General features: G+C 63.4%; 52 protein-coding genes and 2 pseudogenes (1 of these 54 only partly in view). 36 read left to right on the top strand and 18 right to left on the bottom strand.

The features are described from left to right. The 4 genes from AC1Q7F_RS27235 to AC1Q7F_RS27220 all read right to left on the bottom strand — a co-directional run. Window positions 1-139, bottom strand: partial view of a RidA family protein gene (locus AC1Q7F_RS27235; protein WP_492511700.1) — the 5' portion only. Its footprint begins 266 nt before the window's first position; only the first 139 of its 405 coding nucleotides appear in the window; the start codon lies at window positions 137-139; the stop codon falls past the left edge of the window. Then, on the bottom strand, window positions 139-1320 hold the full coding sequence (locus AC1Q7F_RS27230; RefSeq protein ID WP_492511699.1) for a DSD1 family PLP-dependent enzyme: 1182 nt from the start codon (window positions 1318-1320) through the stop codon (window positions 139-141). Before AC1Q7F_RS27230 ends, AC1Q7F_RS27235 begins: the two co-directional genes overlap by 1 nt. 101 nt (window positions 1321-1421) lie before the next feature. Beyond that, window positions 1422-2990, bottom strand: coding sequence for an ABC transporter substrate-binding protein (locus AC1Q7F_RS27225; RefSeq protein ID WP_492511737.1), 1569 nt, complete (start codon window positions 2988-2990; stop codon window positions 1422-1424). Then, the gene (locus AC1Q7F_RS27220) at window positions 2987-4354 is read right to left on the bottom strand and encodes an aldehyde dehydrogenase family protein (protein ID WP_492511698.1); all 1368 of its coding nucleotides are present in this window, start codon (window positions 4352-4354) and stop codon (window positions 2987-2989) included. Before AC1Q7F_RS27220 ends, AC1Q7F_RS27225 begins: the two co-directional genes overlap by 4 nt. Before the next feature lie 203 nt (window positions 4355-4557). Between AC1Q7F_RS27220 and AC1Q7F_RS27215 the strand changes: the two genes are divergently transcribed. Then, window positions 4558-5493, top strand: coding sequence for a LysR family transcriptional regulator (locus AC1Q7F_RS27215; protein WP_492511697.1), 936 nt, complete (start codon window positions 4558-4560; stop codon window positions 5491-5493). A gap of 98 nt (window positions 5494-5591) precedes the next feature. Here the strand turns inward: AC1Q7F_RS27215 and AC1Q7F_RS27210 are convergent. Continuing rightward, window positions 5592-5849 (bottom strand): annotated as a pseudogene (locus AC1Q7F_RS27210) (integrase core domain-containing protein); the annotation flags it as partial. Between the two features lie 286 nt (window positions 5850-6135). Further along, window positions 6136-6771 carry a TetR/AcrR family transcriptional regulator gene (locus AC1Q7F_RS27205; protein WP_492511696.1) on the bottom strand — a complete coding sequence of 212 codons (636 nt, stop codon included), beginning with the start codon at window positions 6769-6771 and terminating at the stop codon, window positions 6136-6138. Window positions 6772-6914: 143 nt separating this feature from the next. Here AC1Q7F_RS27205 and AC1Q7F_RS27200 point away from each other — a divergent pair, with 143 nt between their 5' ends. The 7 genes from AC1Q7F_RS27200 (at window position 6915) to AC1Q7F_RS27170 (ending at window position 13749) form a co-directional block, all read left to right on the top strand. Then, on the top strand, window positions 6915-8882 hold the full coding sequence (locus AC1Q7F_RS27200; RefSeq protein ID WP_492511695.1) for a flavin-containing monooxygenase: 1968 nt from the start codon (window positions 6915-6917) through the stop codon (window positions 8880-8882). A 36-nt stretch (window positions 8883-8918) separates the two neighbouring features. Continuing rightward, window positions 8919-9338 carry a VOC family protein gene (locus AC1Q7F_RS27195; RefSeq protein ID WP_492511694.1) on the top strand — a complete coding sequence of 140 codons (420 nt, stop codon included), beginning with the start codon at window positions 8919-8921 and terminating at the stop codon, window positions 9336-9338. A gap of 130 nt (window positions 9339-9468) precedes the next feature. Beyond that, the gene (locus AC1Q7F_RS27190; protein ID WP_492511693.1) at window positions 9469-10530 is read left to right on the top strand and encodes a hypothetical protein; all 1062 of its coding nucleotides are present in this window, start codon (window positions 9469-9471) and stop codon (window positions 10528-10530) included. Between the two features lie 33 nt (window positions 10531-10563). Further along, the gene (locus AC1Q7F_RS27185; RefSeq protein WP_492511692.1) at window positions 10564-11544 is read left to right on the top strand and encodes a thiamine pyrophosphate-dependent dehydrogenase E1 component subunit alpha; all 981 of its coding nucleotides are present in this window, start codon (window positions 10564-10566) and stop codon (window positions 11542-11544) included. Between the two features lie 15 nt (window positions 11545-11559). Beyond that, a complete protein-coding gene (locus AC1Q7F_RS27180; RefSeq protein ID WP_492511691.1) occupies window positions 11560-12534 on the top strand; it encodes an alpha-ketoacid dehydrogenase subunit beta in 975 nt (324 codons plus the stop codon). 50 nt (window positions 12535-12584) lie between these two features. After that, entirely contained in the window at window positions 12585-12824 is a 240-nt protein-coding gene (locus tag AC1Q7F_RS27175; RefSeq protein ID WP_488947298.1) for a biotin/lipoyl-containing protein, read from the top strand. A gap of 13 nt (window positions 12825-12837) precedes the next feature. Then, window positions 12838-13749: an SDR family NAD(P)-dependent oxidoreductase gene (locus tag AC1Q7F_RS27170; protein WP_492511690.1), complete on the top strand. Its 912-nt coding sequence runs from the start codon at window positions 12838-12840 to the stop codon at window positions 13747-13749. Between the two features lie 27 nt (window positions 13750-13776). Here the strand turns inward: AC1Q7F_RS27170 and AC1Q7F_RS27165 are convergent, their stop codons facing one another. The 3 genes from AC1Q7F_RS27165 to AC1Q7F_RS27155 form a co-directional block, all read right to left on the bottom strand. Beyond that, window positions 13777-14547, bottom strand: a complete 771-nt coding sequence (locus AC1Q7F_RS27165) for an IclR family transcriptional regulator (RefSeq protein ID WP_492511736.1) — start codon at window positions 14545-14547, stop codon at window positions 13777-13779. 5 nt (window positions 14548-14552) lie between these two features. Then, complete coding sequence (gene rhaT, locus AC1Q7F_RS27160) at window positions 14553-15620, bottom strand: L-rhamnose/proton symporter RhaT (protein ID WP_492511689.1); 1068 nt, start codon at window positions 15618-15620, stop codon at window positions 14553-14555. Between the two features lie 84 nt (window positions 15621-15704). Beyond that, the gene (locus tag AC1Q7F_RS27155) at window positions 15705-16022 is read right to left on the bottom strand and encodes a hypothetical protein (protein ID WP_492511688.1); all 318 of its coding nucleotides are present in this window, start codon (window positions 16020-16022) and stop codon (window positions 15705-15707) included. Window positions 16023-16356: 334 nt separating this feature from the next. Here AC1Q7F_RS27155 and AC1Q7F_RS27150 point away from each other — a divergent pair, with 334 nt between their 5' ends. From AC1Q7F_RS27150 to AC1Q7F_RS27130, 5 genes are all read left to right on the top strand, one after another. Further along, on the top strand, window positions 16357-18666 hold the full coding sequence (locus AC1Q7F_RS27150) for a TonB-dependent receptor (RefSeq protein WP_492511687.1): 2310 nt from the start codon (window positions 16357-16359) through the stop codon (window positions 18664-18666). A 93-nt stretch (window positions 18667-18759) separates the two neighbouring features. Beyond that, window positions 18760-20955: a glycoside hydrolase family 3 C-terminal domain-containing protein gene (locus AC1Q7F_RS27145; protein ID WP_492511686.1), complete on the top strand. Its 2196-nt coding sequence runs from the start codon at window positions 18760-18762 to the stop codon at window positions 20953-20955. 20 nt (window positions 20956-20975) lie between these two features. Next, entirely contained in the window at window positions 20976-23855 is a 2880-nt protein-coding gene (locus tag AC1Q7F_RS27140) for a glycosyl hydrolase (protein ID WP_492511685.1), read from the top strand. Beyond that, entirely contained in the window at window positions 23852-26236 is a 2385-nt protein-coding gene (locus tag AC1Q7F_RS27135) for an alpha-L-rhamnosidase-related protein (protein WP_492511684.1), read from the top strand. The genes AC1Q7F_RS27140 and AC1Q7F_RS27135 overlap by 4 nt, the downstream gene beginning before the upstream one ends. A gap of 10 nt (window positions 26237-26246) precedes the next feature. Further along, window positions 26247-27662: an NAD-dependent epimerase/dehydratase family protein gene (locus AC1Q7F_RS27130; protein ID WP_492511683.1), complete on the top strand. Its 1416-nt coding sequence runs from the start codon at window positions 26247-26249 to the stop codon at window positions 27660-27662. A gap of 48 nt (window positions 27663-27710) precedes the next feature. Here AC1Q7F_RS27130 and AC1Q7F_RS27125 read toward each other — a convergent pair whose 3' ends face one another. Genes AC1Q7F_RS27125 through AC1Q7F_RS27115 form a run of 3 tightly spaced genes read right to left on the bottom strand, consistent with a single transcriptional unit; the run spans window position 27711 to window position 30169 of the window. Continuing rightward, window positions 27711-28643 (bottom strand): alpha/beta hydrolase, encoded by a 933-nt coding sequence (locus tag AC1Q7F_RS27125; protein ID WP_492511682.1) that lies wholly within the window; start codon window positions 28641-28643, stop codon window positions 27711-27713. Window positions 28644-28677: 34 nt separating this feature from the next. Next, window positions 28678-29352, bottom strand: a complete 675-nt coding sequence (locus tag AC1Q7F_RS27120; RefSeq protein ID WP_492511681.1) for a hypothetical protein — start codon at window positions 29350-29352, stop codon at window positions 28678-28680. 16 nt (window positions 29353-29368) lie between these two features. Then, a complete protein-coding gene (locus tag AC1Q7F_RS27115; protein WP_492511680.1) occupies window positions 29369-30169 on the bottom strand; it encodes an SDR family NAD(P)-dependent oxidoreductase in 801 nt (266 codons plus the stop codon). Window positions 30170-30340: 171 nt separating this feature from the next. On the opposite strand from AC1Q7F_RS27115, the gene AC1Q7F_RS27110 reads away from it, so the two are divergent. The 3 genes from AC1Q7F_RS27110 to AC1Q7F_RS27100 all read left to right on the top strand — a co-directional run bounded on the left by AC1Q7F_RS27110 (window position 30341) and on the right by AC1Q7F_RS27100 (window position 33210). Next, window positions 30341-31420, top strand: a complete 1080-nt coding sequence (locus AC1Q7F_RS27110; protein WP_492511679.1) for a hypothetical protein — start codon at window positions 30341-30343, stop codon at window positions 31418-31420. 90 nt (window positions 31421-31510) lie between these two features. After that, entirely contained in the window at window positions 31511-31906 is a 396-nt protein-coding gene (locus AC1Q7F_RS27105) for a VOC family protein (protein ID WP_492511678.1), read from the top strand. An 80-nt stretch (window positions 31907-31986) separates the two neighbouring features. After that, the gene (locus AC1Q7F_RS27100; protein WP_492511677.1) at window positions 31987-33210 is read left to right on the top strand and encodes an NADH:flavin oxidoreductase; all 1224 of its coding nucleotides are present in this window, start codon (window positions 31987-31989) and stop codon (window positions 33208-33210) included. A gap of 33 nt (window positions 33211-33243) precedes the next feature. On the opposite strand, the gene AC1Q7F_RS27095 is transcribed toward AC1Q7F_RS27100, so the two are convergent. The 6 genes from AC1Q7F_RS27095 to AC1Q7F_RS27070 all read right to left on the bottom strand — a co-directional run bounded on the left by AC1Q7F_RS27095 (window position 33244) and on the right by AC1Q7F_RS27070 (window position 37777). Further along, complete coding sequence (locus AC1Q7F_RS27095; RefSeq protein WP_492511676.1) at window positions 33244-33744, bottom strand: Lrp/AsnC family transcriptional regulator; 501 nt, start codon at window positions 33742-33744, stop codon at window positions 33244-33246. Further along, window positions 33741-34223: an Lrp/AsnC family transcriptional regulator gene (locus AC1Q7F_RS27090; RefSeq protein WP_492511675.1), complete on the bottom strand. Its 483-nt coding sequence runs from the start codon at window positions 34221-34223 to the stop codon at window positions 33741-33743. Before AC1Q7F_RS27090 ends, AC1Q7F_RS27095 begins: the two co-directional genes overlap by 4 nt. A 218-nt stretch (window positions 34224-34441) precedes the next feature. Then, a complete protein-coding gene (locus AC1Q7F_RS27085; protein WP_492511674.1) occupies window positions 34442-35242 on the bottom strand; it encodes a sugar phosphate isomerase/epimerase family protein in 801 nt (266 codons plus the stop codon). Next, window positions 35242-35736: a flavin reductase family protein gene (locus AC1Q7F_RS27080; RefSeq protein ID WP_492511673.1), complete on the bottom strand. Its 495-nt coding sequence runs from the start codon at window positions 35734-35736 to the stop codon at window positions 35242-35244. Before AC1Q7F_RS27080 ends, AC1Q7F_RS27085 begins: the two co-directional genes overlap by 1 nt. Next, window positions 35729-36544: an alpha/beta fold hydrolase gene (locus AC1Q7F_RS27075; protein ID WP_492511672.1), complete on the bottom strand. Its 816-nt coding sequence runs from the start codon at window positions 36542-36544 to the stop codon at window positions 35729-35731. Before AC1Q7F_RS27075 ends, AC1Q7F_RS27080 begins: the two co-directional genes overlap by 8 nt. Window positions 36545-36556: 12 nt before the next feature. Continuing rightward, complete coding sequence (locus tag AC1Q7F_RS27070) at window positions 36557-37777, bottom strand: acyl-CoA dehydrogenase family protein (RefSeq protein ID WP_492511671.1); 1221 nt, start codon at window positions 37775-37777, stop codon at window positions 36557-36559. A 330-nt stretch (window positions 37778-38107) separates the two neighbouring features. Here AC1Q7F_RS27070 and AC1Q7F_RS27065 point away from each other — a divergent pair, with 330 nt between their 5' ends. The 20 genes and pseudogenes from AC1Q7F_RS27065 to AC1Q7F_RS26970 all read left to right on the top strand — a co-directional run. Continuing rightward, window positions 38108-39028, top strand: a complete 921-nt coding sequence (locus tag AC1Q7F_RS27065) for a VOC family protein (RefSeq protein ID WP_492511670.1) — start codon at window positions 38108-38110, stop codon at window positions 39026-39028. Window positions 39029-39032: 4 nt separating this feature from the next. Further along, a complete protein-coding gene (locus AC1Q7F_RS27060) occupies window positions 39033-39914 on the top strand; it encodes a CoA transferase subunit A (RefSeq protein ID WP_492511669.1) in 882 nt (293 codons plus the stop codon). A 12-nt stretch (window positions 39915-39926) separates the two neighbouring features. Further along, the gene (locus tag AC1Q7F_RS27055) at window positions 39927-40724 is read left to right on the top strand and encodes a CoA-transferase subunit beta (protein WP_492511668.1); all 798 of its coding nucleotides are present in this window, start codon (window positions 39927-39929) and stop codon (window positions 40722-40724) included. 10 nt (window positions 40725-40734) lie between these two features. Beyond that, window positions 40735-41631, top strand: a complete 897-nt coding sequence (locus AC1Q7F_RS27050; RefSeq protein ID WP_492511667.1) for an enoyl-CoA hydratase — start codon at window positions 40735-40737, stop codon at window positions 41629-41631. Further along, complete coding sequence (locus AC1Q7F_RS27045; protein WP_492511666.1) at window positions 41631-42701, top strand: NAD(P)H-dependent flavin oxidoreductase; 1071 nt, start codon at window positions 41631-41633, stop codon at window positions 42699-42701. The genes AC1Q7F_RS27050 and AC1Q7F_RS27045 overlap by 1 nt, the downstream gene beginning before the upstream one ends. Before the next feature lie 24 nt (window positions 42702-42725). Then, window positions 42726-43475: an enoyl-CoA hydratase family protein gene (locus AC1Q7F_RS27040; RefSeq protein WP_492511665.1), complete on the top strand. Its 750-nt coding sequence runs from the start codon at window positions 42726-42728 to the stop codon at window positions 43473-43475. Then, on the top strand, window positions 43475-44629 hold the full coding sequence (locus tag AC1Q7F_RS27035) for an acyl-CoA dehydrogenase (RefSeq protein ID WP_492511664.1): 1155 nt from the start codon (window positions 43475-43477) through the stop codon (window positions 44627-44629). The genes AC1Q7F_RS27040 and AC1Q7F_RS27035 overlap by 1 nt, the downstream gene beginning before the upstream one ends. A gap of 12 nt (window positions 44630-44641) precedes the next feature. Continuing rightward, window positions 44642-45673: an acyl-CoA dehydrogenase family protein gene (locus tag AC1Q7F_RS27030; protein ID WP_492511663.1), complete on the top strand. Its 1032-nt coding sequence runs from the start codon at window positions 44642-44644 to the stop codon at window positions 45671-45673. Next, entirely contained in the window at window positions 45666-46817 is a 1152-nt protein-coding gene (locus AC1Q7F_RS27025; protein WP_492511662.1) for an acetyl-CoA C-acetyltransferase, read from the top strand. Before AC1Q7F_RS27030 ends, AC1Q7F_RS27025 begins: the two co-directional genes overlap by 8 nt. Window positions 46818-46838: 21 nt before the next feature. Beyond that, window positions 46839-47483: a phenylacetic acid degradation protein PaaY gene (locus AC1Q7F_RS27020; RefSeq protein ID WP_492511661.1), complete on the top strand. Its 645-nt coding sequence runs from the start codon at window positions 46839-46841 to the stop codon at window positions 47481-47483. 2 nt (window positions 47484-47485) lie between these two features. After that, on the top strand, window positions 47486-48391 hold the full coding sequence (locus AC1Q7F_RS27015; RefSeq protein ID WP_492511660.1) for an SDR family oxidoreductase: 906 nt from the start codon (window positions 47486-47488) through the stop codon (window positions 48389-48391). A 3-nt stretch (window positions 48392-48394) separates the two neighbouring features. Further along, the gene (locus AC1Q7F_RS27010; protein WP_492511659.1) at window positions 48395-49477 is read left to right on the top strand and encodes an acyl-CoA dehydrogenase family protein; all 1083 of its coding nucleotides are present in this window, start codon (window positions 48395-48397) and stop codon (window positions 49475-49477) included. Continuing rightward, a complete protein-coding gene (locus AC1Q7F_RS27005) occupies window positions 49474-50262 on the top strand; it encodes an SDR family oxidoreductase (RefSeq protein WP_492511658.1) in 789 nt (262 codons plus the stop codon). The genes AC1Q7F_RS27010 and AC1Q7F_RS27005 overlap by 4 nt, the downstream gene beginning before the upstream one ends. Window positions 50263-50265: 3 nt before the next feature. Next, on the top strand, window positions 50266-50727 hold the full coding sequence (locus AC1Q7F_RS27000; RefSeq protein ID WP_492511657.1) for a MaoC family dehydratase: 462 nt from the start codon (window positions 50266-50268) through the stop codon (window positions 50725-50727). Window positions 50728-50730: 3 nt separating this feature from the next. Further along, the gene (locus tag AC1Q7F_RS26995) at window positions 50731-51105 is read left to right on the top strand and encodes a nuclear transport factor 2 family protein (RefSeq protein ID WP_492511656.1); all 375 of its coding nucleotides are present in this window, start codon (window positions 50731-50733) and stop codon (window positions 51103-51105) included. A 132-nt stretch (window positions 51106-51237) separates the two neighbouring features. After that, a complete protein-coding gene (locus tag AC1Q7F_RS26990) occupies window positions 51238-52440 on the top strand; it encodes an acetyl-CoA C-acyltransferase (protein ID WP_492511655.1) in 1203 nt (400 codons plus the stop codon). Then, a complete protein-coding gene (locus tag AC1Q7F_RS26985) occupies window positions 52437-53612 on the top strand; it encodes an acyl-CoA dehydrogenase family protein (protein WP_492511654.1) in 1176 nt (391 codons plus the stop codon). The genes AC1Q7F_RS26990 and AC1Q7F_RS26985 overlap by 4 nt, the downstream gene beginning before the upstream one ends. Continuing rightward, on the top strand, window positions 53609-55189 hold the full coding sequence (locus AC1Q7F_RS26980) for a FadD3 family acyl-CoA ligase (protein WP_492511653.1): 1581 nt from the start codon (window positions 53609-53611) through the stop codon (window positions 55187-55189). The genes AC1Q7F_RS26985 and AC1Q7F_RS26980 overlap by 4 nt, the downstream gene beginning before the upstream one ends. A gap of 96 nt (window positions 55190-55285) precedes the next feature. Continuing rightward, window positions 55286-56614 carry a family 43 glycosylhydrolase gene (locus tag AC1Q7F_RS26975; protein ID WP_492511652.1) on the top strand — a complete coding sequence of 443 codons (1329 nt, stop codon included), beginning with the start codon at window positions 55286-55288 and terminating at the stop codon, window positions 56612-56614. A gap of 7 nt (window positions 56615-56621) precedes the next feature. After that, window positions 56622-57003, top strand: a pseudogene (locus AC1Q7F_RS26970) (hypothetical protein); the annotation flags it as partial.

Genomic DNA, 57003 nt, shown 5'->3' with positions numbered 1-57003 from the left:
TATCGGCCAGGGACTGACGATCGGCCCGGATCGGCAATTGTCCGGAGATATAGAGCGTATTCCCGGCACGCACAGCCTGCACATAATGCCCCGCGGGCGCTGGCGCCTTATCCGTCAGGATGGTCTCAATACCAGCCATCACCAGCCTCCGAAGCGCGGCCAGGTGGCCTCGACAATATCGGATGCGCCCCGCACGACCTGATATCCGGCATGCTGGGCTCCCGTGGCACAGGCATGGTTGGGCAGGATACGCACACGGTCACCGATCTTCAGGTCAGGCAACGTCGCCCCGGAGCCGGGCCGTACGGTCACGATCCCATGCTCCTGGTTGGCATCGGCCAGAATGATGTCGGCATAGGGGGTGCCGCTGCTGTCGCAGACCAGCCCGTACCCCTGACTGACCGGCTGCTTGGCGGTGCCGCGATCCTGCGACATCGCCATCCAGCCGGCATCGACAAGCACCCAGCCCTTCTCCCGCTGATGCCCGATCACCGTGGCCAGGACCGACAGGGCGATATCGTCCACCTTACAGACACCGATGCCGGCCATCACCAGATCGAAGAAGACAAACACACCGGCACGCACTTCCGTGACACCGGCAAGGTCGGTGGCGAAATGCGCCGTGGGGGTGGAACCCAGGCTCACCACGGGGCACGGCAGGCCGGCATCGCGCAGGATTCCGGCCGCCTGGACAACGGCGCAACGTTCCTGGGAGGCCGCATCGACCAGTGCCTGGTCGGTGCGCGCACCATAGCTGGCCCCCGCATGGGTCAGCACGCCACGCAGTTCCGCCCCCTGGACCAGGGTCTGCCCGATGGCCAACAGACGCGCGGCATCGCCGGGAAGGACGCCCGACCGATGGCCGTCGCAATCGATCTCAATCAGGGCCGGGATGGCGTGGCCCGCCGCCCGCGACGCGGCCGCCACGGCTTCGGCTTGTTCCACCGTATCCAGGACCACAGCAATATCAACGCCGTCCCGGCGAAGCTGCAGCACCTTGGCCAGCTTGCCCGGGGCGATGCCGACGGCATAGATCATGTCCTTGACGCCTGCTGCCGCGAAATGGGCGGCCTCCTTCAGCGTGGAGACCGTTGCCGGACCTTCCGGGCTAGTCATCACCCGACGCGCCACATCAACCGACTTTGCCGTCTTGAGATGCGGGCGCAGCGAAACACCCAAGGATGAAAGCCGCTGCCGCAGGTGCGCGACGTTGCGCTCAAGGCGGTCGGCATCCAGGATCAGACAGGGTGTTTCAAGGTCCGCCAGGCGGACCGGCGCCGAAGCCATATCGGGGTTCGGCGGGATGTCCGTGTACGTCACAGATAAGTCCTCGCAGATAAGGTGATGACATTTTTGCTCCCGCGAAGAGAGCGGGACAATTAACGGATTCTGCATGATTGGATAAGGCTGGGCTTAATGCCTCAGGCATCCCACCACACATGCTCGGCGAAGGTGTAGCCCATGAACCCGCCCAACGGGACGGGATACAGCCCTTTCAAACGCTGGTCATAACCATCCAGCAGGCTGATGAAGACGGGGATGGCGCTGCCGCAATGGTCCCGCACAAGACCTTGCATCTCGCCGTAGAGCTGCTTTCGCCGCGCGTGGTCTGATTCCCCCCGCGCTTCCAGCAGCAGGCTGTCGAACCGGGGATTTCGCCAACCCGACTCATTCCAGACCGCGTCGGATTTGTAGAACAGGCTGAAGATCATATCCGCCGTCGGGCGCGGATTGCTGTTACCGAAGCCCATCGGATGCTTCATCCAGTGGGTCGACCAATAGCCGTCGGCCGGCACGCGGTTTACCGCCAGTTGCAGGCCCACGCGAGCCCCGTACTCCTGAAGAACCGACGCCATGTCCACCGACCCTTCCGCAGCAGGCGACGCGTAGACTGGCAGGCGCACGCCAACCAGACCGGCCCGCTGCAGGTGCCATTTGGCACGATCGATATCCAGGCCCGTCTGCGGCAGGTCATCGCGATAATAGGGATGAAATGGCGGGATCGGGTGGTCATTGGCGATGGTCGCGTAATCCCGGAACATCGCCCTGTTGATCAGGGGCCGGTCCAACAGATATTTGATCGCTGCCACGAAATCGGGGTTCGATGTCGGGTGGTGATCCTGCCGCATGATGAGATTGGTGTAGAGCCCGGACTTGGTCTCAATGATCCCATATCCCGGTTCTTCCCGAACGCGCCGCGCGGATCGGGGGTTCATGGCATTGATGAGATGCACATCACCCGACAGCAGCGCGTTGACCCGGCTGACCTCATCCGGGATACCGATCAGCTCGATCTCGTCAAGATAGGGTTTGCCCGGCTTCCAGAAATTGTCATTGCGGCGGACGATGGTTCGGATGCCGGGCTGAAACTCGACCAGCCGGAAGGGGCCGGTGCCGTTGGCAGTGGAAAAATCCGTCTGCCCTTCAGGCACGATCAGGAAATGCGACTGGGCCAGGATCGTCGGCAAATCCGCGTTGGGGCCTGTCAACTCGATCCACAGTTCCAGCGGACCCGTGGCCTTGACCTCTTTAAACTGTCTAGCGATCTGCAACATCTTGGAGCCAACAGCTGGATCCTTGTGCCGCATCAGGGCGAAGACGACATCGGCGGCATCCAGACTTTTGCCATCGTGAAACTGTACGCCCTGGCGCAGCTTCACATGCCATACAAGCTGATTATCGCTAACGATCGTTTCCGCCAGTGCCGGATAGGGGTTCAGGTCGCGGTCCAGTTCGGTCAGGCCACTATACAGCATGAAATGCCGGACATAGTCGGTGCCCAGCGCCCCTTTGGCGGGATCAAGCGTGTCGGCTGTCGATGATGAAGTCCCTGCCACCCGGATCCGGCCGCCCGCACGCGGCTGGGATGAACCGGCGGCGGGCGGGGGTGTGATCCTGGAGGGCCGTTCCAGCAGTTTGGTTCCGGCCACTGCCAACCCGGCACCGGCTGTGCCCAGCAGAACCCGGCGGTTAATCCTGCCGCCGCTCATTGCGGGAAATAGCCCAGAACGGCCTTGGTCTCCAGATACTCCTCCATGCCGAATTCCCCATATTCGCGGCCATTTCCGGACTGTTTGTAGCCACCGAAGGCGGCGTGCGCGTCCCAAGCCGGATGGTTGATGTGGACCTGTCCGGCCCTGATCCGCGACGCGACCCGCCGGGCGCGATCAAGATCGGCGGACTGGATGTGCGAACCCAGGCCATAAACCGTATCGTTGGCGATGCTGACCGCCTCCTCCTCGTCGGCATAGGGGATCAGGCAGAGGACCGGCCCGAATATCTCCTCCTGGGCGATGCGCATGGTTGACCGAACCTGGGAAAAGATTGTCGGCCGAACGAAGTATCCCTGTTCTAGCCCCTCAGGCCGCCCGAGCCCGCCGCAGATGAGCTTCGCCCCTTCCGCCAGGCCGATGGCAATCATGGCCTGCACCTTGTCGAACTGCGCTGCGGTGGAGACGGGCCCCAGGACCGTGGCCTCGTCCATCGGATCGCCGACCGTCATGGCGGCGGCGGCCCTCGCGGCCAACGCCTCAACCTGTGCCAACCGGCCGGCCGGAACCAGCATACGGGTGGGGGCGCTGCAGGACTGACCGACATTGCGAAAGGCCGCCGCCACGCCCAACGGCACGACACGGTCAAAATCCGCATCGTCCAGCAGGATGTTGGGCGATTTCCCGCCCAGTTCCTGCGTGACCCGTTTCACCGTCGGGGCTGCGGCATGGGCCACCAGAATGCCGGCGCGGGTCGACCCCGTGATCGACACCATGTCCACATCCGGGTGCGCGGCAAGCGGGGCGCCCACCTGTGGACCAGTGCCATGGACAAGGTTGAAAACGCCCGGCGGGGTCCCGGCATCATGCATGATCCGGGCGAACAGATTGGCGCTGAACGGCGACAACTCGCTGGGCTTCAGCACGATCGTGCATCCCGCCGCGATGGCCGGCGCCACCTTGGCGGTAATTTGATACAGCGGCCAGTTCCACGGCGTAATCAGCCCACAGACGCCGATCGCCTCCTTGATGATCGCCGTCGTGCCCTGCCGGCGGATGAAGGCATAGGTCCCCAGCACCTCGATGGCGGCCCTGACATGCGCAATGCCGAAAGGAACCTGGGAGGCGCGTGCAAAGCTGATGGCCGCGCCCATTTCCCGGCTGATGGCCCGCGCCATATCCTCGGCCCGTTCCTCCAACAGCCGGAGGATCCTGCCCAGCAGCGCCACACGGTCGGCAACCGGCGTGATGGAGAATGCTGGAAAGGCCGCACGCGCCGCTGCCACGGCAAGATCGACATCATCGGTGCTGCCGGACACCACCTGCCCGACCTCCCGCTGTGTCGCCGGGTCGACGACCGGCATCAGATCCCCGGATATGGCCGGGACCGCCCAGCGGCCCCCAATATAATGCCGATCGCAGACCATAAACGCCATAATCCACCTTTTGATGCCAACGACGGAGAACGGAACCGTGGGTCCCGGGGGCATTGCGTCAAGGAAAGGATCATGTAAAAACATGAACTCGACAATTAACTAATGCTTTATGTTTGGTTAAGGCTAGCCTTATGATCTCCACGGAGGATCTGACCTTCTTCGCCATGATCGCCGCTTCCCCGTCTTTAGCGGAGGCTGCGCGGCGCCTGAATGTCACCGCGCCCGCGGTAACCCAGCGGCTGCGCGCGTTGGAACTGCGCGTCGGAGTCAATCTGGTCGACCGCACCTCACGCGGACTGAATCTCACCGACGAGGGCGAACTCCTGGCATCGGAGGGGCGCACGATCATTGAAGCGATGGATGACCTTTCCGAACGCCTCGCCCGACGGACGACGCAAGTCCGGGGGCATCTACGGATCGCCGCTCCTCACGGTTTCGGGCGGCGATATATCGCCCCCATTGTCCAGGAATTCGCACAGTGCCATCCGGCCGCTGCCGTCACCCTTGAACTGTCGGACAGCCCGATACGTCAGATGTCGGAAAGCTGGGACATCGTCGTCCATATCGGCGCCTTGCCGGAAAGTGACCGGCTGGTGACGACTCTGGCCCCCAATCGCCGCCTTCTTTGCGCGGCACCGGACTATCTGGCCAGCCATCCACCCATTGAAAGGCCGGAGGATCTTGCCCTGCATCGCTGTCTGGCCCTGCGGGAAAATAATGAAGATGTAACGCTGTGGCGTTTTACGCACCCGACGCGGGGCGGTGCGACGGTAAGGATCAACCCAACCATGTCGACCAACGATGGCGAGGTTATTCGCGACTGGGCGCTTTCAGGGGCAGGCATCATCGTGAGAAGCGAATGGGACGTGGCCAGGGACCTTGCTACTGAAAAGTTGCATCGGCTTCTACCGCAATGGTCCCTGCCGTCAGCCGATGTGGTAGCGCTGGTGCACGCGCGCCGGGGCCGCAGCAGCCGCGCCAACGTATTTCTTCAATCGCTTCGGGAAGCACTGGCCTCGCCACCTTGGCTGCACTCCACAGCACAAAACGGAAATGGTTCAGGATGAGCATGCAGTGCAGGATTTCCACGCCCGTCCGTCATCGAAACAAATGGGACATCGGGTTGGTGTTGTGAACGGAGGTTCTGGCCCGTTGCGGAATGATGTTAAGCGGTCTGGCGTTGGTGGCACAAGCGCCTGTGCTGGATGGTTCGCTTCTTGATTTTGGCATGCGGTTCCAACATAGCGGTTCCCCGGCCGAAATAGACATCGGCTGGCGTCAGGTTTCCGATGCTTTCATGGTAACGGCGGTGGTTGTAGTGATCGACGAAGGCCTGGATATTGGCCTCCAGGTTGCCGGGCAGGAAGTAGTTTTCCAGCAGGATGCGGTTCTTCAAGGTCTGATGCCGACGTTCGATTTTGCCATAGATGTCAATCGGCATTGAAATTTCGACGCCTATACAGGGTCAACCTTCAATGCCGATTGACACTCCGCCAAACTCGGAGCGGTTCAGTTGCAGGTAGCGCAGCACGAGGATGGCCGAGTATGATTCTCTCTTCGTCCATGCAGGGCACAGCTGTCGACAAAATGGTCAGCACCTTGCAGGGAAAAAGACCCTGTATCCTTGAATAGGAGAGCCTGTGACCGGATGTGTGTCGATCATTTATTTTAATTTATTCCAAATATTCTATAGTAACGCAAAGTGATAACTAATAATTTCTTGGTAAATTATTAAATCCATTCAGAAAGACTCCCGTTACCTGGTCAGCATGGGCTTTCATGGCTTCTTCAGACGGTATGGGATCGCCGAATATCATGACCCGTTGCCATTTCCCCAGGGCCATGACCACGAAATGGGCGGCCAGTTCGCTGGCATCGTCGCCATTGACCCCATTGTCGCGCAATATCCTGGCCACCGGCCCCACCTGATAGCGGTAGAACTGAACACGCGCCATTTCCTGAAGTTCCCGGAATGCCAATCCCTCGCGATAGATCAGCCGGGCCATCTGCATGTTCAGGTCCCTGAACAGCTGGATCTGCATTTTCAACACAAACCCGCTCAGGCGGCCCTGTATATCCCCGGAATTATCGATTACCTGAGGCTCTATTTCCTCCGATATCCGGTCCAGGCAAGCACCGAACAAAGCAATCTTGTCAGGATAGTGATTGTAGACAGTCCGCGTGGAAACCTTGGCCCGTTCCGCGATGACACGTACGGAGGCGCCATGGAAACCCGTATTCACGAACTCCTGTAACGCCGTGTCCAATAGCATCTGAAGTTTTTGTTCCGCTTCCTCAGCGCTGGGCCGTCCCGCCCGGCGGGTCTTCTTTGTCTGGCCGTCCATGCTGCTCTGTCCCCGCCCCACCCGCATCTGATGCACCCTCGATGCCATCTGTCGGCCTGAATTTCCACATTGACTAATTACAACGATAGCTGTAATTAAATCCCATCAACAATGAAAATCGAATAACTTCACGGGAGGCATGAATGCCGGATACCCTGACCACGTCCGACACGCTGGACCGGGCGATTGATGCGCTGGATCCTGTCGTCGCCTTGCTGTCCCTGATCCAGATCACCGGCGACCGCACGCTGCTGGCCAAGTACGGCCCCGCCCTGGAAGGCACGCAGCACCAGTTGAAGGAGGCTTTCGTCGCCTTCAATCAAGCCCCGCCGCCCAGCGCCGCGTCGCTGGAGGTGGCCGGCCAAGTGCGCGACCTGTTGCGCACCGCCGTCAAATCCGGCCGGCCTTCCATCCTGCCACATCTCGACCGCCCGCTGTTCCGGCAGATGGCGCGGCTGGCGCTGGGGCTGGACCTGCCGGAAATGTCGATCGAACCGGCCTTCCAGCATGGCGGCTTCACCGCCGACACCCGCGTGCGCCAGCCGCAACGCACCCCGCCCGCCGGTTTCAAGGTGCTGGTCGTCGGTGCCGGCATGATGGGCATCAATGCCGCCGTGAAGCTGCAGCAGGCCGGTTTCGATTATCAGGTGATCGAGCGGCTGCACGATGTTGGCGGCAATTGGCTGGAGAACACCTATCCGGGCGCTGCCGTGGATACGCCCAGCCGGGTCTATTCCTTCTCGTTCGAGCCCAACGCCTCCTGGACGAAATATTACCCCAATGGCCCGGAATTCCTCTCATATCTCGGCCGTGTAACGGACAAGTACGGGCTGCGGGAACGGATCGATTTCAACACCAAGGTAGAGGGTGCCCTCTGGGACGAAGCTACCAAGCTGTGGCGGGTCGAGGCGGTCCGCGACGGACAGAAGGTCACCTATAGCGGCAATATCCTGATCATGGCCGTGGGGCCAAACAATGCCCCCAACTTCCCCAAGGTCGACAATCTCGACCGGTTCAAGGGCAAGGTGATCCATTCGGCGCAGTGGGATTATTCGGCCGACCTGACGGGCAAGAAGGTGGTGCTGATCGGCACCGGCTGTTCCGGCGTCCAGGTCGCCACGGCCCTGGCCGATACGGTCGGGGACATGACCATCGTCCAGCGCCAGCCTGAACATGTCATCCCCAACCCCGCCGCCCATGACCCGGTCGATGATCTGGAACGCTGGGCGATGGAGAATATTCCCTTCGTGGTGCAGTGGAAGCGCCTGCAGAGCCTGTCCAGCTCGCTTCAGGACATGCATGGCATGGTCATGAAGGACGAGGAATATGCCAAGCAGACCGGCGGCTTCGGTCCCATCAATGACGGCATCCGCATGATGTGCGATGGCTATCTGAAAAGCCATTTCCCCGATGACCCGGAAATGGTCAAGCTGCTGACCCCGCCCTATCCGGTCTTCGCCAAGCGGCCGATCCTGGATTGCGGCTTCTTCGACACGCTGAAGAAGCCTAATGTCCACATCGTCCGGGGCGAATTGACGGCCGCCGACGAGAATGGCGTGATCCTGGCAGACGGCACCCACCTGCCCTGCGACGCGCTGCTGCTGTCCACCGGCTACAAGCTGCATTTCGGGCGGCAATTCGCCATCACCGGCCGAAATGGCCGGACCTTGAAGGAAACGTTCGAGCCCTACCCCTTCTCCTATGAAGGGCTTTTGGTGCCGGGCTTCCCGAACTTCGTGCTGATGGGCGGCCCCTACAGCTTTCTGGTCGCCAACCATGCCGTGGTCAGCGAGCAGCAGGTCCATTACATCCTGGAAATGCTGCAATGGATGGTCGATGCACAGTTGGACAGCATCGATGTCAGCGAGCAGGCGACCCAAGCCTTCGTCGAGGAAATGGACAGCGAACTGTCCAAGACGGCCTGGGTCAATTGCGGCAATGCCCATGGCTATTACCGTGACCAGGGCAAGAAGGTCATTCTGGCCGTCCCCCGCCACAATTCCCACATCTGGCACGTGCTGCGCAGCCCTCGGACGCAGGATTTCAACACCACCGTCCGGCCCGATGCCGAACCGGCGCACATGCCCGAGATGAAGCTGCTGACCATCTGAAGACGGCACGGCGCATAAAATTCCAGGGAGGAACCCATGACGAACACCATTCCGCACGCGGCCACCAGCGACGCCCATTTCAGCTTCTGCAAGATCATCGTGCATGATCTGGACGGGCTGGGCCGCTTCTATCAGACGGTTTTCGGGCTGGTGGAGATGTACCGGGTGGACGCCGACATCGCCGGCCGCCCAATCAGCGAGATCACCTATCTGCCCACATATCCCAATGGCGGGTCGCTGACCCTGCTGAAGTTCAACGATGCGACCGGGCCGGCGCGCGGGGAATCCATTGCGGGCTTCACCACGACGGATATCCAGGCCCTGGTCGATCGCGTGGTCGCGGCCGGCGGCAGGATCGCCGATCCGATCCGATCCATGCCCGAACACAAGCTGCGCGTCGCCTTCATCGAGGACCCGGAAGGGCACCTGACCGAAGTGGTGCAGATGGACGCCTGACCGGCGTCCATCTGCCCATACGACCACCAAGAGATCGACACGACCCTGCCCGCCCCGACCGCCGGGGCGGGAACGGGATGCTGTTGCCCGAACCCTGGCCACCGCTACCAGCCCCCGTGGAGCCCCCGCCATGACCCGTGAACTTGCCGAGCAGTTCCGCCCCGTCGCCCCGCCGCAGATCATCGAAGACGCCTATACGGCCGACCAGCATCGCCGCCTGTTGCAGATCGTGCACGACAACGGCCCCTGGCCGCTGATCCTGGCGGAGAATTTCAAGACGCCGGAGGAAGTGATCGCCGCCACGTCCGGCACCATCCCGGAAGGGGTGGAACTGACCTGGGACATGATCATGAACCCGGTGTTCCGGGGTTATCTGGCCCGCGCCGGAGTCTGCTTCCATCCTGAACTTGAGGATTGCTACTACAATTCCCGCTTCCTTGAACTGGTCCGGAATTATTGGGACTGCCGCTATGCGGAGCCGGAGACGTTCCTGTTCAATATCCAGGGACCGACCCCTATCGGCGGGCCGCCGCATCTGGACGGCACCGTGTTCCGTGGCATGACCATGGAAAACACGCCGCTGTGGCTGCTGCTGACCATGAACAAGTCGTGCCTGTTCAAGCATTGGCAGGCCAAGAAGGGCCAGATCATCGCCTGGTACTACAAGGGTCGGATCGGCGGCGGCTTCAATTGCTGGCCCGACGGTCCCAGCGGGGCGCCGGTTTCGATCAACGGCCCGTTGTGGGGCCGCGCGGTGGTGGTGGAGAACGAACGCATGTTCCATCATGGCCAGGCCTGCGGCCCGGTCGCCCAACGCAAGCCGAAGGGACTGGACATCACGTCAACCTTCGGAGCCGATCCCGATGATCCGACCGGCTGGCAGATCGAAACCTTCGGCAAGGTGAACCAGAAGGTGCCAGAAGCGGACATGCGCTTCCTGGTCCATTGGGGCGCCAAGCTCTACAAGGATTTCGACGAATTGAAGGTCGCCTACGACCATACCGACGACATCACCGCCGATAAGGCGCTGAACATCCTGGTGGATGACATGCGCAGGCGCGGCGTCGCCTTCGAGATGCCGACCGATCCGATGAACGACCGCAAATTCATAGGCTTGGTCAGTCAGGTCTACGACATTGGCGGGCCGACCAATATCCCACCCGACGCCATCGACGAGCCGGCAGCCGCCTGACCATGCCCGAATGACGCAAGCCAGGAGGAAACGATGAGAAACGATATCGGCAGCGAGGCCTATCTGCGCATGCTGCGCATCCGTGGCTTCGAAGAGGCGGTGACCGGTCTGATCACTGAGGGCAGCGTACCCGGCGCCTGCCATTCCAGTGCAGGTCAGGAGGCAGCGATCGTCGGCGCCTGCATGGCGCTGCGCCTGGATGATTATATGTCTGGCACCCACCGTTCACACGGCCACCCCATTGGCAAGGGTGCCGACCTGAAGCCGCTGATGGCCGAAATCCTGGGCAAGGCCACGGGCATCTGCAAGGGGCGCGGCGGGTCGATGCACCTGACCGACAAATCCGTGGGCAGCATCGGGGAATCCGCCATCGTCGGTGGCGGCATCCCCCTGGCGACTGGTGCAGCGCTTAGCGCCCAGGTGCGCGGTACCGACCAGGTGGCGCTGACCTTCTTCGGCGACGGCGCCGTGAACGAAGGCGTGTTCCATGAATCCCTGAACATGGCCTCCATCTGGAAGCTGCCGGTGATCTTCTTCTGCGAAAATAACGGCTACGCCGCCGTGACATCCGCGACGAAGACCCATGGTCAGCCCGATGTGGCCCGCCGCGCCGACGGCTATGGCCTGCCCGGCATCATCGTTGATGGCCAGGATTTCGATGCGGTTTATGCCGCCACAGTCGAAGCCGTGGCACGGGCGCGGAGGGGTGACGGTCCGACCTTGATCGAAGCGAAGACCTATCGCTTCGACGAGCATTGCGTCGGCCTGTTCATCAACGGCAACTACCGCCCGGCCGAGGAAATCGCGCATTTCAGGAATGAGCGCGATCCGTTGCGCCTGCTGCGGGCCCGGCTGGTGGAGAACGGTGTTCCAACCGACGCGCTGACTGAGATCGAGGCCCGTGCCGCCGCCGCCGTGGAAGAGGCCGTGTCCTTCGCCAAGGACAGCCCCTATCCCGAACCGGAAGAGGCGTTCGACCTTGTCCACGCCAATGCCATTCCCATCCGCCGGTAACGGGGACGACAGATCATGAGTGACGTGAAGACCAAGCGGATGACCTATCTCGACGCGCTGGGCCTGGCGCAGCGCGAGGAATTGGAGGGGAGTTCCGACACCATCATCATCGGCGAGGATATCTCGCTCTACGCAGCCGGCGGTGCCTATGGCAATACCGACGCCAAACGCATCCGCAGCGCGCCGATTTCCGAATGCGGCTTCGTCGGCATGGCGGTGGGCGCGGCCATCACCGGCCTGCGCCCCATCGTTGACCTGACCATCGCCAATTTCGTCTATCTGGCCGCCGATCCGATCATCAACCAGGCAGCACGCCTGCGCTATATGACGGGTGGGCAGTTCAAGGTGCCGCTGACCGTGCGTGCCTCCATGTGGCACAGTCAGGCCAACGCCGCCCAGCATTCCGACCGGCCCTATCCGATGTTCATGAACATTCCGGGTCTGAAGATCGTCGTGCCGGCCACGCCCAGCGATGCCAAAGGCCTGCTGAAGGCCGCCATCCGCGACGACGATCCTGTGCTGGTGTTCGAGGATAATGACCTGTGGGGCATGCGGGAGGAGGTGCCGCTGGACACCGATTTCGTGGTGCCCATCGGCAAGGCCGCCGTGCGCCGCAACGGCACGGATGTCAGCATCATCTCCGTCGCCGGCTGCCTGCGCCATTGCCTGAAGGCGGCCGACGAGTTGGCGGCCGACGGGATCAGCGCCGAAATCATCGACCTGCGCACCCTGCTGCCGCTGGATAACGAGGCGATCCTGAATACCGTCGGCCGGACCGGGCGGGTGGTGATCGTCGATTACGCGCACCGCACCTGCGGTGCCGCCGCCGAGATTGCGGCCATCATCGCGGAGGACGGGTTCGATCTGCTGAAAAAGCCGATCCGCCGGGTGGTGACGCCCGATATCCCCATCCCGTTCAGCCCCCCGATGGAAAAGCCGCTCTACCCGAGCAAGGACAGCATCATCGCAGCGGTTCGGCAATTGATGTGAGACCGCCGACCGGTGGCGCTTGAGGCAAACAACCGACAGGAAAGAAGACCATGCGCGTCAAGGTCGTGATGCCCAAATGGGGCACGGGCATGAATGAGGGCACCATCCTGAAATGGCTGAAGGCCGTGGGAGACCGGGTTGAGGCCGGGGAGCCGCTGGTGGAGATCGAAACCGCGAAATCCACGCAGGAACTAGAGGCGCCGGCCACCGGCATCCTGACCCAGATCCTGCTGGCGGAGGGGACGGAAGCCGAAGTCCGCACCCCTATCGCGGTCATCGAAACCACTTGAGGGAAATCCGGACATGAGCGTTGAGAAGAACGGCACCGGCCCCGACATCACCGGCAGGATTGCCCTGGTGACGGGCGCCAGCCGGGGCATCGGCCGGGCCATCGCCCAGCGGCTGGCCTCTGCCGGTGCCATTGTCTATGTCACCGCCCGTTCCCTGGACCGGGAAGTCGGCGATAACAGGCGTGCGGCACGCAAGATCATCCCCGGCACCCTGGCGGAGACGGTGGACCTGATCGAAAGGGCCGGCGGCCGGGCCGTCGCCATCGCGGCGGACCTGGAGAACATTCAGGAATGCGACGGGCTGGTTGATCGGGTGGTTGCAGTGGCGGGCGGGCTGGACATTCTGGTCAACAATGCCGGCTTCTGCGATTTCATCAATGTCGAGCAGATGTCGAACAGCGTGTTCGACAGGACCATGAACCATTATGTACGGGTGCCGTTCGCCCTGTCGCGCGCCGCCGTTCCGGCTATGCGCCAACGGGGTGCCGGCTGGATCACCAACATCACCTCGGCCCAGGCGCTGCCGGTGACACGGCCGTTTCCCGACTATCTGGCCGTCAGCGGCGATGCCGTCTATTCAGCGGCCAAGGCGGCGGTCAACCGCCTGACCCAGGGGCTGGCGGCGGAATTGCTGACGGCCAACATTGCCGTCAATGCGGTGGGACCGTCCACCGCCATTCGCACGCCGGGGGCCGCCGACTATATCCCCGGCGATTACCCGACGGAGAATGTGGCCTATCTGGCGGAAACCGTGCTGGCGATGAGCCACCTTCCGGCCCAGACTCGGACGGGCCTGATCGCGCACAGCATGCATTTCCCCTGGCATCACGACATCCCGGTTCACAGCCTGGATGGCCGCACCCTGCTGCCCCGCACGGCCCCGCCCTCCTGGTCCAGCCCGGCGATCAACCCGTCGGGAGAGTGATGGATCTGACGAAAACCTACCCGCGCGTTACCATCCAAGTTTGTGGCTGATGGCACGCGCGGTATCCTTCACCGGTTCCACCAGTTCCCACATGCGCTCGTCATTCATATACTGGGCGGCGCTGGACAGGCTTATGGCGGCGACGATCCGCCCATTGGCCCCGCGGATCGGAGCCGCGACGCAGCGGACCCGGTCCTCATTCTCTTCCAGATCGAAGGCATACCCGGCCTCAGCATAGACATGCATTCGTTGTTCCCAGGCAGCCCAGTCTCCTGCAACACCGTATCTCGCCTCGAAGAATGCGCGCCAGCGAATCGGTCGCTCTTCCAGGATCAGCGCCTTGCCCAGACCGGTTGAGGCGATGGGATGACGTTCGCCAACGCGGGACCGGACTTCAACGCGCCGGCCGCCAGATATCTTGTCCAGATACAGAGCGCTGGTTCCATCCAGAACACCCAGATGCACCGTGTCTCCGGTGGTGACGGCCAGATCTTCGATGAAGGGCCGGGCGATACGCGGAATATCCATCTGCTGCTGGGCCAGGTATCCCAATTCGAGAAGTTTAGGGCCTAACTGGTATCCCTCACGCGGAGTCAGCAACAGATAGCCCCGGTCGACCAGTGCCGCAGCCAGACGGTGCGTCGTACTGCGGGTCAGGTCCAACTGCTCCGCCATCCTGACCAGACTGATCGCCCCTTCCGATACGGTTTCCAGGATATCAAGACCCCGTTGCAGCGTCTGGCTACCGCTAGGCGCGGACTTGGGGTCCACATTATCGGGGGGCGCCCTGTCGGTCATATATTTCAATGCCCGCTCCCGGCACCGGCCAGTGCGTTACCGGCACCGATAATAACCGTCGACAAAAGCAGTACGCCGATGCCCGCCCAGACGGTAGACCTTGTGCGGGCGCTGGCACCTGCCCATTCCTTCAGACCAAACCCCCACAGGGTTGAGAACAGGATGATGGAGGCCATGTGCAATGTCCAAGAGGAGAAGCCATAGGCCCCCATCTGGCTTTCACCCATCGTGTAAAAGAAGAACTGCAGGTACCAGAGCGTCCCGCCCAGTGCCGCCAGCAGGTAGTTGCGGCCCAGCGCAGGCCTGCTTCCGTCCTTGCGTCTGCCGATCAGTTCACCGGCACTGCCATTGCGCACGATCAACAGCCCGCACCACAGTGCGTTGGTGGTCAGACCACCGGCAAGACCCACGCAAAGAACCGGCAGACCCTGCCATAGCGGATCTGTCCCTGCAGCCAGCGTCAGATCACGGATTGGCTGCCCCGCTGCCAACCCGAAGGCAAAGCAACTGGACATCACGCCAGAGAAGGCGGCCACTGCCAAACCTTTGCGCAGATTGAACTCGGCCACGCCGGCGTCACCAGACCCGGCCAGTTCCCCTTCCTTGGCGCGGCCAGCCTTGGCCACCAGCATGATTCCACCGACAGTGACCAGAATGCCGAACAGCGTCGTGGCACCACCCCTGGTTCGGGCCAGATCGATCAGCGTACCGGCGAAGATCGGCGGGCCCAGCGTTCCGATGACTGTCGTCAGGCCCAATGCTACCGCCATGCCCAACGACAGTCCCAGATAACGCATGGTAAGGCCAAAAGTCAGACCGCCCAGACCCCACAGCGCCCCCCACAGCCAGCACCAGAACAACGTGATGGCCGGCGTCGCAGATAGAACGCTGGTCAGGGCGTTGGTCTGTATGCCCGCGAACAACCAGGGCGCCACGGCCCAGGAAAACAGACCACCGACAATCCAGAAAATCTCCCACGACCAGCGCTCGATCCGCTTGTAGGGCACATAAAAGCTTGCAGATGCCAGGCCGCCAAGCCAATGCAGCAGCAACCCGATAACCGGTGCCGGCATGAATCCCCCCGAAATGTTTGAAAGTCTCGGCCCCGCAGGGCCATGCGGGAAGGGATATCATTCCCCTCCCGCAGGCATTGCCCGTTACTTCGCCGACGGCAGCTTGGCGAATTCGGCGTCCAGGTCGGCCAGAACCTTGTCGGTAATTGCATCCGGAGAATAGGACTGGATGTCCTTCAGCGTCATCGCACGAGCCAGATCAACCTGGTCGCTGTTGGTCATGCCGGGAATGTGCTTGTCCAGCAGGGCGCGGCTGGCGGGGTCGTCCAGCAAAGTGCCGATTTCGGTAGCGGACGTGCTGTACCGGCCGGCAGCCGCCGCTACGGCGGGATCGGCCAGGGCCGGCGTTGCCAGGTTGAGGGCGGCCATGGACAGCCAGACGGAAAGCATGATCTTGGACATTGATTTTCTCTCCCCGGCCCGGTGGGGCCGCTGCAATTTGCTTCGTGTCCCGTCCCCGCGGATGACAGGCAGCCACCCATTGGCATGCCTTTTACAGGTCATTCGCAGGACGGCGTTTCCCTTTCGCCATATAGGGCAACCGTTCACACGGCGAAAGATGCAAGTTAGCGAGTAATCACATATGTTCACGGGACTGGACGATGACACCGCCATCGCCCGACCTCGGAATCAAATGTAAGTGCTCACTTAGTTTTAGTTTGACGCATCGAATTCCAATATGCAAGATGCCTTCTCACAAAACAGAACGTCAGCTAACGCTGAAAAGGGGAGGATCATGAAGTCCGCTTACAGAACAGCCATGCTTGCCGCCACCGCCATGGCCTCGGGTTTGGCCTCGATGGCTGCCGCCCAGACGCCGGCCACGCCCGCCGCACAAACCGAAATTCTGGCCGAAATCATCGTGACGGCGCAGAAGCGCGGCGAACGCCTGCAGGACGTGCCGAAATCCATCGACGTGGTCAGCGGCGCCACGGCGGAAAAGCTGGCCCTGACCAATTTCCGCGACATCCAGCAGCTGTCCCCCGGCCTCAGCCTGGAATCGAAGGAACCGTCGAACAATGCCATCACCCTGCGCGGGGTTGGCTTCGACCCGAATTCCGGCACCTCCTCCACCGTCGATGTCTATCTGAACGAGGTGCCGATCAACGCCCAGACGGCGTTCAAGGGCCTCTACGATGTCGGTCAGATCGAGGTTCTGCGCGGGCCGCAGGGTACGCTGCGCGGCCGCACGTCGCCGTCGGGCGCCATCACCGTCACGACGCGCCGTCCTGATCTCACCGCTGCCAGCGGCTTCATTCAGCAGACCGTGACCGATCAGGACGGCTACAATACCCAGGCCGCCATCGGTGCCCCGATCATCGAGGACAAGTTGGCCTTCCGCCTGGCCGGGCTGTTCGACAAGAATGACGGGCTGGGCGCAGAAAACCTGCGCAACGGTTCGGAGGACAAGGACAAGACGCGCAGCCTGCGCGCCAGCCTGGCCCTCGACCCGACGGACAACTTGTCCATCGGCCTGACGCACCAGTACCTGATCAACCAGACCGTGGCCAACCCGATTGCTTTCACAGCAGCGGGCCAGACGACAAATCCGATGCTGACGACGGACGACCGCAAATCCGTGACCAACGGACCGACGGAATACAGCTTCCGCAGCAACATCACCACCCTGACCGGCGATCTCTATCTGGACGAGATGCAGGTGAGCTATGTCGGCGGCTACCAGAAGATCTATAATGGCCGTGTGTCCGACTTGGCGCGTGGCGGCTCCATTCCTAACTACACGCAGATGCAGGATTTCCAGAACAACACGCGGCTAGTGACGCAGGAATTGCGCCTGTCCTCCAGCGACGACCCCTTCTGGAACTATATTTTCGGCGCCTACTACGACAACGCCAAGGTGCCGACAACGGTACACCAGAAGCAGGTGATCTTCGGGCTGGGCCCGGTGCCGGCGCCGCCGCCGGCCTTCGGCGTCATCGACATCAACATCGATATTCCGGGCAAGGTGGAAAATTATGCCGCCTTCACCGACCAGCGTTTCCAGATCACGCCGGATGATCTGTTCGAGGTCGGCCTGCGCTATCAGGAACAGAAGTTCAACCGTCGCTTCATCCAGACGCTGAGCGGCCCGGCGCTGGGCCCCTTCCCCATCGTGCAGGACGGCATCGCCCCCGCCAATCAGCGGGGCAAGTACAAGCAGGTGACCGGTTCTTCAAGCTGGAAGCATAATTTCAGCAAGGAGCTGATGGGCTATCTCAGCTACGGCCGTTCCTACCGCCCCGGCGGCGTGACCTCCACCACGGCGCAACTGGATGAGGATCTGCTGCTGTTCAAGCCGGAGAAGTCCGACAGCTACGAGGCGGGCCTGAAGGGCACGGTCTTCGACCAGCGCTTCACCTATACGATCGCCGTCTATCAGCAGAATTTCAACAATTACCAAGCCTATACGGGCAGCTACCTGTCGGTATCGACCCAGCGCAACGGTATCGTGGACAACAACCACGCCCCCACCTTCAACGCCGATGCCCGGGTGCGCGGCATTGAGGGTACATTGAGCGGGGAGTTGTTCGACGGGTTCCAGACCAGCCTGTCCGTCACCTACAATGACGCTCAGTTCAAGAACGCACTGGCGCCTTGCAATGACTATAATGGCGACGGCGTGCCAGACACGGTGGGCGCCCCCAGCGTGCCCGTCGGCCAGCAGATCGCCAGATGCCGCCTGTCGGGCCGGTTGAGCTCCCAGGCAAAGTGGGGGGTGAGTGCCAACCTTGAATATACCGCCGGCTTGTCCAGCAGCCATGAAGGCTTCATCCGCAGCCTGCTGAACTATGTGCCGAAGCGGACCGATCCGTTCCAGAACATCCGCTACAACGACCTGCTGAACAACAGCTTCTTCGTCGGGTTCCGCGATGTGGACCGGACCTATGAAGTGTCGCTGTTCGTGAAGAACATCGCCGACGTCTCCACCCTGACCACGCGTGGCGGTGCCCAGGTCGATTACAGCTTCTATAATAGCGGCTATGAGATCGGACAGCCGCAGCGTGCGCGGGAAATCGGCCTGATGGTCCGTTACGCATTCGACTGACCGATGGCGCATCCGGCCCTCCATCGTTCCGAGAAGGCGATGGAGGGTCCAATATCAAAACAATCAGGCAGTTTGAATAATCGGAGGAAAACCATGCGGGCAGCCCTGTGCGCCTTCACGTCGCTTCTGGCCATTGCAACCGGTGCAGCGAACGCCGCCGAATATCCGCCGGACGCCGATGCGAAGGCCCAGGCCGTGCTGGAACGGCTGACCCTGGAAGAGAAGATCAGCCTGCTGCACGGCCCCATGCCGCTGCTGATGCCCAAGGCAAAACGCCCGGAAGGGATCGCTATGGGGGCCGGCTACATCGCCGGCATTCCGCGTTTCGGTATTCCCTACCAGACGGCCAGTGACGCCAGCTTAGGCGTGGCGAACCTCAACAATGGCCGCCCAGGCGATGTCGCCACCGCCCTTCCCTCCGGCCTGACCCTTGCCTCGACCTGGGACCCCGCCCTTGTCCGGCGCGGCGGCGTCATGATCGGTTCAGAAGCCCGCGCCAAGGGCTTCAACGTCATGTTGGTCGGAGGCGTCAATCTGGTGCGCGACCCGCGTGCGGGTCGCAATTTTGAATATCTGGGCGAGGATCCGCTGTTGGCCGGCCGGCTGGTCGGTCACGCCATCGCCGGCGTGCAGTCCAACAACATCATCGCCACCATCAAGCATTTTGCGCTGAACAACCAGGAGACCGGCCGCAACGTGCTGTCGGTGACGATGGATGAGGCGCCGATGCGTGAAAGCGAGCTGCTGGCGTTTCAGATCGGCATGGAGATCGGCGACCCAGGCTCTGTCATGTGCGCCTATAACCGCGTCAACGCCATCTTCGCCTGCGAGAACCCCTTCCTGCTGAACGACGTGCTGCGGCGCGACTGGGGCTTCAAGGGTTATGTCATGTCCGACTGGGGTGCGGTGCATTCTACCGAGGCTCTGGTCCACGGGCTGGACCAGCAGTCGGGTGAACAGTTGGACGGCAAGAAATATTTCTCCGACCTGTTGGAAAAGTCGCTGGCCGCCGGCACCATCCCCGTATCAGCCGTGGACACCGCCGCCCGCCGCATTCTGCGCACCCTGTTTGCCCATGGCGTCATCGACAATCCCGTTACCCTGGGCAGCGCCATCGATTACACCGCCAATGCCAAAATCGCCCAGAAAGCGGCAGAGGCGGGAATCGTCCTGCTGCGTAACGAGAATAAACTTCTGCCCCTGTCCGGGGATGTGAAGCGTGTCGTGGTTATCGGCGGCAATGCCGACATCGGCGTGCTGGCCGGCGGCGGTTCCAGTCAGGTAATTTCGGTTGGCGGGCTGGCCAAGGAGGTCTCCGTCAAGGGCTCCTTCGCCAAGCGAACCTATCATTCCTCCTCGCCCCTGGCCGCCCTGAAAGCGGGCCTGCCGGGAGCCGAGGTAACCTACCTGGACGGCAGCGACCCGCAGGCGGCAGCCAAAGCCGCCGCCCAGGCCGACATCACCATCGTCTTTGCCGAAAAATGGGCCACGGAATCCGTGGATCAGCAGGACCTGACCTTGGGCGATGGGCAGGATGCGCTGATCACCGCTGTCGCGGAGGTCAATCGTCACACCATCGTTGTGCTGGAAACCGGCAATGCCGTCACCATGCCCTGGCAGGATAAAGTCGGGGCCGTGCTGGTCGCATGGTATCCCGGTCAGCGCGGCGGGGAAGCCATCGCCAATGTGCTGACCGGTGCCGTCAACCCGTCGGGCCGCCTGCCCGTCACCTTCCCGGCCTCGGTCGACCAGTTGCCCCTGCCGGTGCTGCCCGGATCCGACGCCCCGCCAGCCGACAAGGAGACCCGGTCGGTCTATGGGCTGCAGGCCAATCTGAAGCCGTTCGAGTATGAAAATCCGGAAGGGTCGGATGGCGGTTACCGCTGGTTCGCGCGGAAGGGCCATCAGCCGCTCTACGCCTTCGGCTACGGCTTGTCCTACACGAGTTTCGGTTACAGCGGGCTGGTGCTGGAAGGCGGGAACAGCTTGCGCGTGCGCTTCACCGTCACCAACAGCGGCGACCGCGACGGGGCCGACGTACCCCAGGTCTATGTCTCCCGTCCCGGTAAGGCCAAGCGCCTGATCGGCTGGGACAAGCCTTTCCTCAAACCCGGTGAAAGCCGGGAAGTGGTGGTGGAGGCTGATCCCCGGATCGTCGGTGACTTCGACGCCAACGCACAGCGCTGGGTCGTCCCCGCCGGATCATACACGGTGGAAGTGGGCCGCTCGGCCATCGATACGGTGCTGACCGGTACCGTCGATCTGGCGAAGACCACGCGCAAGCCCTGATCCGAACCGGAGGTTCCCTGATGAAGCCATTGCGCGCCCTGCTGCTGTCCGCCTGCGCCGCCGCCATCGCTCTGACCCCGATCGCGGCACAGGCGCAAAATCTTGAGCAGATGTTTCAGTCCCCGCCGAAAGAGGCGCGGCCCCTGCTGCGCTGGTGGTGGCCGGGCAATGCGGTGACAGCAGAGAAGCTGCGCGAGCAGATCGCCCAGATGGACAAGGCCGGTTTCGGCGGGGCGGAAATCCAGTCCTTCAATCCCGGCGTACCCAATCTCAGCACCTGGGAGAAGGACAATATCAACACCTATGCCCTTCCCGCCTTCTTTGCCAATGTCCGCGCCGCAGCGGAAGCAGCACAGGCCCATGGCATGGTGCTGGATTACACGCTGGGATCGGCCTGGCCCTCCGGTGGCGGCTTCGCCATCCCGCCGGAAAAAGCCTATCTGGAACTGGCCATGGCCCGCACGGAGGTGACCAGCGGCAGCAAGGAAAAGATCACGCCCGCTATCCCGACACGGACCAAGCGGCTGGGCGCCCTGTCCAGCTTCGATCCACGGTCGAAGGACCCCCGCGCCGCCGACTGGCCGGCACGGATGGATGCGCGGGCGCGCATCGTCGCCGTGCTGGCCGTGAAGGGCACCGCCCCCGAACTGGACAAGCCCGCCGCCACGGCAGGTCTGGTACTGACCCCCTGGGGGGACGTGAAGCAGCCGGGAGTGCTGGACCCTGCCAGCATCCTGGTCCTGACCGACAAGCTGCGGGATGACGGCACACTCGACTGGAAACCGCTGCCCGGCACCTGGCAGGTTTTTGTCTTCAAGCAGTTCGCCGCCAATGTCGGCGTGCTGGCCGGGAGCGGCGAGGGACCGCAGCTAATCCTGGACCATATGGATAAAACCGCCTTTGCCGCCCACGCCGCCCGCGTCGGCGACCCGTTGCGCCCGAATTTGGGCAACGCGATGGGGGCGATGCGCGCCGGCTTCGTGGACAGTCTGGAACTGATGCAGGATCTGCCCTGGACCGGCGACTTCCTGGCCCAGTTTCAGAAGCGCCGGGGCTATGACCTGACACCTTACCTGCCGATGGTCATCCAGCCGGGCTGGATGCAGGCCTGGGGCGAACACTGGTCGCCACCCTATTTCAATGATGCCAAAGGCGACATCGCGGATCGGGTGCGCGCCGATTATCGCCGCACCATTTCCGACCTGATGTTTGAAGGGTTCATCGAACCGTTCGTGGCCTGGAACCATGCTAATGGCCTGAAGGCCAAGTTCCAGGCCCATGGCGGGGCGTTGGATATCGTGCGTGGCTATGGCATCGTCGATATTCCGGAAACGGAGGATCTGGTCCATGACGGCGACCCAATCTTCATGCGGTTCGCCCGCTCCGGTGCGCATCTCTACGGCCGTCCCACCATCTCGGCGGAAAGCTTGGTCTGGAAGGATCGTCCCTATGACGTGACGCCAGACGAAATGCGTCGCCGCGTCGACCTGATCCTGGCCGGCGGTGTAAACAGCCTGGTGCTGCACGGTTTCAACTATGAACGGGCGGACGCGGTCTGGCCCGGCTGGCACGCGTTCCAGCCCAGCGCCTTCGCCGCCGGCTTCAGCACAATGCTGAACGAGGCCAATCCGATCTGGGCCGGCATACCGACCCTGGCGGGCTATATCACCCGCCTGCAGGCCGTACTGCGCCAGGGCACCGCCATCGTGCCCGTGGCCTATTTCTACGGCCAGACCGGCTATTATGTCGGGATAGAGGATGCCGGGGCCGGCGCCCAAGCGGCCGAGAAGACGTTCCTGGCCGCCGGCTATGATTTCGACCGCATCAACCCGGACGCCATCGCCGATGCCAAGGTCGAAGGAAGGGTATTGCTGTCCAAGGGCGGGGCACGTTATCCGGCGCTGGTGCTGCCGCCGCTGGACGGTATCCGGGCGGAAACAGCCGAAAGCATTGCCGCCTTCACCAAGGACGGCCTGCCTGTGATCTTCACCGACAAGGCACCCGACCGGGACGAAGGGCTGGCGGATGCCGACCGGCGCGATGCCCGTGTCCGCACCGCCATCGCCGCCGCCATCGCCGCCGGTGCGCGTGTCGTGCCGGCGTCCGACGTGGCCGTTGCCCTGTCATCCCTGTCGGTGCCGGCCAATCTGCGCTTCACCGGCACCGACGCGTCCGGGCTTGTCTATGTACAGCGGCGGGTGGGTGATCAACTGGTTACTTTCCTCCATAATCGGACCGGGGCACCCCGCGATGCCAGCCTGATCCTGCCCGCGATGGGCGGTGTCAGCCGCTGGAACGCGCTGCAGGGCAGCACCACCCCCGTCAACGCCCAAGCCGTGGCGGACGGCACCGCTGTCGCCCTGGCGCTGGCCGCTGGTGAAAGCGCGCTGCTGGTCCTGGACCCGACGCAGCAGCCCCAGACGGTGCCCGTTCCGCAAAAGGTCGCGGCGACAACGCTTAGCCCCGATGGCTGGCGCTTGACCGTGGACGGCCATGGCCCCAAGGGGGCGGTTCTGCAAGCCAGTTTCAAGGATATCACGCTGTCCGACTGGTCACAGGTGGAGACGCTGAAACAATTCGCCGGCACCGGCACCTATGACCACAAATTCAAGGTGGAGCGGGACTGGCTGCGCAAGGGCAATCGTGTCTGGCTCGACCTTGGGTTGGTTCATGACGTGGCGGTGGTCACCGTCAATGGCCGGGCTTTCCAACCGCTGATCACAGCACCCTTCCGCCTGGACGTCACCGAAGCCCTGCGCGCCGGCAACAACACAATCTCCATCGCGATCATGAACACGCCCCAGAACGCCATGATCGATCCGCAGGCCCCTGGCTTCCGCAAGCTGAAACCCGTTCCCGCCGGCCTGATCGGCCCCGTGGCGTTGGAGATCGTGCGATGAACGTCCGTAATTTGCTGATGGCCAGTGCCATGCTGGTGACCGGCTGGGCCGGAACCGCCCTTGGCGGTGAGGCGCAGGGCTGGATCACCCATCCGTCGGTGAAAGCAGACAGCGCCCCGATCGTGCTGACGTTCCAACGTCAGTTCGACCTGGACGCTGTTCCCACATCCTTCCCCGTGCAGATCACCGCCGATAACCGCTTCATCCTGTTCGTCAATGGCCGGCGCGTGGCCTCCGGTCCATCGATGGGCGGCGTGGCCCATTGGCGGATCAGCAGCCTGGATCTGGCCCCCTATCTGCAACCGGGCCGCAACATCCTGACCGCCCAGGTCTGGAACTTCGTGAAGCCAGCCCCGACACTACCACCCGATCCCACGAAACAGCAGCAAGCCGCCTTCACGGCATTTGAAATGGTGCAGCAGACCGGCCCCGCCGCGCAGCAGAGCGTGGCAACCGGCTTCTGGCTGCGCGGGCCGGCAGGCATTGGCACGGATGCACCCGGCTGGCAGACCGCCATTGATCCATCACGCGGTGCCAGCAACGGCCAAAAGCAGGTTCGTCGCTGGTACTACGCCGCCGGGGCGCCGGAAACGCTGGATGCCACTATCACGCCCGGGGACTGGACAAATGCCGTGCCGGCACCGGAAGCGGCGGCCCGAACGCTGGTCGCCGACCGGCTGCCGCAGCAGCGTTTCTTCCCCGTGCCGGCGGGCAAAGTCGTGCGCACCAGCTTACCGGCGGCAAAGGGCTTCCCGGCCCGGCCCGTCACAGTGCCCGCCAATGGCAAAGTGACACTGCTGCTGCAACGCGACGCCATGGTGTCGGCCTATCCCGAACTGGTGCTTTCCGGCGGGGCCGGCGCACAGGTCAAGCTGACCTACGCGGAGGCACTGTATGACGAGAAGTTCAAGAAGGCCGACCGCAACCTGATCGGCGACCGCAAGCCGGTGGGCATCACCGACAGCATCACCGCCGATGGCCGTTCCTTGTCCTTCATGCCCCTCTGGTGGCGCACCTGGCGCTATCTGGAGATTGAGGTGACGACCAAGGAAGTGCCGCTGACCCTGGAAAAACTGTCCGTCTTCGAAACCGGCTATCCGTTCCAGAAGATAGCACGGTTTGAGAGCAGCGATCCGGAACTGGACCGTATCTGGCACGTCGGCTGGCGCACGGCAGAGGTCGATGCCCATGAAACCTACATGGACACATCCTTCTGGGAACAGTTGCAATATGCCGGCGACACGCGCCTTCAGATGCTGATTTCCTACGCCGTTTCGGGTGACCCCAGGCTGGCCGAACAGGCCATCGACGCCTTTGCCAGTTCCAACACCGATAACGGCCTGATCGAAGCGGCATATCCCACACGCCGCTCCAACGCCATCGCCCCCTTCTCCCTGTTGTGGGTGGGGATGCTGCATGACTGGTGGATGGAACAGCCGGACCCACGGCCCATCACCCGGAACCTGGACCGGATGCGAACCGTGCTGGACTGGTTCGAGAAATACCGGTCCCCCCGCGGCTTGCTGACCCGGAATCCGCAATGGAACTTCATCGACTGGGCCGGGCAGACGGCCGTGGACCGTGACAAGTTCCCCTCCTACAGCAAGGAAACTAATGAAAGCTGCCTGATGTCCGTCACCTGGCTGGGTGCCCTGGACCAGGGCGCAGCATTGGAGACCGCACTGGGCGATCCTGACCGGGCCGCTATCTTCAAGGGGAAGGCTGACGCCCTGCGGACCGCGCTTCGCCAGCATTGCTGGAACGCCGAACGCGGTCTGTTTGCCGACAACCCCGATCTGGATGTATTCAGCCAACACACCAACGCGTTGGCCGTCCTGTATGACGTGGCCACGCCAGAACAGGCGCCAGGCATTCTGGATCGCATCATGGCGCCGGGCAAAGGCATCGACGCGCCGGATGGCATGTTCACCACCAGCTATTATTTTGCCTGGTACCTGATCCGAGCCTTCGATCATGCCGGCCTGTCCGAGCGCTATCTAAGTTTGCTGAAGACCTGGCGGGATCTGCTGGCGCTCAATTACACCACTTGGCCGGAGGAGCGGGGCAATACCCGGTCCGACAGTCACGCCTGGAGCGCCCATCCCACCGCCGACCTGCTGGGCATCGTCGCCGGTATCCGTTCCGCCGCCCCTGGTTACGCAGCTCTGCGCGTGGAACCGCATCTGGGCGACCTGACCCGGCTGGATGCCACCGCCGCGACCCCACACGGGCCGGTCAAGGTGCGCTATCGGCTGGAGGGCGGCTGGCTGGAGGCCGAGATCGACAAGCCGGCCAAGCTACCCGGCAGCTTCATCTGGAACGGACAATCCCATCCCTTGAACGAGAGCCGGACGCGGCTGCGGCTGCGCGCATCGCCCTGAAAGCCCCATCATGAAGAATGATCAGACGATTTTCCTGACCGGCGCCACGGGGAACATGGGCCGGGAAGCCCTGGCGCATCTGCTCGCCAGAGGGGGGGCCAAGATACGCATCCTGGTCCTGCCCACGGAGGCCAAACATCCGGTGATCCAGCAATTCGGCGGGCACCGTGATGTTGACCTCCTCTGGGGCGACCTGACCAAGTATGAAGATGTGGAACGCGGCGTGGCCGGATCGGATATCGTGCTGCATGTGGGTGGCATGGTTTCCCCTCTGGCTGACCGGTTCCCGGACCTGACGCGACGTGTGAATGTCGGCGGGGCGCAGAACATCGTCCACGCCATCCAGAACCAGCCGGAACCCGACCGCATCCGCCTGATCTATATCGGCACCGTCGCCCAGACCGGCAGCCGCATGGCCCCCGTCCATTGGGGCCGCACGGGCGACCCCATCAAGATCAGTTGCTTCGACCATTACGCCGTCACGAAGACGGAAGCGGAAGCCATCGTCGCCACGTCCGGATTAAAATATTGGGTATCCTTGCGCCAGACGGGCATGGCCTATCCCACCATCTGGAAGACCCACGACCCGATCATGTTCCACAATCCGTTCAACGGGGTGTTTGAATGGGTCACGGCCAAGGACAGCGGCCGGCTGATGGCAAATATCTGCGGCGCGGACGTGCCGGAGACGCTCTGGCGGGGCTTCTACAATATCGGCGGCGGCGAAAGCTGCCGGGTGGTGAACCATGAATATATGGTTCAGATGTTCACGGCCTTGGGCATCCAGGACTTCCGCCGGATCTTCGATCCCAACTGGTTCGCCACCCGCAATTTCCATGGCCAGTGGTACAGCGATTCCGATCGGCTGGAAGCCCTGGTCCCCTACCGTAGTCAGACGATCACCGATTTCCTGAGCGATCTGGCGGCCAATGTACCCTGGCTGGTAAAAACCATCGGCCGTTTCGCTCCCGGATTGATCCGCAACCGGATTGAAACCCTGGCCAAGGCCGAAGGCGGATCGCTGCATTGGCTGGCAACGGACGACCGCGACCATATCAACGCCTATTTCGGCTCTCGTCAGGCATGGGAGGCGCTCCCGTCAAGCTGGGACAAGTACCGCTTCGACCAGCCGTCGCGCACGCCAACGTTGCTCAACCATGGTTATGATGAAAGCGTAGCGCCTGTCGACTGGACCGTTTCGACGCTGCGCGATGCGGCCGGGTACAGGGGCAGCCGCTTCCTGGGCGACAATGCAGACGCCCACCTGCCCGCCCCTTGGGAATGTGCGCTGGGTCATGAGTTCAGTATGACGCCAAACCTGATGCTGAAGGGTGGCCACTGGTGCCCCCACTGCCAGACAGACCCGGCCAGCTATGACCGCGTCACGGCAAAAAGCCCGTTCTTCGCGCAGGTGGCGCCGTTCTGAAGATCAGTTCCCTGAAGCCCTTCCGGGCTTCAGGGACAGCGCGACCGGTCACCGCGCCCAGCAGAGTTTCAGCCAGCCGCCGGCATCATCAATGGCAGAACGGGCGCAATCCACCATGCCCAGCCAGGACACGAAACCGTGGATGGCGCCGATATAGCGGCGGGTCAGGACCGGCACCCCGGCCGCGATCAGCCTGCGGCCATAGGCCTCGGAATCATCGCTGGTGCTGTCATATTCCGCGGTGATGATAAGCGCCGGCGCCACCCCCCGGAAATCCGTCGCCCGTCCGGGAGAGGCCAGCGGGTTCTCCCGGTCCTCAGGCTTGGTCAGATAGGTGTCCCAGAAATAAAGGACGTCCTTGATGTCAGACAGCGGCGCGTGGGGATAGCGCCTCCAGGTCTCGCTCTCCCCCGTGGGATAGCCATCGCCACCATAAATCAGGACCTGCGCCGACAATTTCGGCCCGCCCTCGTCGCGCGCCCGCAGCGCCACGGCAGCCGACAGCACGCCACCGGCGCTATCGCCGGCCACGGCGATCTTTCCGGGGATGCCGCCGATCTCCGCCGCGTTTTCGGCGGCCCACAGGGTGGCGGCCCAGCAATCATCGACGGGGGCCGGGAACGGATATTCGGGCGCCAGCCGGTATTCGACCGACACCAGCACGCATTGCGCCGCATGGCACAGACCGCGCGCGATCATGTCCTGCGTGTCCAGGTCACCCATGACGAAGCCGCCGCCATGAAAATAAACCAGCACCGGGGCCGGCATGCCGGTCGCCGGCTGATAGATGCGCACGCGCAGGGCACCACCGGGTCCATCGATCAGCCGGTCACTGATCTCCCCCATGGGCAAGTCGAGTTTGGGAAAGCTGGTCGATGCCTGGCGCACCAGATCGCGCATGGTGGCCAACGGCACCTGATCCATCTTGGGGAACTGCGCCATGCCGGCAATGAACGGCTCAAGCTGTGGATCGAACTTCATTTTTCCTCCCTGGAAAGACTGAGGGCGGCGCCCTTCAGAATTCCGTCTTCGTGAACATGTTTTCAGGATAGCCGGGGAACACGTAGTCCAGTTCGATCACCAGCTTCTCGCCCAGCGGGCCGGCGGCGAAGATGTCGGTATCGACAAAGGCCTGCACGGCATGGCGGCCATAGGTGTAACGCGACGTACCCCCAAACACGGGTGACGCGTCCAGCCGCTGGTCCACGGCATCGGTCCCCCGGCGTGAGCGGTTGGACAGAAGATTCAGCCGCCCCATGAAATCCGGATCATTCTGCGACCAGTCCTTCAGTGTCAGCATGGTCTGTTCGATCCATTCCAGGCTGTCAGCCAGGATACCGACATGGAAACCATATTCCGGATCGCTGGCCTGGGCCGCGCGGAAGTTAGTGACGGAGGGATGCTCCGCCCCCGTGCCCACGCCAAGGGCCGCATGGATGGCGGCCTGCAGGGCGCGGTCGGGTTCCGGCAGGGCCGACAGATACACGATCCCCTGCCCGCGCCCACCCTCGTCCGGGTTCAGCACCAGTTGATAGAAGCGGCTGCCATCGGGCAGCGGGAAATCCTGGACAACCTGGAATCCGACCAGACCCAGCAGGCGCGCAGCCAGCGGGCCTTCCTGCGGATTGCGGTAATGCAGGGCGATATGACCCAGGCTGCGCCGGACCGCAGCGGCCTCGTTCGCGGACATTCTTTCCTCCCGTTGATTACTGGGACATCGGCTTGGCGATGCTGGCGGGCGCGCCCGGCAGCGAGACGTGGTAATGGCCAGCGCTCCAGCCGCCATCGACGGCCAGTTCCGCCCCGCAGATGTAGGACGCATCGTCGGAACAGAGGAACAGAGCAGCGGCGGCCACCTCTCCCGGTTCGCCCATGCGTTGCAGGGGCACTTCCTCGTACCCAAGGTTCTTGGAAGCGCCGGTCAGGTGCATGGGATTGCCCATCTCCGTGTCGATGCCACCGGGATGGATGGAATTGACCCGCACACCGCGATGGCCGAATTCCAGCGCTGCCGATCGTGTCAGCCCGCGCACCGCCCATTTGGAAGCGACATAGGCCGCAACGCCGCTGCTGCCGCGCAACCCGTCGATGGAGGAGAAATTGACGATGGCGCCACGGCCAGCCGCCACCATGGCGCCGCCCACGATCTTGAGTCCCAGGAAGGTGCCCTTCACATTCACCCGCTGCACGCGGTCAAACGCCTCCTCCGTCAGACTGGCGAAATCGGCGAAGTGCACGACGCCGGCATTGTTGACCAGAGCGTCGATGCGACCGTGACGTTCCAGGACGGCCGCCACCAGCGCCTCCCAATCCGACGCCAGCCCGACATCCAGACGCTGAAACATGGCACCGGCGCCAAGGTCGGTCACCAACGCATGCCCCTCCTCTTCCGCCACATCGGCGACGACGACCAGCGCGCCCTCGCGCGCGAACAGGCGCGCCATGGCAGCACCCATCCCCTTGGCACCGCCGGTAATGATGGCAACGCGATCATTCAAACGCTCCAACTTTTCCTCCCACTTTGCGTATATTCAGACTATTGTATGGACGCATTCTGCCGTTTCGTCCAGTGGGGCCCCGGATGCCTCGAAGGGTCTTGACGCCGAATTATTGTAAGTGCTTACTTACTACAGAATCGGAAGCGGTTCAACCGACCGCCGCATATGGGAAGGAAACAAATGCTGACCGAAGCACATAAGGATGAACTGGCGAAGATCCTTCGCCCGGTGGCGCCGCCGCGTGAGTTGACCGATCTTTACACGCCTGACCAGCTCCAGCGCCTGCTGGGTGTGGTGCGCGACAGCGGTCCGCACAAGTTGATCATCGCGCAACATTTCTCATCGCCTGAAGCCCTGATCGCCACGCTGTCCGGTGGCTTCCCGGAGGGTGTAACGCCGTCGCTGGACATGTTCCTGACGCCGACCTTCCGGAATTTCTATGCCAACTATTCGGCCTGCCTGTTCCCGGAAATCGATGACTGCTTCTTCAACAGCCGCTTCCTGGATCTGGCGCGCGGCTATTGGGGAGCCAAGTACGCCAAGCCGCAGATGATGCTGTTCAACGTGAACGGCCCGTGCGGCAACAATGATCCGGGCCACCTGGACAGCCCCAGCTTCCGGGGCATCCGGTACGAGAATGCGCCAACCTGGCTATGCTCCGTCATGGCCAAGTCGGGCCTGTTCCGCGATTATCTGATCAAGATGGCGCAGGTCATTGCCTGGTTCAGCCATGACCCGGAAAGCGGCTTCACCTATTGGCCTGAAGGACCACGCGCCGCACCCAAGCGTCTATTGCCGCCGGTCTATAACCGGGGTGTCCTGGTACAGAATGAACTGATGGTGCACCGGGGCGAGGCCAATGGCCCCCTGGACCAGCGGTTCCCGGAGGGGCTGGACTTTACCTCCCTGTTCTCCGGCGCTGCCGACAGCAAGGATCACTGGATCGTAAAGACCGGCGAGAAGGAGATCGCCCGGTATCACACCGATGAACTGCGCTTCCTGGTCCATTGGTCTGCGGAAGTGTTCGAGGATCTCGCCGAGTTGAAGAAGAACATGGACCATAGCGACGACCTGACCTTCGACCGGGTGTTCGACACCCTGATCAAGGATGTGCGCGCCAAAGGCATCCAGATCGAAACCCCAACCAACCCGCTGGTGGACCCTGTGTTCATCGGCACGCTGAATGCCGCTTACGACGTAGGTCGCCCGACGATCTATCCGCCGGAAGCGCCGCTGTCTCCGCTGCGTCTGGTCGCCTGACCGGTGCGGTGGCTGAAGGTGGGGGAAGGCCCGGTCGGCTTCCCCCACCTTCTTTATATGTTCATTGCAGAAAAAACTGGGGAGGATGGAATGCAGGTTCCCTTTACGATGCTGGGCTTCACCAAGCTGCTGGTGAACGACCTGGAAGCGACGGCCGAATTCTACAAGAAGGTCTGCGAACTGACGGAAACCGGGCGGGTCGAGGCGGAAATCGCCGGTCGCAAGATCAGCGAGATCCTGTTTGCACCAGCCTATCAGGGAGCGGCGACCTTCGTGCTGTTGAAATTCCTGGACGCGCAGAAGCCGTCCAGCGACGAGGTGATCCTGGGTTTCATCACGCCCGACGTCGATGCCTTCATCGCGCGTGCGGTCGAAGCTGGCGGCACGTTGGTACAGCCCGCCTACAACGACACGGCACACGGCGTGAAGGTCGGCTTCGTCAGCGATATTGAAGGCCACCTGATAGAGGTGGTGCAACTGCTCTGATGGTTCGGCTCAGGTTTGGCGGTCCTGCCACGGCACCGCCATCCCCGTCCCCATCCCCCAGGACAAGCCGGAGCCACATCATGGCCAATGCCCTTTCCCCCGTGATGATCGGACCGATTTCGCTGCGCAACCGTTTCATCCGGTCCGGCGCCAACGAAATGATGACCAAGGACAGTCTACCGACAAAGGCATTGCTGGAATTCCACCGCAATCTGGCAGCCGGCGGCGTGGGCATGACCACGCTGGCCTATATCGCGGTGTCGCCCGACGGGCGCACCTTCACAAGCCAGGGCGTGCTTGACGATGCCGCCATTCCGCACTACCGCGCCATCACCGACGCCGTGCATGCCCAGGGCGCCCGGGCATCGGCCCAGATCACCCATGCCGGCAGCTTTGTCCAGCATAAGGAGTTGTCGACGCCGCGTGCCATGTCGGCCAGCGGCGGTATCGACCAGATCGGCGTGCTGATGGGCAGGCCATTCCAACGGGCCATGACCCGCGCGGACATGGATCAGGTGCGCGACGAGTTCGTGGCCGCCGCCTTGCGCGCGGAAAAGGCCGGGTTCGACGCCGTGGAACTGCATATGGGCCATGGCTATCTGCTGAACCAGTTCATCTCACCCTTATCCAATAAGCGGCGTGACGAATATGGCCGGGATGCGGCCGGTCGGGTCCGCTATCCGGCGGAAATCCTGGCCGCCGTGAAACGGGCCGTCGGCGGGCGGCTGGCCGTTCTGGCCAAGATCAACCTCTATGACGGGGTGAAGGGTGGGGCGACGGTCGATGACGCCGTCGTCACGGCCAAGCTGTTGGAGGCGGCGGGTGCCGACATGCTGGTCCTGTCCGGTGGCCGCAATATCGAGGCCGCCTGGGCCATCTTCCAGAGCCCCCTGCCCTATGACGACCTGGCCAAGCTGTCGCCGGGCTGGAAGGGCAAGCTGCAATTCGGCCTGCTGAAGCTGACAACACCGAAAGCCCTGCGTTTCTCAGAACTCTATTTCCTGGAAGCCGCACGCAAGGTTCGGGCTGCCGTGACATGCCAGTTGGGCTATCTGGGCGGCGTCCTTTCGCTGGCTGCCGCACAGCAAACCCTGGATGAAGGCTTCGATGCGGCTGTGATCGCCCGCGCCCTGGTCCATGACCCGGCCTTGATCAATCACTTCGCTATCAATCCGGCGCACCGATCAGGCTGCGATGCCTGCAACCGCTGTGTGGCCGCCATGTACGGCCCATCGGGCACCCACTGCCCCAAAACGGGTAATGCTCTGGCCCCCTCGCTCAACCAGGTTGTCGCAGCAGCCTGACGGCAAGACCCTACCGGGCGGCGGTCGTGGAGCCTAAACCGGCTCCACCCGCCGCTTCGGCAGAGACACCTTCGCCATCCCGGCTTCGTATTTCAGATTATGTACTGAAATCGAAATATCGACATGGCGTACGCCCGCCAGCGGGCGGATGCGGCTGGTCACCAGATCATTCAGCTGTTCGATGCTGGTGAACAGACCCATGGCCAGCAGGCTGTACCGACCCAACAGCTTGATCACGCACCCGATCTCCGGCATGGCTGACAAGGTTTCCGCCAGCTCGGCCACATGGGATGGCTGCGCATCGATCCCCATCATGCACAGGTTGGGTGATCCGGCCATGCGGAAATCCGTCACGACCGTGAATTGGATCAGGCCCTCCACCTGAAGCCGCTTGATGCGGGTTCGGATGGTTCCTTCGGTGACGCCCAATTCCGCCGCAATGGCCCGGTTCGACACACGCGCATCGCGGGCCAGTTTCTGGACGATACCCCGGTCCAGATCGTCCAGCTTCACACCGTTGGCACTCTCACTCATAGCGGCACCACATTGAATTCGAATTTGACAATGTCGGCGGCAATGCCGGGGCTGATCTGGTAAACCCCTTCAATCGCGGAGATATGCGCCGACAGCAGGCCATTGAACTCTGACAGGTCATGAAGGGCGACCAGCAGTTCCAGGTCGTGCCCCCCTGTCATCACATTGACGCTCAACACCTCGTCAAGCTTGGCCAGATCGCGCCCTACCTCAAACACATCCCGGCCCTGCACCTTGACGCCAAGCGCGATCAGCAGATTGTAGCCATGGGCGGAGAAGTCGGTGACCGCCACGACGCGCATTGCCCGCGCCTCGTCCATCCGCTGTAGCCGGGCGGACACGGTCGCCGCCGTGATGGACAGCCGTTCTGCGATCTCCTGATTGGTCGCCCGACCGTTGGAGCGAAGGATCGCAATGATACTATTGTCCAGCGCGTCCAATGATGCCGGCGTAATGGCCTTGCCGCTTCTTATCTGCATATCTCAACGGGTTCCCTACAATATCCCCAACTACGCATTTCGCAGTTATATCAGAACATAATCTCCGACCGCCAGCCATGTTCGCACCTGCGACGCAGCCCCTATTGCGTAATTCGGTCCACCGGCCGTCGCGAAAAACGTGAATATTGACCCACACATCCTGGCCAGAAGCAGACCGTGACGATGCTGCTCCGGGAAATATCGGCACCCTTCAGGCCTTACGCAAACAGGCGCCTTGTGGCGGAAACCGCATTGCGTGCCCGGTCCAGCGCCGGGATGCCGGCGGCGATGGCCGCTTCCTGGGGCACTTCCACGCTGAACGGCACACCGGCGGCAACATTCCCGATGAAGGCGCGGATATCGAAGACGCCCTCGCCCGGCAACAGCCGCTGAAGCCCCGCCTCCCACTCGATAAGGTCAGCAGACATGGCGGTCGGGCCATCGCTGATCTGCGCGATCCGGATGCGCGGATCGGCAAGCAGCGTCCAACTGTCCCGCCAATCCCCGCCCCGCATCACATGCAGCAGGTCCAGCGTTACACCGATATCCGCGCGCCCAACCATATCAATCACCGCCAGCGCTTGGGCGAGGGTGCGGACCTGCGATGGCGGATAGAACTCGATAGACAGGCCAACGCCGTAACCGGCGGCCAGCAGCGCCAGTTCCGCCAGCTTATCGGTTCGGCGCCCGGGATCGCGGTCATAGCAAAGCACATTGGCCAACGGCGCACCCAGATATGCCGCCGCCGCCAAGGCGGGTTCGAACCCCGCCACCTCCGTCCGACCGGCCATGGTGAAGGGATAGACCAGATCGACCACCACCCCGCCCGCTGCCATGGCGGCCTTTGTCGCCCGGCGTTCGGCCGCATCCCGGATCAGATCGTACACCGGCATTCGGGGCAGCACGTCCATCGAATGCAGGAACAGGCACATGCCCGCGCACCCCGTCGCGGCGGCCAGATCGGCCAGTTGCGACGGGGTGGCGTCGGTGACGGTGATATGGTCCAGCGAGAGCCGCATCACAGATAGGCCCCGTCCTGGTAGATCAGCGGTGACACAGGCCCGCTCAACCGCACCGCCTCGACACGGGCTATGACGATGCTGTGCGTGCCATAGGGCACCACTTGATCGATGCGGCAGGAGAGACCGGCCTGCGCCTCACACAGTATCGGCAGGCCATTGGCGTCGCTTTCCCATTGGCCGACGCGGAAGCGCTGATCTCTGGGCATGGCACCGCCAAACGCTATCGACACCTCCTGCTGATGCCGCGACAGAATGTTGACGCAAAGCGGCGCATCCGGCAGCAGACAGGCGTGAAGGCCCGCCGAACGGTTGACACACAACAGGATCGCCGGGGGCTCCATCGTCAGCGAGGTGATGGAGGTCGCAGCCATGCCGACAGGCCCGTCCACCCCCAGGCCGGTAACGATGCCGACAGCCGAGGCCAGCCGGCGCATGGCGCCCCGGAACGCCAACGGCATCCCATCGCCCTGGGTTTGTTCAGTACTACCCATGAAGGAAGCTCAGGGACAGGCGGTTGAACTCGTCTGCCCGCTCCACCTGCACCCAATGCCCGACCTTGTTGAAGGTGACGACACGGACATCATCGCAGGATTCCAGGAAATAGTTGATGCCGGTCAATGGCATGAATCGTTCCGCGAAACCCCAGAAGACCAGGATCGGCATCTTCAGTTCATCCAGGCGCGGGCGCAGGTTTGGGGTCCGCATCCGCACGATCACATCCTTGGGCTGGGTGCGGGCCACGGCGAACCGCTCCTTCACCAGTGCGTCGGTGACATAGACGGGATCATAGACAAGGTTGGTGATGAGACGCCGCTGCTCATTCTCATTGAAGTCCGGGCCGCCGAAGGAGCTCACCATGCCGGCAATGCCGGGCATTTTGAAATATTCCTCCCGCTCCTCGATGCAGCCCGGCGCCATCAGGATCAGACGATCAACGAATTCCGGATGGTCGAGCGCCATCTGGATGGCGATGCCGCCGCCCAGCGAATTGCCGACCAGGGTCGCCTTCTCGATGCCATGGGCGATTAGCGCTTCATACAACGTATCAGTGAAAAGCTGGAGGGTGTAATCGATGCCCTCCGGCTTTGACGACGCACCATAGCCGATCAGATCGGGAAGGATGGCGCGGTAGCCGCCATTTACGAATGAGGGCGCATTCTGTCGGAAGTTCGACTGTCCCGATGCCCCCGGCCCGCTGCCATGGATGAATACCACCGCCGGGCCCGAGCCCATTTCGGCCACGACAATGTCGTGGCCACCACTGACGCGGTGGGTCCTGCTGATTATTTCGCTGGCCATGCCAATCCCCGTTCAGACAAAGGTGAAGGCGGGCGGTTCGCCCAGCATGGTGCCAACGACGTCGCTGTTGCGATTGCCAGGATCATTGGCGACATGCGCGCGGGCGGCCAGCAGGTCCAACCAGGGCTGCAGAATGGGGCTGGACATGTAGATCGCCCGCCCGCCCAGCAGTTTCACCATGTCATCAACCAGATCGGCCATGCGGCGCACGACACTGGACGACTGATACGCGAACAGGGCCCGGCGCTCCATGGGCACCGTCTCGCCGCGTTCGGCATAGCCGATCAATTCATCGAAGGTGGCGCGCTGGGTCAGTTCCATCTCCTTCACTTCGGCATGCGCACGCGCGATGGCGGCGTGCAGGAACGGATCGGCCTTTGAAGCCTTGCCTGTATTGGTCGAAACGCGGCTCTGCATGATGTCCATGGCTGCGGTGATCGCGGCGCGGGCACCACCGAAAGCAGCCGTGGAGACCGAGCGGACGAAGACCTGCGCCCAGGGCAAACGATAGAGCGGCCCGTCATTCAGCAACTGGCCGGGATTCTTGCAGGCGAAACCGTCGCTGGCCTTGTGCGTCCGGTATTCCGGCACGAAGACCCGGTCCACGACGATGTCGAAGCTGCCGGTGCCCTGCAGCCCGAACGTATCCCAGGTGCCTTCGATCACCTTATAGTCGGAACCGGGCAACAGGAAGGTGCGCATGTCCGGCGGGCCGCCGGTGGCAAAATTGATGGCCCCCAGCAGCACCCAGCCGCAATGGGTCGAGCCGGTCGAAAAACCCCAGCGACCGGACAGATAGAAGCCACCTTCCACCGGCTCGACCTTACCCACAGGCTGGTAGGTGGAGGAGACGAGCATATCCGGATCATCGGCCCAGACCTCCGCCTGCGCGCGCTCGTCGAACAGTGCCAGCTCATAGGGATGACATCCAACCACGCCATACATCCAACCGGTGGACATGCAGCCCTCGGCCAGCGCCTTCTGCACCTCGAAGAACACATTGGGATGCATCTCGTACCCGCCCCAGCGCTTGGGCTGGAGAATGCGGAAAAAGCCGGCCTCCCGCAATTCGGCGATCGTCTGCGCCGGCACATTGTTCCCCACCGTGCAATCCCTGGCCCGCCCCCGCAGGGTGGGGATCATCGCCCGTGCGCGTTCGATCAGCGCTGAGGGGGCGGGTGCCACACCCGTTTCATCATCCGCCTGCCGGATTGGTGCCGTCCTCGCGTTCATTCTACCCATCTCCAGTCTTGTCGCACATGGATGATACCGATATGCGTAGATAGATTTATTCAGAAAAGCGCAAATCGTCAAGCAATGGGGGGTTGCGTTTTTTCATTCGCGCCCTTATTCCAAGCCGGAAGCGGGTTGCGATGCATCGTAAATGAAATCCGAAAATATCACTGCTTTATATGCATCAATCCGTAAAAGATTGCGTGTTTGCGTAGATAGTGGAATACAATCCAACGATCAGTCCCGCCGACCCTCAGCAGCCCACCCCCTGCGGCCGCCGTCAGCCGGCACTACGGACCGATATCGTTTTCGAAGCGAGGGCATTCAGAGATGGCCGTACAGTCATTGGGCTACGTTGTGATCGAGACCCAGGATCTTGCCAAATGGCGCGACTTCGCCGTCGACGTCGTCGGGGCCATGCCGGCCGAGTCGAACCGGGAGGATGTGCTTCTGTTCCGCATCGACGACCGTGCCTTCCGGCTGTGGGTACAGAAGGGCGAGAAGGATGCGTTCGTCGCACCGGGTTGGGAATTCGCCGGCAAGGCTGAGTTCGACGCCGCATTGGACCGGCTGCGGGCGGTGGGCCGGCCGGTGGAGATCGCCGACATTATGGAGGCGCGGGAACGCAAGGTCTATGCGCTGGCCCGGTCCAGCGACCCGGCCGGGAACCCGATGGAGCTTTATTACGGCCGTTTCTACGATTATGCGCCGTTCGTCTCCCAGGCCGGCGTGACCGGCTTTGTCACCGGGGCCAATGGTGACATGGGGCTAGGCCATATCGTCCTGACGGCCCCGAACTTCGAAGAGACCCACAGCTTCTACCGGGACGTACTCGGCTTCGGCGACACCGACCTGGGCCGGTTCTACCTGGGCGGCGGCGGGCCGGAGGATGCCGGGATCGGTTTTGCCTTCCTGCATGCCCGTAACGGCCGCCACCACAGCCTGGCCCTGGGCCAATTGCCTGAAAGCCCCAACGGCGCCGTCCATATGATGCTGGAAGTGGCCGCCCTGGAGGATGTGGGCCGTGCCTATGACCGCGTGCTGAAAAGCAAGGGCAAGGTGCCGCTGTCGGCGACCCTGGGCCGTCACGTCAATGACAAGATGACGTCCTTCTACATGCAGACGCCCAGCGGCTTCGACCTGGAATATGGCTGGAACGGTCTGATCATCGACCCGGCCACCTGGGTCCCCACGACCAGCCTGTCCATCAGTGACTGGGGCCACAAATGGGCCCACGAGAAGGATGACTGACACTATGCTCGACAAGCGCATGAGCGTCGACGACATCGTCGACACATTGTCCGATGGCATGACGATCGGCATCGGCGGGTGGGCGACGCGGCGCAAGCCGATGGCGCTGGTTCGCGCCATTGCCCGGTCACGCCTGAAGGATCTTACCCTGGTTGCCGGCTATGGTGGGCCAGAGGTCGGCCTGCTGGCCGCCACGAGCAAAATCCGCAAGCTGGTCTTCGCCTTCGTCAGCCTGGATCATTATCCGCTGGAACCGCATTTCCGCACCGCGCGCCAGGCCGGCGCCTTTGAGGTGCTGGAACTGGATGAGGGCATGTTCCACTGGGGCCTGCGCGCGGCGGCGATGAAGCTGCCCTTCCTGCCCACCCGTGCCGGCATCGGCACCGACATCATCACCCAGCCGGGCTTCAAACTGGTGAAAAGCCCGTATGAGGATGGCGAGGAACTGGTGGCCATGCCGGCGATCAAACTGGACGTGGCGCTGATCCACGCGCACCGGTCGGATGAACGCGGCAACCTGCTGACGCTCAGCCCCGACCCGTTCTTCGATGAACTCTATGTGCGTGCTGCCGACAGGGCCTATGTCACGGTGGAGAAGATCGTGCCGACCGCCGAACTCGACATGGCGACCAACAGCCGCTTCAATCTGGTTGAACGCGCCCGGATAACGGGCGTGGCCGAGGCGCCGTTCGGTGCGCACCCGACCAGTGCTGCGCCCGACTACCAGCTCGATCTTAAGCACATCAAAACCTATGTCGAGAGTGCGACCTCGCCCGAGGCCTGGGCCGCCTACAAGGCCGCCTTCATGGATGTGGACGAGAGCGCCTATCTGACCGCCGTCGGAGGCCCCGCGACGCTGACCGCCCTTCCCAAGCCGGTTTATTGAGGAGCGAGAGACATGACCGACAGCCTCTATTCGCTCGCGGAACTGATGATCGTCGCGGCCGCCGAGGCGTGGCGCGACAGCGGTGAGATCATGGCGACCGGGATCGGCCCCCTGCCCCGCATCGGCGCCGGCCTTGCCAAGAAAACCTTCAGCCCCGCCATCCAGACCACCGATGGTGAGGTGTGGTACACGACCGAGCCGCTGGGCCCGGGCAAGCCGACGTCACCGCCAGAACTGGAAGGCCTGTCCCATTACGACCGGGTGTTCTCCACCCTGTGGGGCGGCAAGCGCCACGCGATGGTCGGCCCCGTCCAGATCGACCGCTACGGCCAGGCCAATATCAGCGTCATCGGCGACCATAAGAAGCCGAAATCGGCGATGCTGGGCGCGCGTGGCTTTCCCGGCAACTCGATCAGCCATCCCAACAGTTTCTTCTTCACCAGCCACAACAAGCGGGCCTTTGTAGAAGGAGAGGTCGATTTCGTCTGCATGGCGGGCTTCAACCCTAAGCGCTACTTGAATGGCAAGCCGCCTGCGGGGCTGGACCTGCGCATCATCGTCACCAACCTCTGCGTGATGGATTTCGAGGGGCCGGACCACGCGATCCGCGTCCAGTCGCTGCATCCCGGCGTCACGTTCGATGAGGTGCAGGACAATACCGGCTTCCCGCTGGCCCGGCCGGAGGACGACATCCCGGTGACGCCGGCACCGACCGCCGAGCAACTGGCGCTGATCGCCCAGCTGGATCCGAACGGGGTACGGCACACGGCCCTGAAAGACAACCCGCCGGGCGACCGTCGCGCCGCATGAGGGGGACGCCATGAACGATCTGGTTGAGCCGAAGAAGGTGGAGATCGTCTACGAAACGATTGAGCCCGTCCGGTACGAAGTGGACGGCGCAGTCGCACATATCATCATGAACCGCCCGACCTATAACAACGCCCAGAACAGCCAGATGACCTATGCGCTGGATGCGGCGTTCCGGCGGGCGGTGGATGACGATGCCATCCGCGTCATCGTCCTGCGCGGGGAAGGCAAGCATTTCTCCGCCGGGCACGATATCGGCACGCCGGGCCGCGATGTCACAGCATCCTGGCAGCGGCAGATGCTGGTGCCCGACCATACCAACAAGCCGGCGGCGGAGTTCCTTTATACCCGCGAGCATGAGGTCTATATCGGCATGTGCCGCCGCTGGCGCGACATTCCGAAGCCGACCATCGCTGCGGTGCAGGGCGCCTGCGTGGCTGGCGGCCTTATGCTGGCCTGGGTCTGCGACATCATTGTCGCCACCGAGGATGCCTTCTTCCAGGACCCGGTCAACCGCATGGGCATTCCGGGCGTTGAATATTTCGCGCACGGGTTCGAGTTGCCGCCCCGCATCGCGAAGGAATTCATCCTGCTGGGCGAACGGATGCCGGCGCAGCGCGCCTATGATTTCGGCATGGTCAACCGACTGTCCACGCGCGAGACACTGCTGGCCGACGTCAAGAAGATCGCCGACGAACTGGCCACGCGCTCCCGGCTGGGCAACTGGCTGACCAAGCAGGCGTTGAACCATGTGGAGGATCTGCGTGGCAAGCGCACCGCCACCGACGCGCATTTCCACATGCATCACTTCGCCCACGCGCAAAGCGATCTGGTGTCGCAGAACAGCCTGGGTGGCATGGATGCCAAATCCATGGCCGCCGCCAATAAAAAGCAGGCGGGGGATCAGTGATGGGCGAGCCACTGCACACGATCCTGGTCAGCCGCCTGGGCTGCCGTTGGCCGATCATCCAGACGGCCATGGGCTGGGTCGCGGAACCCAGCCTGGTGATCGGCAGCAGCAACGCCGGCGCCTTCGGCTTTCTGGGTGCGGCGGTGATGACCCCGGATGAGGCGCGGGAAAAGCTTCTGGCGGTGCGTCGGGGCACGGACCGTCCCTTTGGTGTCAATTTTCACAGTTTCCAGCCCGGCGCCGACCGGATCGTCGATCTGATTATCGCCAACAAGGAACAGGTGCGCGCCGTCTCCTTCGGGCGCGGGCCGGACGCCAAGATGATCGGCCGCTTCAAGGATGCCGGCATCCTGTGCGTGCCGACGGTGGGTGCCGTCAAGCATGCCCAGAAGATGGAACAGCTTGGCGTCGACATGGTGAATGTGCAGGGCGGTGAAGGCGGTGGGCACACAGGCTCGGTGCCAACGACCGTCTTGCTGCCGCAGGTGCTGGACGCGGTGAAGGTGCCGGTGATCGCCAGCGGCGGCTTTGCCGACGGGCGCGGGCTGGTGGCGGCCCTGGCCTATGGCGCCGTCGGCATTGCCATGGGCACCCGCTTCCTGCTGACCCGCGAAAGCCCCGTCCCCGACAGCGCCAAGGCCGGCTATCTGTCGGCCACCACCGACGGTATCGTCGTCACTACCAAGCTGGACGGCATTCCGCAACGCATGGTGCGCACCAAGCTGATGGACCGGATCGAACGGTCCGGCCGCATCGGCATGTGGCTGCGCGCGCTGGAAGCCGGGCGCCAGATGAAGGCGCAGACCGGGGCCTCCTGGCTGGACATGCTGAAATCCGCCCGCGCCATGACGGCCCACGGCGCCATGCCGCTGCAACAGGCGATGATGGCCGCGACCATGCCCATGCTGATCCAGAAGGCGGTGGTCGAAGGCGACATCGAACGCGGCGTGATGGCAACGGGCGTGGTGGGCGGCCGCATCAGCGAGGTGCCCACCTGCCAGGACCTGATCGACCGCATCGTTGCGGAGGCCCATGACCGCCTGGCGGCACTGGCCGCGCTGGGCCGCTAAACCGCCTGAAAGGAGCAGTCTGCCGTGCCCATCACGCTCAGCATCAGGAACCGCATCGCCGAAATCCTGTTCGACCATCCGCCAGTCAACGCCTTTGACACCAAGGGCTGGGAATCGATCCCGGCCCTGGTCAATCAGGCGTCGGTCAACGAGGATGTCCGCTGCGTGCTGATCCGCGCCAAGGGACGCGGATTTTGCGGTGGCGTCGATATCAAGGAGATGGCGGCCCATCCCGAACGCATCGCCAAGCTGAACCGCGATAATTACCTGACCTTCAAGGCCATCCGCGACTGCGCCGTGCCGGTCGTCGGTGCGCTGCACGGGTTCGTGATCGGCGGTGGGGTCAATATTGCCGGTGCCTGCGACGCGCTGATCGCGGCTGAAGGCGCCTATTTCTCCCTGCCGGAGATTGATCGCGGCGCTATGGGCGGTGCCGCCTTCATGTCCCGCATGTTGCCGATCCAGATGGTAAGGGCCAATTTCTTCACCGGCGGCCGTATCGCGGTGGAGGATGCCCACCGCCACGGCTCCGTTCACAAGATCGTGCCGCTGGACCGGCTGGAGGAAGAGGCGTTCGCTTTCTGCGAGATCATCGCCGCGAAAAGCCGCACGGCCCTGGTCATCGCCAAGCAGGCGCTGAACCTGATCGAGCCGACGAACCCGTCCGACAATTACCGCATCGAACAGGGCTTCACGCTCGAAATGTACATGCATGAAGACAGCCAGAAGGCCCGCGACGCCTTCGCACAGGGCAAAGGGACGGCGGTGTTCTGATGGACCTGACCTACACGAAAGAACAGCAATCCTTCCGCGCCGAGGTGCGTGCCTGGCTGGAAGCGCATGTGCCGGCCCAGCCGCTGGAGCATTTCGATGCGACCCGCGCCGGGTTCGAGGCGCACCGCGCCTGGGAACGCACGCTGAAATCCGGCGACTGGGGCATGGTGACTTGGCCACGGGAATATGGCGGGCGCGGCCTGGACCTGATCCAGTGGCTGATCTTCGAGGAGGAATATTACCGGGCCGGCGCGCCGGGCCGCGTGAACCAGAACGGCATCTTCCTGCTGGGGCCGACCCTGATCGAATTCGGCACCGACGCCCAGCGCGAAAGGTTCCTGCCGCCCATGGCCTCGGGCGAGGAAATCTGGGCGCAGGCCTGGTCGGAACCCCAGGCGGGCAGCGACCTGGCCGGCGTCCGGGCCACGGCGGTGCGGGATGGCGACAGCTATGTCCTGAACGGCCACAAGATCTGGTCCAGCCGGGCCGTCTTCGCCGACTGGGCCTTCGGCCTGTTCCGCCAGCCGGGCAGCGAGCGGCACAAGGGCCTGAGCCTGATCTTCTTCCCGCTGAACGCGCCCGGCGTGACGGTCAACGCCATCAGGAAGATCAACGGCCATGTCGGTTTCGCCGAGATCTTCCTGGAGGATGTGCGCGTCCCGGCCTTCAACCGGCTGGGCGACGAGGGCCAGGGCTGGCACATCTGCATGGCCACCGCCGGGTTCGAACGGGGCCTGATGCTGCGCTCCCCTGCCCGCTATCAGGTGGCGGCGGCCAAGCTGGCCGATCTGTGGAAGGCCCACCGCGACAGCGCCGATCCGGCGCTGGAGGCCGATGTTGTCCGCGCGCACATGAACGCCGAAGCCTATGCGCTGAACATCTACCAGACGGCCTCGCGCCTGATGGCGGGGGCCAAGATCGGGCCGGAGGCCAGCACCAACAAAATCTTCTGGTCGGAACTCGACATTCACCTGCACCGCACGGCGCTGGCCATCCTGGGACCGCTGGCCGAACTGATGCCGGACGCGCTCGATGCCAGCCCCGGTGACTGGCTGGACGATTACATCTTCGCGCTGGCCGGTCCGATCTATGCCGGGTCGAACGAGATCCAGCGCAACATCATTGCCGAGCGCATGCTCGGCCTGCCGCGCTGAGGGAGGAGCATCATGGATTTCACCCTTAGCCAGGAACAGATGATGTTCGTGGAAACCGCGCGGACCCTGTTCACCGACACCTGCACGCCCGACCATTGGCGCCGGATGATGGAGACCGGCACGTCCCGTCAGGACGCGCGCTGGCAGGCGATTGTGGAAACCGGCCTGACGCTGATCCTGCTGCCGGAAAGTGCCGGCGGCATCGGCCTGACGGAGGTGGATTTCGCCCTGATCGCGCAGGAGGCGGGCTATGTCGCCCTGCCCGATCCGCTGGTCGAAAGTGCGGGCATCGCCGCCCCCATGCTGGCCGCGCTGGCCCCCGACAGCGACATCCTGGCCGATCCCGGCGCCAGCATCGCCATTGCGCACCCGGTCAACCCGTTCGTGGCCGATGCCGACACGGCCGCCGCCTTGCTGCTGCACCGAGACGGGCGGGCCTTCCTGGCCACGCCCGATCAGGTGACGCTGATTGCGGAACCCAGCATCGATCCGTTCCGCCGCCTGTTCCGTGTCGACTGGGATCCCGCGCGGGTCCAGACGCTGGATGGGGCCGACTGGGACCTGGCCCTGGATCGCGGTGCCTTGTTCGCGGCCGCCCAAGGTTTGGGGCTGGCCCAGCGCGCCGTTGACATGGCCGTCGCCTATGCCAAGGACCGCCAGCAATTCGGCAAGCCCATCGGCTCCTATCAGGCGGTCAAGCATCACCTTGCGTCGGCTCAGGTAGCCATCGAATTCGCCCGCCCCGTCGTACTGGCCGCCGCCGCCGATATCGGCCACCGCGACGCCCAGGCCCGCGCCCGCGTCAGCCATGCCAAGATCGTGGCGCTGGAAGCCGCCGATCAGGCGGCCCGCGCCGCCATCCAGGTGCATGGCGCCATGGGATATAGCTGGGAGGTCGATGTCCATCTGCTGCTGAAGCGCACGCTGGCGCTGACGCAGAGCTGGGGCACGCCCGCCTTCCACCGCGCCCGCGTCGCCCACCGGCTGTTCAATCAGCCGACCGGCCCCGACCAGACCTTCGCCCGTGAGACAGAAAATGCCTGAAGCCTATATCATCGACGCCGTCCGCACCCCTGTCGGCCGCAAGAAGGGCAGTCTGGCGGCCATGCATCCGGCGGACCTGGGCGCACATCCGATCAAGGCGCTGCTGGCCCGCACCGGCATCGATCCCCTGACCATCGATGACGTGGTCTGGGGCTGCACGGAAACCATCGGCGGACAGGCCGGCGATATCGGCCGCACGGCCTGGCTGGTCGCAGGATTGCCGGAAGAAGTGCCCGGCGTCACCATCGACCGCCAGTGCGGTTCCTCCCAGCAGGCCGTGCATTTCGCGGCCCAGGGGGTGATGAGCGGCACGCAGGATCTCGTCATCGCCGGCGGTAGCCAGGCGATGAACCGCATTCCCATCATGGCGGCGATGAGTGCTGGCAAGGAGTATGGCTTCGACAGTCCCTTCCTAACCTCCCCCGGCTGGCTGGCCCGCTATGGCACTGAAACCGTCGACCAGATCAAGTCGGCGGAGATGATTGCGGCGAAATGGGGCATCAGCCGGGTAGCGATGGAGGAATTCGCCCTTGCCTCTCACTGCCGCGCGCAGGCAGCCATTGATGCCGGCTGGTTCCGCAACGAAATCGCGCCGGTGGGTGATTTCGCCATCGATGAGACAGTGCGCCCCGGCTCCACCCTGGAAGGGCTGGCCGCGCTGAAGACGGTGAACGAGGGCGGGATCATCACCGCCGGCATCGCCAGCCAGAATTGCGATGCCGCCGCCGCCTTGCTGATCGCCAGCGAACGGGCCGTGACGCAATATGGGCTGAAGCCCCGTGCGCGTATCCACCATCTGTCGGTGCGCGGCGACAATCCGGTCTGGATGCTAACCGGCCCCATCCCAGCCACCCGCTACGCGCTGGCCAAGGCGGGGATGAGCATCGATGACATCGACCTGTTCGAATGCAACGAGGCCTTCGCCTCCATTCCCATGGCCTGGATGAAGGAACTGGGCATCCCGCACGAGAAGGTGAATGTCCAGGGCGGTGCCATCGCGCTCGGCCACCCCATCGGTGCCACCGGCGCGCGCCTAATGACGACGCTGCTGGGCGCCCTGGAGCGCACGGGCGGACGCTATGGGCTGCAGACCATGTGCGAGGGCGGCGGCCAGGCCAACGTCACCATCATCGAACGCCTGTGAGCTTGAGGGAGCAGCCACGCCATGCCCTGCTATGCCTATCAGGGGATCGTCCCGGTTGTCGATCCGACGAGCTATGTCCATCCGCTGGCGTCGCTGATCGGCGATGTGATCGTGGGGCCTGGCTGTTTCATCGCGCCGGGCGCCTCTCTGCGCGGTGATTTCGGCCGGATCGTTGTGGAAGGCGATGCGTCCATCCAGGACAGCGTGACGATCCATGCCAATACCCTGCGCGACACCATCATCCGGCGCGGGGCCACCATCGCGCATGGCGCCATCATCCATGGTTGCGAAATCGGCGAAAATACACTGGTCGGCATGAATGCCGTGGTGCTGGACGATGCCGTGATCGGGCCGGAAAACCTGATCGCCGCCCTGTCGCTGGTCAAGTCGGAGATGGTGACCCCGCCGCGCAGCCTGCTGGCCGGCAACCCGGCCCGGATCGTGCGCAGCTTTGAGCCGCATCAGATCACCTGGCGTAATGATGGCACCGGAGAATACCAGCGGCTGACGCGCGAGGCGCTGACCGATTTCATCGAAACGGCACCGCTTCCCGCTCCGGAGGCCGACCGGCCCCGCCCGAAATCCGACGCCATCGCCGTCCGCCTGCGCGGTCCCGCCGCGGCCGAGCGCGAACGGCGTGCGCAAGCCAATCATCAAGGGAGCTGAACGTGGGTATCTGTGAAGGACGGGTGGTGATTGTCACCGGCGCCGGCAATGGCCTGGGCAAGGCCTATGCCCTGGCGCTGGCGGCCGAGGGTGCCAAGGTTGTCGTCAACGACCTGGGGGTCGGCACCCATGGCGAGGCTGGCGTCACCAAGGGGGCGGCCGAACAGGTGGTCGACCAAATCCGCGCCATGGGTGGCGAGGCGGTTGCCAATACCGACGATGTCGCCGACTGGGATGCTGGCAAGCGCATGGTTGATGCCGCGATCAGCCATTTCGGTCGCCTGGATGCTGTGGTGAACAATGCCGGCTTCGTGCGCGACCGCATGTTCTTCACCTGCACGCCGGAGGAATGGGACGCCGTGCTGCGCGTGCATCTGCGCGGCCATTTCTGCACCACGCGCCATGCCTGCGATTATTGGCGGGCGCAGCACAAGGCCGGCAATCCCGTCAATGCCCGCATCATCAACACCACCAGCGGCGCCGGCCTTCAGGGGTCGGTGGGCCAGTCGGCTTATTCCACCGCCAAGGGCGGCATCGCCACCCTGACGCTGGTTCAGGCAGCCGAACTGGCCCGCTATGGCGTCACCGCCAACGCGCTGGCCCCCAACGCCCGCACCCGCATGACCAGCACCGGCGCCTTTAACATGGCGGCGAAGGAGGGAGAGTTCGATGTCTATGCGCCGGAGAACATGGCCCCGCTGGTCTGCTATCTGGTGTCAGAACAATCCAAGGGCGTGACCGGTCAGATCTTCGAACTGAAGGGCGGCACGATCTTCCTGTCCCAGGGCTGGACCGACAGCCCGGCGCACGAAAAGGGCGCCCGGTTCGAACCGGGGGAGATGGATGGCATCGTCCGCAAGCTGGTCGAAACACGCGAGCCAGCCAAGCCCGTCTATGGAGCGGGCTGAGCCATGGACTTCGCGCTGACAGACGATCAACACGCTATCCAGGCGGCCGTCCAAGACTATCTGTCACAGGCGGCCGGACCGGAGAGCCTGCGTCGCGTGGTGGAAGGGCCGACCGGCTTCGATGTCGATCTGTGGCAGGGTCTGGCCGTGGAGATGGGCTTTGCTGGCCTGATGGTGCCGGAAGCCTTTGGCGGTTCCGGCCTGGGGGCTGTCGAAATGGCGCTGGTGCTGGAGGAGACAGGGCGTGTACTCGCGCCTGTTCCCTTCTTCGAAACGGCGGTGTTGGCCGTACAGGCGGTGCTGTCGGCGGGCAGCGACGACCAAAAGGCAGCCTTGCTGCCCCGGCTTGCCGCGGGCACCCGCGCCTGCTTCGCCGGTACGGCAACCCGTCCGACATTGGCCGCTGGGCGCCTGACCGGCGTAGCCGATTTCGTAACCTTCGGGCATGTGGCGGAATTGTTTATCATCGCCACCGCCGATGACAGCCTGGTGGTGCTGGAGGACAGCACGTCCGGCCTGACGGTGGAACCGCTGCCCAGCCTGGACCGCACCCGCCGCTTTGCCCGCCTGTCCTTCGACTGCGCGGTGACAGACGATCAGGTACTGGGGACGCCGGGGGGTGCCAAGGCCGCCATCGACCGCACGCTGACCATCGGGGCCGGGCTGCTGGCCGCCGAACAGACGGGGGCCATGCAATACAGCCTCGACGCCACGGTCGATTACAGCAAGCAACGCATCCAGTTCGGCCGGCTGATCGGGTCATTCCAGGCGGTCAAGCATATGCTGGCCGACATGATGCTGCTGGTGGAGGCGTCGCGCTCCGCCGCCTTTTACGCCGCCGCCGCCATTGACGAGGAAGGCAGTGCCGAGCTGGCAGAGGCCTGCGCCGTCGCCCGCGCCTATGTCAGCGACGCCTTCCGGTCGGTGGCCGGCGACGCCATCCAGCTTCACGGCGGCATCGGCTTCACCTGGGAACATCACGCCCACCTCTATTTCAAGCGCGCGCGCGCAACGGCAAGCTGGCTTGGCAGTGCCGACCAGCATCGGGAGGCGCTCGCCCGGATCATCCTGAAGGACGCCTCATGACCATTCCCTGCCCCGTCCCCCCCTATCCCCAGCCGCGCGGCCTGCTGAACGGCAAAACCGTCGTCATCACCGCCGCCGCCGGCACCGGCATCGGCTTTTCCGCCGCCTTGCGCGCGGCAGAGGAAGGAGCCACCCTGCTGATCAGCGACTTCCACGAACGCCGGCTGGGTGAGGCTGCCGACCGGATCGCGGAAAAGGTCGGAAAGCGTCCCGCCACCTTTGTCTGCGATGTCACGGTTGAGGCGGCGGTCCAGGGACTGCGCGACGCGGCCCTGTCGGAACTGGGCCGCGTCGATGTCCTCATCAATAATGCCGGCCTGGGCGGCGAGGTTTCCATCATCGACATGACGGATGAACAGTGGAGCCGAGTGCTGGATGTCACCCTGACATCGCTGTTCCGCATGACGCGCGCCTTCCTGCCCGCCATGTACGCGGCCAAGTCGGGCATCATGGTCAACAACGCCTCCGTCCTGGGCTGGCGCGCGCAGAAGGGGCAGGCGCATTATGCCGCCGCCAAGGCTGGAGTCATGGCCTTCACCCGCTGCGCCGCCCTGGAGGCGGCCGAGCATAATGTCCGCATCAACGCCGTCTCCCCCAGCCTGGCCATGCACCCGTTCCTGGCCAAGGTGACGACGCAGGAGGCGCTGGAGAAGCTGGTGGAGAAGGAAGCCTTCGGCCGCCCGGCAGAGGTTTGGGAAATCGCCAATGTCATGATGTTCCTGGCCAGCGACCTGTCCAGCTACATGACCGGTGAGACGGTTTCCGTCTCCAGCCAGCGGGCCTGAGCCATGGCGACGATCTTCCATTCCCCGCGCGACCTGCTGGGCAAGGACGGTACGGTCCTCGATCCCTCAGACTGGCTGTTGATCGAACAGGACCGGATTGATGATTTCGGCCGGGTGACGGGCGATCTGCAATGGATCCATGTCGATCCGGTTCGCGCCAGGGGGGGCCCGTTCGGGGCCACCATCGCGCATGGCTATCTGACCCTGGCCCTGACCAACCTGTTCATGCCGCAGATGATTGAGGTGCGTGGCTTCAGCAGCGGGTTGAATGTCGGCACTGATCGGCTGCGCTTCATCAACCCGGTCACGGTCGGCTCCCGCATCCGCGGTACCGGCACCATCCTGTCGGCTGAAGAGGCCAAGGGCGGGGCCATCCAGTGCGTCATCCGCGTCACCGTGGAGATCGAGGGCCAGGAGAAACCCGCCTGCGTCGTCGACGCCATCACCCGTTACTACATGGAGTAGGAAATGCCTGATCCCCGGAAGATGGAAGCGGCCGTCCATGCCTATGTCGCCGCCTTTGCCGCCGGCTCCGCCGATGATGTGGCGGCACTGTACGCCCTGGATTGCACGGTCGAAGACCCGATCGGCACCCCGATCCATCGCGGGCGGGACACCATCCGTGCCTTCTATACCGAAGCCATGAAGACAGGCGCGAAACTGGCCCTGCAGGGGCCGATCCGCATCGCCGGCGACTACGCCGTCTTTCCCTTCGCCGTGAATCTTCACTACCAGGGCGCGGACAAGCGGATCGACGTGATCGACACGTTCAAATTCGATGATGACAACAAGATCGTCGAGATGCGGGCCTTCTGGGGTCCGTCCAACATGCACGGATTTTGATGCCGACGGTCATGGCTCATGACCGTCGGAGGCCACCGACCGGCGGCCCGCGCCACGTGGCGCGTAAAGCCAAGGGCGCGGATGCGCCCGCCCGGCGCTTGAGGGAACAACGCAACTACAAGGAACCGACACATGCGCGACGCAGCCATCATCTCCACCGCCCGCACCGGTGTCGGCAAGGCCTATCGGGGTGCGTTCAACGATACCGAGGCGCCGGTCCTGTCCGCCCATGTGGTCAATGCCGCCATTGACCGTGCGGGCATCGATCCGGCGCGGGTGGACGATGTCTATCTGGGCGTTGGCAACCATTGGAATACCCAGAGCTATAATCTGGGTCGCCTGACCGTTCACGGATCGGTCCTGCCCGATAGTGTCGGCGGCTTCACCCTGGACCGCAAATGCTCCTCCGGGCTGAACGCCATCGCGCTGGCCGCGCGCGGCATCATCGCCAACGAAATCGACGTGGCCGTAGCCGGCGGGATGGAGAGCATCTCGCTCACCATCAACAAGCACGCGCCGCAGTTCCGCAACCGGTCTGACTTCATCAAGGCGCACGACCCGCACGCCTATATGGTGATGATCGAGACGGCGGAACTGGTGGCGGATCGCTACGGTATCAGCCGCGAGGACCAGGATCATTTCTCTGCCCTCAGCCAGCAGCGCGCTGGGGCGGCCCATGAAGCCGGCAAATTTGCCGACGAGATCGTGCCGATCACGGTCCAGAAGGCGCTGTTCGACAAGGAAGGCAATGAGACCGGCAAGGAGCAGGTGACGCTCGACCGTGACGAGGGCGTGCGCGGCGACACCACCTACGACAAGTTGGCCGCCCTGAGGCCCGTATTCAAGGACGGGCTGGTCATCAAGCAAGGCCGCCACATCACGGCCGGCAATGCCAGCCAGCTTTCCGACGGTGCGTCCGCGCAGGTGGTGATGGACCTGGAAACGGCGCAGAAGGAAGGGCTGCCCGTCCTGGGCCTCTATCGTGGCTTCCAGGTGGCCGGCTGCAAGGCGGAGGAGATGGGCATCGGCCCCGTCTTCGCCATCCCCAAGCTGCTGAAGCGGGCCGGCCTGACCATCGACGATATCGGCCTGTTCGAGATCAACGAGGCCTTCGCCAGCCAGGCCATCTATTGCCAGCGCAAGCTGGGCATTGATCCGACCAGGCTGAACGTCAATGGCGGTGGCATCGCCATCGGTCACCCGTTCGGCATGACCGGGTCGCGTCTGGTGGGTCATGCGCTGATCGAGGGCAGGCGCCGTGACGCGAAATATGTCGTCGTCTCGATGTGCGTCGCCGGCGGCATGGGTGCTGCTGGATTGTTCGAGGTGGCATGATGCAGCTCGCCTTCGTCCCCGAACTCAAGGCGTTCCGCGAAGAAGCGGCCGACTGGCTTAACACACAGCTTGCCGGCCCCTTCAAATCCGTCCGCGGCCAGACCAACCAGACCGACAATGTCGCGGAACGCCGCGCCTGGGAAGCCGCCCTGGGTGCTGCACGCTGGAGCGTCATCGGCTGGCCGGAACAATGGGGCGGGCGCGATGCATCCATCGCGCAGCAGGTGATCTTTGCGGAGGAATATGCCCGCGCCAAGGGTCCGCCGCGCGTCGGCCACCTGGGTGTGGAATTGCTGGGCCCGACGCTTCTGGCCATGGGCAGCGAAGAACAGAAGGCCCGGTTCCTGCCCGATATTGCAGCCGGTCGGACCATCTGGTGCCAGGGCTATTCCGAGCCGGGGGCCGGCTCCGACCTTGCCAATGTCCGGACCAAGGCCCGGCTGGAAGGCGACAGCTATTTCATCGATGGGCAAAAGATCTGGACCTCCATGGGCACCATTGCCGACTGGTGTTTCGTCGTGGCGCGCACAACGCCGGGCAGCGTTGGCAACAAGGGCTTGTCCTTCCTGATGGTGCCGATGGACCAGCAGGGCGTCGACCCCCGCCCCATCCGCCAGATGACCGGCGAGGCGGAATTCGCCGAGGTCTTCTTTGACGGGGCCAGGGCACTGGCGGCAGACCGGGTGGGGACCGAGGGTGAAGGCTGGAAGGTGGCCATGGCGCTGCTGGGCTTCGAGCGCGGCGTCTCCACGCTCGCCCAGCAGATGCATTTCCGCACCGAACTGGACGAGATCATTGCCACCGCCAAGGCCAATGGCACGGCCGCCGACCCCATCATCCGCCAGAAGATCGCCCATGCCCATGCCGGGCTGAAGATCATGCGGTACAACGCGCTGCGCATGTTGTCGGGCGGCAATGGCGGTGAGTTGGGTGGGGCCGCCTATACCTACAAGCTCTATTGGTCGCGCTGGCACCGCGACCTGGGCGAACTAGCCATGGATGTGCTGGGCCAGGCGGGGGAAATCGGCGCCAGTGAAGAGCGGTTCGAGGGACTGCCCAACATGTTCCTGATGAGCCGGTCGGACACGATCTATGCCGGTACCGACCAGATTCAGCGCAATATCATCGCCGAGCGTGGCCTCGGCCTACCCAGGGAGCCGCGTGGCGCATGATCGAGCCGATGGGCCAATGGCCGGAAACCATTCCCCATGCGGCGTTGGCCGCCGCCGAACGCTGGCCGGATCAGCCCGGATTGATCGCCGGGGGCCGGCAATGGACTTATGCCAAGCTGTGGGCCGATGCCCGTGCCGCTGCGTCTGCCTTCATCGCCAGGGGAATCGGGCCGGGTGATCGGGTGGCCATCTGGGCCCCCAATATTCCGGAATGGATTCTGGCGACCATCGGTGCCCAGATCGCCGGCGCCTGTGTCGTTCCCCTGAACACCCGGTTCAAGGGGGTGGAGGCCGGCGACATCATCCGCCGTGCCCGCGCCAGGCTGCTGCTCATCCCGAGCCGTTTCCTGGATACCGACTATCGTGCCCTGCTCGCCGGGCAGGATCTGCCCGATCTCGTCGATATAATCCTGATCGATGGCGATGGCCCGACCGGTTGGGACGGTTTCATTGCCGCTGGTAAGGGCAGCCATGATCCGGCGGTCGATGCCGCGCTGGATCGGCTGAGCCGCGATGCTATCTGCGATATCATCTTCACCTCGGGCACCACCGGGCGGCCCAAGGGGGTGATGACGGCGCACAGACAGGTGACGCAGATTTTCGGCGACTGGGCCGTGCGCGTCGATCTGCGCCAGGGCGACCGCTACCTGATCGTCAATCCCTTCTTTCACACCTTTGGTTACAAGGCCGGCTGGGTTCCCTGTCTGCTGCGCGGGGCGACCATCGTGCCGATGGCGACTTTCGACGTGGCGGAAATGGTGCGCCAGATCGAGGTGAACAGGATCAGCTTCATTCCCGGTCCCCCCACCATCTATCAGTCGCTGTTGCAGGAACTGGCCGGCGGCAAGGTGCGCGACTTTTCATCCCTGCGCGTCGCTGTCACCGGGGCGGCCCCCGTCGCCCCGGCGCTGGTGGAGCGGATGCGCCACGAACTGGGCATGTCCAACATCGTCAATGGCTATGGCATGACGGAATGCGGCGCCATTTCCATGACGCGCCAGGGCGACGACGCACAGACCGTGGCCGGCACCTGCGGCTATCCCCTGCCCGGCACCCAGGTGCGCTGTGTCGATGACAATGGAAACGACGTGTCACCGGGAGAGACCGGGGAACTGTGGGTGAAAAGCCACGCGGTCATGCGGGGTTACCTGGACGATCCGGAAGCAACCAACGAGGCCATCGACGAGGATGGCTGGCTGCATACCGGCGATATCGGCACCATCGATGCCCAGGGCTATCTCAACATCACCGACCGCAAGAAAGACATGTATATTTCAGGCGGTTTCAACTGCTATCCGGCGGAGATCGAGAAGCTGCTGATGGCCCATCCCGCCATCGAGATCGCGGCCGTCATCGGCGTGCCGGACGAGCGCATGGGAGAGGTCGGCAAGGCATTTGTCGTGCTGCGGCCCGATGCGCAGGCAGATGATGCCAGCATCATCCAATGGGCGCGCGCCAACATGGCGAATTACAAGGTGCCGCGCCAGGTGACCTTCGTCAGCACACTGCCGCGCAATGCCGGCGGGAAATTGCTGCGCACGGAATTGCGGGCGCAGGAAAGCCGTCATCAAGCCTGAGCATGGCCTCACCCAACCTAACAGATCCGTTCTTTAAGATATCGGAGAGGCGAGTTGAGGCAAGATTCCAGGTCCGAACCCCTTGACGTGACGTCTATGATCATCACACGTCGCAATGCCCTGACTGGTATCGGGCTAACCGGCCTCGGCCTTTTCTCTTTCACACCCGCTTTGGCGCGTGGCGAGCGTGTCCGCGCCGCCGGTAACCCGATCATCCCTGGCCGCGGCGTCTGCGACCCGCAGGTCCGCGTTTGGGATGGCGAGGTGTGGCTCTACGCCACACACGACGCCGATCCCACGGCCAAGGACTTCGTGATGCGCGACTGGCAGATCTGGCGGTCGCGTGACCTTGTCGACTGGCACCACGCTGGCACGCTGCTGCCCGAGCAGACCTATTGGGGCAAGCCCAGCGACCAGTGTTGGGCGACCGACGCGGCGCGTAAGGACGGACGTTATTATCTGTACTTCTCGCGCGGGCCGAAGGAGATCGGTGTGGTCGTCGCCGACCATCCGGCGGGACCGTGGCGCGACCCGATCGGCAAGCCGCTGATCGCCGAAGGGCTGGTCAAAACACAAGCGCGCGATCCCGGCATCCTTCAGGACGCAGATGGCGCGAACTACATCGTCTTCGGAACGTTTCAGTATTTCATCGCGCGGCTTGGCGATGACATGGTCTCGCTGGCTGAACCGCCGCGCCTGCTGAAGATCGAGAATGCGGTTGGCCCCTATACCAAGGGGATGACCGACGATAAGCCATTCCTCCACCGCCGCGGCGACCTCTATTATCTGTCGTGGGGAAGCTATTATGCGATTGGACGCAGCCCCTATGGCCCGTTCGAGACGCAGGGCTCGGTACTGAGTGTGGCAACGACCGATCCCGAACTGCGCCTTGTGCGCCTGGGCGCACGGTACGATCTGCTGAATTACGACCGGCACGGCAGTTTCTTTGAATTGAACGGCCAGTGGTATTTCGCCTGCAACGACCAGGCGACGCCAGGGGCGACTGAACACTACCGCAACAGCGCGATCTCCTACGTCCATTACCGTGCTGACGGAACGATCGCGCCGGTTCGGCTCGATACGGTCGGGGTCGGTCAATATGACGCGCGGCGGGGAATAGCGGCGGCGGATTTCTTCGACGCGCGCGGTGGCACAGTGGCACATCGCGGTGGCGACACGTTTGCGCTGGAGCTTTCTCCCGGCGGCGCTGCCCACTACCCAGCGGTAAGCGGGGTCACCGGCGCGCTCACGATCCTGGCGGACGGGCCGCTGGAGATCCGGCGCGGAAACCCGCAGGGGCGCCTGCTAGGGCGCGGGCAGGGGCGGGTTGCACTGACTGGCGCCCGCGCTACGGAGGATTTGTGCCTCGTCAATACCGGGGCGGCACCCATCCGGGCCGACCAACTCACCTTTGATGGGGCCTGATGCGCAGATGGCTTCTGGCTTTGCCGCAGCCACGATGCTGGCGGATACGGTACCCGCGGAACCCGGCAGCGTCGGCCCGACATCCTTAATGGCCTTTATCGTGCGCCCCGGTGCACAGGCTGATGCCGACACCATCATCCAATGGGTGCGCACCAACATGGCCAATTACAAGGTGCGACAAGGTACTGCGTGCGACAAGGTACTGCGTTTCGTGACCTTCGTCGCTGCCCTGCCCCGCAATGCCACTGGCAAGCTGCTGCGCACGGAGTTGCGCGTGTGGGCAGGTCGGAAAACGGATAACCGACCGCCATCAGTACGCGTCCGGTGTGAGCCGCCTTGTGTTTGGTGGTCGGTAGCTGGGAGTCTTTGCGTAAGCGCGATAGCGCGGA

The sequence above is a fragment of the Niveispirillum sp. GW835-FHT14G11 genome (genome assembly GCF_058793615.1).
The sequence above is the reverse complement of the archived record's forward strand: the minus strand, read 5'-3'. Positions and strand labels throughout refer to the sequence as shown.

Excerpts from the sequence above, each read along its gene's own strand:
- AC1Q7F_RS27225 (WP_492511737.1), bottom strand. The coding sequence starts at position 2,990 with ATGAGCGGCGGCAGGATTAACCGCCGGGTTCTGCTGGGCACAGCCGGT.
- AC1Q7F_RS27220 (WP_492511698.1), bottom strand. The coding sequence starts at position 4,354 with ATGCCGGTCGTCGACCCGGCGACACAGCGGGAGGTCGGGCAGGTGGTG.
- AC1Q7F_RS27215 (WP_492511697.1), top strand. The coding sequence starts at position 4,558 with ATGATCTCCACGGAGGATCTGACCTTCTTCGCCATGATCGCCGCTTCC.
- AC1Q7F_RS27205 (WP_492511696.1), bottom strand. The coding sequence starts at position 6,771 with ATGGACGGCCAGACAAAGAAGACCCGCCGGGCGGGACGGCCCAGCGCT.
- AC1Q7F_RS27200 (WP_492511695.1), top strand. The coding sequence starts at position 6,915 with ATGCCGGATACCCTGACCACGTCCGACACGCTGGACCGGGCGATTGAT.
- AC1Q7F_RS27195 (WP_492511694.1), top strand. The coding sequence starts at position 8,919 with ATGACGAACACCATTCCGCACGCGGCCACCAGCGACGCCCATTTCAGC.
- AC1Q7F_RS27190 (WP_492511693.1), top strand. The coding sequence starts at position 9,469 with ATGACCCGTGAACTTGCCGAGCAGTTCCGCCCCGTCGCCCCGCCGCAG.
- AC1Q7F_RS27185 (WP_492511692.1), top strand. The coding sequence starts at position 10,564 with ATGAGAAACGATATCGGCAGCGAGGCCTATCTGCGCATGCTGCGCATC.
- AC1Q7F_RS27180 (WP_492511691.1), top strand. The coding sequence starts at position 11,560 with ATGAGTGACGTGAAGACCAAGCGGATGACCTATCTCGACGCGCTGGGC.
- AC1Q7F_RS27175 (WP_488947298.1), top strand. The coding sequence starts at position 12,585 with ATGCGCGTCAAGGTCGTGATGCCCAAATGGGGCACGGGCATGAATGAG.
- AC1Q7F_RS27170 (WP_492511690.1), top strand. The coding sequence starts at position 12,838 with ATGAGCGTTGAGAAGAACGGCACCGGCCCCGACATCACCGGCAGGATT.
- AC1Q7F_RS27165 (WP_492511736.1), bottom strand. The coding sequence starts at position 14,547 with ATGACCGACAGGGCGCCCCCCGATAATGTGGACCCCAAGTCCGCGCCT.
- rhaT (WP_492511689.1), bottom strand. The coding sequence starts at position 15,620 with ATGCCGGCACCGGTTATCGGGTTGCTGCTGCATTGGCTTGGCGGCCTG.
- AC1Q7F_RS27155 (WP_492511688.1), bottom strand. The coding sequence starts at position 16,022 with ATGTCCAAGATCATGCTTTCCGTCTGGCTGTCCATGGCCGCCCTCAAC.
- AC1Q7F_RS27150 (WP_492511687.1), top strand. The coding sequence starts at position 16,357 with ATGAAGTCCGCTTACAGAACAGCCATGCTTGCCGCCACCGCCATGGCC.
- AC1Q7F_RS27145 (WP_492511686.1), top strand. The coding sequence starts at position 18,760 with ATGCGGGCAGCCCTGTGCGCCTTCACGTCGCTTCTGGCCATTGCAACC.
- AC1Q7F_RS27140 (WP_492511685.1), top strand. The coding sequence starts at position 20,976 with ATGAAGCCATTGCGCGCCCTGCTGCTGTCCGCCTGCGCCGCCGCCATC.
- AC1Q7F_RS27135 (WP_492511684.1), top strand. The coding sequence starts at position 23,852 with ATGAACGTCCGTAATTTGCTGATGGCCAGTGCCATGCTGGTGACCGGC.
- AC1Q7F_RS27130 (WP_492511683.1), top strand. The coding sequence starts at position 26,247 with ATGAAGAATGATCAGACGATTTTCCTGACCGGCGCCACGGGGAACATG.
- AC1Q7F_RS27125 (WP_492511682.1), bottom strand. The coding sequence starts at position 28,643 with ATGAAGTTCGATCCACAGCTTGAGCCGTTCATTGCCGGCATGGCGCAG.
- AC1Q7F_RS27120 (WP_492511681.1), bottom strand. The coding sequence starts at position 29,352 with ATGTCCGCGAACGAGGCCGCTGCGGTCCGGCGCAGCCTGGGTCATATC.
- AC1Q7F_RS27110 (WP_492511679.1), top strand. The coding sequence starts at position 30,341 with ATGCTGACCGAAGCACATAAGGATGAACTGGCGAAGATCCTTCGCCCG.
- AC1Q7F_RS27105 (WP_492511678.1), top strand. The coding sequence starts at position 31,511 with ATGCAGGTTCCCTTTACGATGCTGGGCTTCACCAAGCTGCTGGTGAAC.
- AC1Q7F_RS27100 (WP_492511677.1), top strand. The coding sequence starts at position 31,987 with ATGGCCAATGCCCTTTCCCCCGTGATGATCGGACCGATTTCGCTGCGC.
- AC1Q7F_RS27095 (WP_492511676.1), bottom strand. The coding sequence starts at position 33,744 with ATGAGTGAGAGTGCCAACGGTGTGAAGCTGGACGATCTGGACCGGGGT.
- AC1Q7F_RS27090 (WP_492511675.1), bottom strand. The coding sequence starts at position 34,223 with ATGCAGATAAGAAGCGGCAAGGCCATTACGCCGGCATCATTGGACGCG.
- AC1Q7F_RS27085 (WP_492511674.1), bottom strand. The coding sequence starts at position 35,242 with ATGCGGCTCTCGCTGGACCATATCACCGTCACCGACGCCACCCCGTCG.
- AC1Q7F_RS27080 (WP_492511673.1), bottom strand. The coding sequence starts at position 35,736 with ATGGGTAGTACTGAACAAACCCAGGGCGATGGGATGCCGTTGGCGTTC.
- AC1Q7F_RS27075 (WP_492511672.1), bottom strand. The coding sequence starts at position 36,544 with ATGGCCAGCGAAATAATCAGCAGGACCCACCGCGTCAGTGGTGGCCAC.
- AC1Q7F_RS27070 (WP_492511671.1), bottom strand. The coding sequence starts at position 37,777 with ATGAACGCGAGGACGGCACCAATCCGGCAGGCGGATGATGAAACGGGT.
- AC1Q7F_RS27065 (WP_492511670.1), top strand. The coding sequence starts at position 38,108 with ATGGCCGTACAGTCATTGGGCTACGTTGTGATCGAGACCCAGGATCTT.
- AC1Q7F_RS27060 (WP_492511669.1), top strand. The coding sequence starts at position 39,033 with ATGCTCGACAAGCGCATGAGCGTCGACGACATCGTCGACACATTGTCC.
- AC1Q7F_RS27055 (WP_492511668.1), top strand. The coding sequence starts at position 39,927 with ATGACCGACAGCCTCTATTCGCTCGCGGAACTGATGATCGTCGCGGCC.
- AC1Q7F_RS27050 (WP_492511667.1), top strand. The coding sequence starts at position 40,735 with ATGAACGATCTGGTTGAGCCGAAGAAGGTGGAGATCGTCTACGAAACG.
- AC1Q7F_RS27045 (WP_492511666.1), top strand. The coding sequence starts at position 41,631 with ATGGGCGAGCCACTGCACACGATCCTGGTCAGCCGCCTGGGCTGCCGT.
- AC1Q7F_RS27035 (WP_492511664.1), top strand. The coding sequence starts at position 43,475 with ATGGACCTGACCTACACGAAAGAACAGCAATCCTTCCGCGCCGAGGTG.
- AC1Q7F_RS27030 (WP_492511663.1), top strand. The coding sequence starts at position 44,642 with ATGGATTTCACCCTTAGCCAGGAACAGATGATGTTCGTGGAAACCGCG.
- AC1Q7F_RS27025 (WP_492511662.1), top strand. The coding sequence starts at position 45,666 with ATGCCTGAAGCCTATATCATCGACGCCGTCCGCACCCCTGTCGGCCGC.
- AC1Q7F_RS27020 (WP_492511661.1), top strand. The coding sequence starts at position 46,839 with ATGCCCTGCTATGCCTATCAGGGGATCGTCCCGGTTGTCGATCCGACG.
- AC1Q7F_RS27010 (WP_492511659.1), top strand. The coding sequence starts at position 48,395 with ATGGACTTCGCGCTGACAGACGATCAACACGCTATCCAGGCGGCCGTC.
- AC1Q7F_RS27005 (WP_492511658.1), top strand. The coding sequence starts at position 49,474 with ATGACCATTCCCTGCCCCGTCCCCCCCTATCCCCAGCCGCGCGGCCTG.
- AC1Q7F_RS27000 (WP_492511657.1), top strand. The coding sequence starts at position 50,266 with ATGGCGACGATCTTCCATTCCCCGCGCGACCTGCTGGGCAAGGACGGT.
- AC1Q7F_RS26995 (WP_492511656.1), top strand. The coding sequence starts at position 50,731 with ATGCCTGATCCCCGGAAGATGGAAGCGGCCGTCCATGCCTATGTCGCC.
- AC1Q7F_RS26990 (WP_492511655.1), top strand. The coding sequence starts at position 51,238 with ATGCGCGACGCAGCCATCATCTCCACCGCCCGCACCGGTGTCGGCAAG.
- AC1Q7F_RS26985 (WP_492511654.1), top strand. The coding sequence starts at position 52,437 with ATGATGCAGCTCGCCTTCGTCCCCGAACTCAAGGCGTTCCGCGAAGAA.
- AC1Q7F_RS26980 (WP_492511653.1), top strand. The coding sequence starts at position 53,609 with ATGATCGAGCCGATGGGCCAATGGCCGGAAACCATTCCCCATGCGGCG.
- AC1Q7F_RS26975 (WP_492511652.1), top strand. The coding sequence starts at position 55,286 with ATGATCATCACACGTCGCAATGCCCTGACTGGTATCGGGCTAACCGGC.